Annotated in this window: 52 protein-coding genes, 2 tRNA genes and 2 pseudogenes (1 of these 56 running past the window's edge); 20 read left to right on the top strand and 36 right to left on the bottom strand. The window is 51.7% G+C overall.

Annotated elements, in window-relative coordinates; translation table 11 throughout:
• The 4 genes in view from argS to DW806_RS08300 are tightly spaced (at most 39 nt apart) and all read right to left on the bottom strand, a layout consistent with a single transcriptional unit that may run on beyond the window.
• Nucleotides 1-1,050: the 5' portion of an arginine--tRNA ligase gene (argS, locus tag DW806_RS08315; RefSeq protein ID WP_118729656.1), read on the bottom strand. Its footprint begins 648 nt before the window's first position; 1,050 of the gene's 1,698 nt are visible here — the first part of the coding sequence; it begins with the start codon at nt 1,048-1,050; its stop codon lies off the left edge, out of view.
• A 39-nt stretch (nt 1,051-1,089) separates the two neighbouring features.
• Nucleotides 1,090-1,533 (bottom strand): DUF1934 domain-containing protein, encoded by a 444-nt coding sequence (locus DW806_RS08310; RefSeq protein WP_118361062.1) that lies wholly within the window; start codon nt 1,531-1,533, stop codon nt 1,090-1,092.
• Between the two features lie 13 nt (nt 1,534-1,546).
• Nucleotides 1,547-2,344, bottom strand: a complete 798-nt coding sequence (gene murI, locus DW806_RS08305; RefSeq protein ID WP_118361064.1) for a glutamate racemase — start codon at nt 2,342-2,344, stop codon at nt 1,547-1,549.
• Nucleotides 2,337-3,407 carry a D-alanine--D-alanine ligase family protein gene (locus DW806_RS08300; protein ID WP_118729655.1) on the bottom strand — a complete coding sequence of 357 codons (1,071 nt, stop codon included), beginning with the start codon at nt 3,405-3,407 and terminating at the stop codon, nt 2,337-2,339. Before DW806_RS08300 ends, murI begins: the two co-directional genes overlap by 8 nt.
• A 217-nt stretch (nt 3,408-3,624) precedes the next feature.
• On the opposite strand from DW806_RS08300, the gene DW806_RS08295 reads away from it, so the two are divergent.
• From DW806_RS08295 to DW806_RS08275, 5 genes are read left to right on the top strand one after another with little or no spacing between them, the layout of a single operon-like run.
• Nucleotides 3,625-3,942, top strand: a complete 318-nt coding sequence (locus DW806_RS08295; protein ID WP_110435989.1) for a PadR family transcriptional regulator — start codon at nt 3,625-3,627, stop codon at nt 3,940-3,942.
• A complete protein-coding gene (locus DW806_RS08290) occupies nt 3,939-4,598 on the top strand; it encodes a DUF1700 domain-containing protein (protein ID WP_118729654.1) in 660 nt (219 codons plus the stop codon). Before DW806_RS08295 ends, DW806_RS08290 begins: the two co-directional genes overlap by 4 nt.
• The gene (locus DW806_RS08285) at nt 4,595-5,461 is read left to right on the top strand and encodes a hypothetical protein (protein ID WP_118285933.1); all 867 of its coding nucleotides are present in this window, start codon (nt 4,595-4,597) and stop codon (nt 5,459-5,461) included. The genes DW806_RS08290 and DW806_RS08285 overlap by 4 nt, the downstream gene beginning before the upstream one ends.
• Before the next feature lie 58 nt (nt 5,462-5,519).
• Nucleotides 5,520-5,729, top strand: coding sequence for a PspC domain-containing protein (locus DW806_RS08280; protein ID WP_110435986.1), 210 nt, complete (start codon nt 5,520-5,522; stop codon nt 5,727-5,729).
• A gap of 40 nt (nt 5,730-5,769) precedes the next feature.
• Nucleotides 5,770-6,216: a hypothetical protein gene (locus DW806_RS08275; RefSeq protein ID WP_118729653.1), complete on the top strand. Its 447-nt coding sequence runs from the start codon at nt 5,770-5,772 to the stop codon at nt 6,214-6,216.
• 340 nt (nt 6,217-6,556) lie between these two features.
• Here DW806_RS08275 and trmD read toward each other — a convergent pair whose 3' ends face one another.
• The 8 genes from trmD to DW806_RS08235 form a co-directional block, all read right to left on the bottom strand.
• A complete protein-coding gene (gene trmD, locus DW806_RS08270) occupies nt 6,557-7,291 on the bottom strand; it encodes a tRNA (guanosine(37)-N1)-methyltransferase TrmD (protein WP_118729652.1) in 735 nt (244 codons plus the stop codon).
• Nucleotides 7,288-7,794, bottom strand: a complete 507-nt coding sequence (gene rimM, locus DW806_RS08265; RefSeq protein ID WP_116705292.1) for a ribosome maturation factor RimM — start codon at nt 7,792-7,794, stop codon at nt 7,288-7,290. The genes trmD and rimM overlap by 4 nt, the downstream gene beginning before the upstream one ends.
• A gap of 723 nt (nt 7,795-8,517) precedes the next feature.
• Nucleotides 8,518-8,748 carry a KH domain-containing protein gene (locus DW806_RS08260; RefSeq protein ID WP_110435982.1) on the bottom strand — a complete coding sequence of 77 codons (231 nt, stop codon included), beginning with the start codon at nt 8,746-8,748 and terminating at the stop codon, nt 8,518-8,520.
• Nucleotides 8,749-8,762: 14 nt separating this feature from the next.
• Nucleotides 8,763-9,005 carry a 30S ribosomal protein S16 gene (rpsP, locus tag DW806_RS08255; RefSeq protein WP_110435981.1) on the bottom strand — a complete coding sequence of 81 codons (243 nt, stop codon included), beginning with the start codon at nt 9,003-9,005 and terminating at the stop codon, nt 8,763-8,765.
• A 64-nt stretch (nt 9,006-9,069) separates the two neighbouring features.
• Complete coding sequence (gene ffh / locus DW806_RS08250) at nt 9,070-10,428, bottom strand: signal recognition particle protein (RefSeq protein WP_110435980.1); 1,359 nt, start codon at nt 10,426-10,428, stop codon at nt 9,070-9,072.
• Between the two features lies 1 nt (nt 10,429).
• Entirely contained in the window at nt 10,430-10,801 is a 372-nt protein-coding gene (gene ylxM, locus DW806_RS08245; RefSeq protein ID WP_110435979.1) for a YlxM family DNA-binding protein, read from the bottom strand.
• 181 nt (nt 10,802-10,982) lie between these two features.
• Nucleotides 10,983-13,976: an EAL domain-containing protein gene (locus tag DW806_RS08240; protein ID WP_118729651.1), complete on the bottom strand. Its 2,994-nt coding sequence runs from the start codon at nt 13,974-13,976 to the stop codon at nt 10,983-10,985.
• A gap of 42 nt (nt 13,977-14,018) precedes the next feature.
• Nucleotides 14,019-15,443 carry an extracellular solute-binding protein gene (locus tag DW806_RS08235; protein ID WP_118729650.1) on the bottom strand — a complete coding sequence of 475 codons (1,425 nt, stop codon included), beginning with the start codon at nt 15,441-15,443 and terminating at the stop codon, nt 14,019-14,021.
• Nucleotides 15,444-15,819: 376 nt separating this feature from the next.
• Between DW806_RS08235 and DW806_RS08230 the strand changes: the two genes are divergently transcribed.
• A complete protein-coding gene (locus tag DW806_RS08230) occupies nt 15,820-16,350 on the top strand; it encodes a DUF5662 family protein (protein ID WP_110435976.1) in 531 nt (176 codons plus the stop codon).
• Nucleotides 16,351-16,631: 281 nt separating this feature from the next.
• Here the strand turns inward: DW806_RS08230 and DW806_RS08225 are convergent, their stop codons facing one another.
• The 7 genes from DW806_RS08225 to DW806_RS08195 all read right to left on the bottom strand — a co-directional run bounded on the left by DW806_RS08225 (nt 16,632) and on the right by DW806_RS08195 (nt 23,935).
• On the bottom strand, nt 16,632-17,645 hold the full coding sequence (locus tag DW806_RS08225; RefSeq protein ID WP_118729649.1) for a sugar ABC transporter substrate-binding protein: 1,014 nt from the start codon (nt 17,643-17,645) through the stop codon (nt 16,632-16,634).
• A gap of 79 nt (nt 17,646-17,724) precedes the next feature.
• The gene (locus DW806_RS08220) at nt 17,725-18,669 is read right to left on the bottom strand and encodes a sugar phosphate isomerase/epimerase family protein (RefSeq protein WP_118729648.1); all 945 of its coding nucleotides are present in this window, start codon (nt 18,667-18,669) and stop codon (nt 17,725-17,727) included.
• Between the two features lie 96 nt (nt 18,670-18,765).
• On the bottom strand, nt 18,766-19,773 hold the full coding sequence (locus DW806_RS08215) for a Gfo/Idh/MocA family protein (protein WP_118729647.1): 1,008 nt from the start codon (nt 19,771-19,773) through the stop codon (nt 18,766-18,768).
• Between the two features lie 218 nt (nt 19,774-19,991).
• Entirely contained in the window at nt 19,992-21,026 is a 1,035-nt protein-coding gene (locus tag DW806_RS08210; protein WP_118729646.1) for a LacI family DNA-binding transcriptional regulator, read from the bottom strand.
• Nucleotides 21,027-21,528: 502 nt separating this feature from the next.
• Complete coding sequence (locus DW806_RS08205; protein WP_118729701.1) at nt 21,529-22,902, bottom strand: YARHG domain-containing protein; 1,374 nt, start codon at nt 22,900-22,902, stop codon at nt 21,529-21,531.
• 3 nt (nt 22,903-22,905) lie between these two features.
• A complete protein-coding gene (locus DW806_RS16065) occupies nt 22,906-23,238 on the bottom strand; it encodes a DUF2085 domain-containing protein (RefSeq protein WP_442861148.1) in 333 nt (110 codons plus the stop codon).
• Between the two features lie 7 nt (nt 23,239-23,245).
• On the bottom strand, nt 23,246-23,935 hold the full coding sequence (locus tag DW806_RS08195; RefSeq protein WP_110435973.1) for a hypothetical protein: 690 nt from the start codon (nt 23,933-23,935) through the stop codon (nt 23,246-23,248).
• Between the two features lie 146 nt (nt 23,936-24,081).
• Between DW806_RS08195 and DW806_RS08190 the strand changes: the two genes are divergently transcribed.
• Together DW806_RS08190 and cas9 are read left to right on the top strand one after the other, a co-directional pair.
• Nucleotides 24,082-24,447 (top strand): helix-turn-helix domain-containing protein, encoded by a 366-nt coding sequence (locus DW806_RS08190; RefSeq protein ID WP_118729644.1) that lies wholly within the window; start codon nt 24,082-24,084, stop codon nt 24,445-24,447.
• A gap of 306 nt (nt 24,448-24,753) precedes the next feature.
• Nucleotides 24,754-26,676, top strand: coding sequence for a type II CRISPR RNA-guided endonuclease Cas9 (cas9, locus tag DW806_RS15700; protein ID WP_118729643.1), 1,923 nt, complete (start codon nt 24,754-24,756; stop codon nt 26,674-26,676).
• Here the strand turns inward: cas9 and DW806_RS16060 are convergent.
• From DW806_RS16060 to DW806_RS08155, 6 genes and pseudogenes are all read right to left on the bottom strand, one after another.
• Nucleotides 26,676-26,879: pseudogene (locus tag DW806_RS16060) on the bottom strand (N-terminal phage integrase SAM-like domain-containing protein); the annotation flags it as partial. The gene cas9 and the pseudogene DW806_RS16060 sit on opposite strands and share 1 nt — an antisense overlap.
• Nucleotides 26,880-27,844: 965 nt before the next feature.
• Entirely contained in the window at nt 27,845-28,855 is a 1,011-nt protein-coding gene (locus DW806_RS08175; RefSeq protein WP_110435970.1) for a succinylglutamate desuccinylase/aspartoacylase family protein, read from the bottom strand.
• A 21-nt stretch (nt 28,856-28,876) separates the two neighbouring features.
• Nucleotides 28,877-30,547 carry a M28 family peptidase gene (locus DW806_RS08170; protein WP_118729642.1) on the bottom strand — a complete coding sequence of 557 codons (1,671 nt, stop codon included), beginning with the start codon at nt 30,545-30,547 and terminating at the stop codon, nt 28,877-28,879.
• A gap of 3 nt (nt 30,548-30,550) precedes the next feature.
• Entirely contained in the window at nt 30,551-31,747 is a 1,197-nt protein-coding gene (locus DW806_RS08165) for an amidohydrolase (protein WP_158574692.1), read from the bottom strand.
• 81 nt (nt 31,748-31,828) lie between these two features.
• Nucleotides 31,829-33,232, bottom strand: coding sequence for a YfcC family protein (locus tag DW806_RS08160; RefSeq protein WP_118729641.1), 1,404 nt, complete (start codon nt 33,230-33,232; stop codon nt 31,829-31,831).
• Between the two features lie 387 nt (nt 33,233-33,619).
• Nucleotides 33,620-34,681 (bottom strand): annotated as a pseudogene (locus DW806_RS08155) (DinB/UmuC family translesion DNA polymerase); the annotation flags it as partial.
• An 83-nt stretch (nt 34,682-34,764) separates the two neighbouring features.
• On the opposite strand from DW806_RS08155, the gene DW806_RS08150 reads away from it, so the two are divergent.
• Nucleotides 34,765-36,444: a hypothetical protein gene (locus DW806_RS08150; RefSeq protein ID WP_147358091.1), complete on the top strand. Its 1,680-nt coding sequence runs from the start codon at nt 34,765-34,767 to the stop codon at nt 36,442-36,444.
• Nucleotides 36,445-36,495: 51 nt separating this feature from the next.
• Here the strand turns inward: DW806_RS08150 and DW806_RS08145 are convergent, their stop codons facing one another.
• Complete coding sequence (locus tag DW806_RS08145; protein WP_118729638.1) at nt 36,496-37,716, bottom strand: tyrosine-type recombinase/integrase; 1,221 nt, start codon at nt 37,714-37,716, stop codon at nt 36,496-36,498.
• A gap of 97 nt (nt 37,717-37,813) precedes the next feature.
• Here DW806_RS08145 and DW806_RS08140 point away from each other — a divergent pair, with 97 nt between their 5' ends.
• The gene (locus DW806_RS08140) at nt 37,814-38,257 is read left to right on the top strand and encodes a helix-turn-helix transcriptional regulator (protein WP_118729637.1); all 444 of its coding nucleotides are present in this window, start codon (nt 37,814-37,816) and stop codon (nt 38,255-38,257) included.
• A gap of 23 nt (nt 38,258-38,280) precedes the next feature.
• On the top strand, nt 38,281-39,030 hold the full coding sequence (locus DW806_RS15025) for a hypothetical protein (protein WP_147358090.1): 750 nt from the start codon (nt 38,281-38,283) through the stop codon (nt 39,028-39,030).
• On the opposite strand, the gene DW806_RS08135 is transcribed toward DW806_RS15025, so the two are convergent.
• From DW806_RS08135 to DW806_RS08120, 4 genes are all read right to left on the bottom strand, one after another.
• On the bottom strand, nt 38,949-39,500 hold the full coding sequence (locus DW806_RS08135; RefSeq protein ID WP_118729636.1) for a recombinase family protein: 552 nt from the start codon (nt 39,498-39,500) through the stop codon (nt 38,949-38,951). The two genes, DW806_RS15025 and DW806_RS08135, sit on opposite strands and share 82 nt — an antisense overlap.
• Before the next feature lie 235 nt (nt 39,501-39,735).
• Complete coding sequence (locus DW806_RS08130; protein WP_118729635.1) at nt 39,736-40,674, bottom strand: class II glutamine amidotransferase; 939 nt, start codon at nt 40,672-40,674, stop codon at nt 39,736-39,738.
• A 2-nt stretch (nt 40,675-40,676) separates the two neighbouring features.
• Entirely contained in the window at nt 40,677-41,768 is a 1,092-nt protein-coding gene (locus tag DW806_RS08125) for an amidoligase family protein (RefSeq protein WP_118729634.1), read from the bottom strand.
• Nucleotides 41,769-42,032: 264 nt separating this feature from the next.
• Complete coding sequence (locus DW806_RS08120; protein ID WP_118729633.1) at nt 42,033-43,052, bottom strand: hypothetical protein; 1,020 nt, start codon at nt 43,050-43,052, stop codon at nt 42,033-42,035.
• A gap of 59 nt (nt 43,053-43,111) precedes the next feature.
• Between DW806_RS08120 and DW806_RS08115 the strand changes: the two genes are divergently transcribed.
• From DW806_RS08115 to DW806_RS08100, 4 genes are all read left to right on the top strand, one after another.
• Complete coding sequence (locus DW806_RS08115; protein WP_147358089.1) at nt 43,112-44,917, top strand: DNA primase family protein; 1,806 nt, start codon at nt 43,112-43,114, stop codon at nt 44,915-44,917.
• Nucleotides 44,918-44,930: 13 nt separating this feature from the next.
• Entirely contained in the window at nt 44,931-45,227 is a 297-nt protein-coding gene (locus DW806_RS08110) for a hypothetical protein (RefSeq protein WP_118361123.1), read from the top strand.
• A gap of 4 nt (nt 45,228-45,231) precedes the next feature.
• Nucleotides 45,232-45,426 carry a helix-turn-helix domain-containing protein gene (locus DW806_RS08105; protein ID WP_118729631.1) on the top strand — a complete coding sequence of 65 codons (195 nt, stop codon included), beginning with the start codon at nt 45,232-45,234 and terminating at the stop codon, nt 45,424-45,426.
• A gap of 150 nt (nt 45,427-45,576) precedes the next feature.
• Complete coding sequence (locus tag DW806_RS08100) at nt 45,577-46,755, top strand: tyrosine-type recombinase/integrase (protein ID WP_118729630.1); 1,179 nt, start codon at nt 45,577-45,579, stop codon at nt 46,753-46,755.
• A 113-nt stretch (nt 46,756-46,868) separates the two neighbouring features.
• Here the strand turns inward: DW806_RS08100 and DW806_RS08095 are convergent.
• The 6 genes from DW806_RS08095 to DW806_RS08065 all read right to left on the bottom strand — a co-directional run bounded on the left by DW806_RS08095 (nt 46,869) and on the right by DW806_RS08065 (nt 51,930).
• Nucleotides 46,869-46,959 (bottom strand) — tRNA-Ser (locus tag DW806_RS08095).
• A 66-nt stretch (nt 46,960-47,025) separates the two neighbouring features.
• A tRNA-Ser gene (locus tag DW806_RS08090) sits at nt 47,026-47,114 on the bottom strand.
• Nucleotides 47,115-47,630: 516 nt separating this feature from the next.
• A complete protein-coding gene (locus tag DW806_RS08085) occupies nt 47,631-47,981 on the bottom strand; it encodes an arsenate reductase family protein (RefSeq protein WP_118729629.1) in 351 nt (116 codons plus the stop codon).
• 17 nt (nt 47,982-47,998) lie between these two features.
• Nucleotides 47,999-48,838: a hypothetical protein gene (locus DW806_RS08080; protein ID WP_118729628.1), complete on the bottom strand. Its 840-nt coding sequence runs from the start codon at nt 48,836-48,838 to the stop codon at nt 47,999-48,001.
• A gap of 343 nt (nt 48,839-49,181) precedes the next feature.
• Complete coding sequence (locus DW806_RS08070) at nt 49,182-50,408, bottom strand: cation:proton antiporter (RefSeq protein ID WP_118729626.1); 1,227 nt, start codon at nt 50,406-50,408, stop codon at nt 49,182-49,184.
• A gap of 1,351 nt (nt 50,409-51,759) precedes the next feature.
• Nucleotides 51,760-51,930, bottom strand: a complete 171-nt coding sequence (locus tag DW806_RS08065; protein ID WP_110435960.1) for a DUF362 domain-containing protein — start codon at nt 51,928-51,930, stop codon at nt 51,760-51,762.
• Between the two features lie 317 nt (nt 51,931-52,247).
• Here DW806_RS08065 and DW806_RS08060 point away from each other — a divergent pair, with 317 nt between their 5' ends.
• The 5 genes from DW806_RS08060 to DW806_RS08040 all read left to right on the top strand — a co-directional run bounded on the left by DW806_RS08060 (nt 52,248) and on the right by DW806_RS08040 (nt 57,546).
• A complete protein-coding gene (locus DW806_RS08060; RefSeq protein ID WP_118361133.1) occupies nt 52,248-52,703 on the top strand; it encodes a CtsR family transcriptional regulator in 456 nt (151 codons plus the stop codon).
• Between the two features lie 59 nt (nt 52,704-52,762).
• The gene (locus DW806_RS08055; protein ID WP_118729625.1) at nt 52,763-53,308 is read left to right on the top strand and encodes a UvrB/UvrC motif-containing protein; all 546 of its coding nucleotides are present in this window, start codon (nt 52,763-52,765) and stop codon (nt 53,306-53,308) included.
• The gene (locus DW806_RS08050; protein WP_118729624.1) at nt 53,305-54,306 is read left to right on the top strand and encodes an ATP--guanido phosphotransferase; all 1,002 of its coding nucleotides are present in this window, start codon (nt 53,305-53,307) and stop codon (nt 54,304-54,306) included. Before DW806_RS08055 ends, DW806_RS08050 begins: the two co-directional genes overlap by 4 nt.
• A 137-nt stretch (nt 54,307-54,443) precedes the next feature.
• Entirely contained in the window at nt 54,444-56,939 is a 2,496-nt protein-coding gene (locus tag DW806_RS08045; protein ID WP_118729623.1) for an ATP-dependent Clp protease ATP-binding subunit, read from the top strand.
• A 202-nt stretch (nt 56,940-57,141) separates the two neighbouring features.
• Nucleotides 57,142-57,546, top strand: coding sequence for a hypothetical protein (locus DW806_RS08040; protein ID WP_118729622.1), 405 nt, complete (start codon nt 57,142-57,144; stop codon nt 57,544-57,546).
• Nucleotides 57,547-57,671: the final 125 nt, after the last annotated feature.

Below are 57,671 nucleotides of genomic sequence, written 5' to 3'. Positions count from 1 at the left end.
ATGGTCAGCGCCCCAGATGTTGATAACACGGTCAAAACCGCGCTTCTCGAACTTGTTGCGATGGTAAGCGATATCGGCCGCAAAGTAGGTATAGAAACCGTTTGCACGGCGCAGAACGTCGTCCTTGTCGCAGCCGAAGTCGGTCGAACGGAGCCACAGTGCGCCGTCCTCGGTCTCGTAGGTTGCGCCCTTGGCGGTCAGCATATCAATGGTCTCCTTAACGTAACCGCTCTCATGCAGAGTGGACTCGCGGAACCATACGTCGTAGTTGATCTTGTAACGCCTGAGGTCGCGCTCCATGCGGGCAATGTTGGTCGGCAGGCCGTAACCCTCGATAACGGCGAAGCGCTCCTCCGGGGTCTTTTCGAGCAGGCTGTCGCCGTACTGCTCTACCAGATCATGCGCCAGCGCCTTAATGTCGTCGCCCTGATACCAGGAAGCGTCAAACTCGATGGCGTCCTCGCCGCGGATCTCCTGGATATAGCGGCCCTCGACCGAGTGCGCGAACTTGTCTACCTGATTGCCTGCATCGTTGATGTAGAACTCACGGGTAACATCATTGCCGGACCAGTCCAGAACAGAGGACAGGCAGTCGCCCAGAACACCGCCGCGCGCGTTGCCCATGTGCATCGGGCCGGTCGGGTTGGCGGAAACGAACTCTACCATGACCTTTTCCGGCTTTTTGCTCTCGGTACGGCCGTAATTCTCGCCCATGGCGAATACGCCGCGGACAGCCTGCTCGTACCAGCCCTGATTCAGCGTGAAATTCATAAAGCCCGGGCCTGCAATGGTCACGGTGTCAAAGCAGCTGCCCTCGAGGTCGAGGTTTGCCACGATGCTCTCCGCAATCTTGCGCGGCGCCATGTGCAGCGGCTTTGCACACTGCATAGCAAAGGTGGATGCCCAGTCGCCGTTGGAAGAATCCTTCGGGGTCTCTACTGCAACCGGAGGAATGGTGCCCTCAGGCAGCTCGCCTGCGGCTACAGCCTTGCGGTACGCCGCTTCTACAACGCGGGTTGCTTCGGCGCGTGCGATTTCGTATGCGTTCATGTGTACACTCCTATATCTAAATCTCTTATTTTTACTTTATTAAACGACCTGAATGTTCGGTTTGGTCGATACCGTCATCTCAAAGTGGTGTTCTCCCATGAGAGAGTTGTCCACCTCGACCGTATAGTCGATGATAAGGTGTCCGCCGTTCTCGCCGATGGTGTTGTGCACCCGCGAGGTGTGGGTGGCGATAGCCATTTCGCTGCCGACCGGCGTTTGATACAGACCGACATGGCGCTCGTCCTCAGCGAACAGCATGTGCGAGGGAAACGTACCCGTGCGGATGAGGGCAACCGTTTTGCCGTCCAGCTTGACGGTGGTCTTGGTGCCTTCGAGTCCGGTCAGTTCACTTTCCTCGTATGCGATGTAATATTTTCCGCCGCGCTCGTACAGCGTGGCAGCGGTTTGCAGGTCGATGTTCTCCTCGTCACAGCCCGCAAACTGCTGCTGAGAGGAAATCGTCAGCCAAACGTCCTTCTTCATATTTCTATGCTCCTTAATAGCGGGAAATATCCACAAGCTCCGCACCGACATCGACCTTTTCCTGCAGGAACAGCTCGGCGAGCTGGTCAAAGCCCTGCGGATCGTCCGAAACGAAATACTGCGTTGTACCCGTACCCTCGTTCGGGTCAAACTGCGTGGAAGCGAGGTTTGCCGCCTCGGCGCCCGAGTCAATGAGCGTCACATCCGGACCCATAAAGTCGCCGATGACCTCCTCGAGCAGCGGATAGTGCGTGCAGCCGAGAATCAGCGTATCCACACCTGCGTCCTTCAGCGGCGTGAGATATTCCTTCACCACAGTTTCGATGACCACATCGCCGCGGTGCACGCGGCCGTTCTCGACCAGCGGCACGAACAGCGGACACGCCTGCGTGAACAGGTCGAGCGTGCCGTCCTTTTTGTGCAGATACTTCTCGTATGCACCCGAACGGATGGTGGCCGCCGTGCCGATCACGCCGACTCTGCCGGTCTGCGTCATGGTCATGGCGCGGCGGCAGGCAGGCTCGACCGTGCCGATGATTGGGATGTCGTTCTCCTCGGAAAGCAGGTCAAGCGCGATTGCGGACACGGTGTTGCAGGCAATGATGATGGATTTCAGGTCATACTGGCGCAGAAACGCCACATCCTGCCGGGCATACTTGGTGATGATATCGCGGCCGCGCGTACCATACGGCACACGGCCGGTATCGCCGAAATAGATGATATTTTCCTGCGGCATCAGGGCGTGCAGACGGCGCACGGCGGTCAGACCGCCCAAGCCGGAGTCAAATACGCCAATCGCACGCTTATCCATTGTGCTCCTCCAGTGCCAGAGAGATCAGGCGGTCGAGCAGCTCGGCATAGCCGATGCCCTCGTAGTCAAACAGCTTGGGGTACATGCTGATCGAGGTAAAGCCCGGAATCGCATTCAGCTCGTTGAAAACGACCTCGCCGCTGTCGTGGGTGACAAAGAAGTCTACGCGCGACAGGCCGCGGCAGCCGAGTGCGGTGTAAACGCGGACAGCGTCCCGACGGACGGTCGCAATCTGCTCCTCGGTGATATGTGCCGGAATGTACAGACGCGAGCTTTCGTCCTTGTACTTGGCGTCAAAGGTGTAGAACTCCTGCGTCGGAGCGATCTCGCCGACCGTGGAGGCCTGCGGTTCGAGGTTGCCGAGCACCGCGCACTCGACCTCGTGACCGTCGATGAACTCCTCGACGAGCACCTTGGTATCCAGCTTAAATGCTTCGGTCAGGCCCTCGGCCAGTTCGAGCAGATTGTTCGCCTTGGCAACGCCCACGGACGAGCCCTGCGAGCACGGTTTGACGAATACCGGGAACGCGCCCAGCGTTTCCGCAGCCGCGGCGATTACTGCCTCGGCATTGCGCTCAAAGTCATATCTCAGCGCCAGATAGTAGCGTGCCTGACGGACGCCCGTACCCTCAACGACCTTTTTCGTCAGGGCCTTGTCCATCGTGTTCGCGCTTGCGGCTACGCCGCAGCCGACGTACGGAATGCCGGCCAGCTCGAGCAGACCCTGCATCGTGCCGTCCTCGCCGCCGACGCCGTGCAGCACCGGGAATACGCAGTCCAGACGGACAATCTCGATCTCTCCCTCACGGAGCAGCACCATGCCGTGCATGCCGCGGTCGGGTGCGAGAACGACCTTTACCTTGCCGGTCATGCGCTCCCACGCACCGCTCTCTACACGGTCCGGATCACAGTTCGGGCAGTAGAGCCACTCGCCGCTGCGGGTGATGCCGACCGGATAGATTTCATATTTATCTTTATTCAGGTTTCGCAAAATAGAAGCGGCAGACAGGCACGAGATGTCGTGCTCACTCGAAATACCGCCGAATAATACAGCCAGTTTCATTTATCAGATTCGCCCTTTCGTTCGTTTCCTCTGCCCATACTTATACAGATACCATTATACGCTATCTTTCCGGCGAATACAATGCGAAAACAGTGTTTTTCCTGCACTGATCCCACAAAATTTACAATTCCTTCATAGTTATTTTTGATATACCTGTTGACGGACTATATTATATCTCATATAATATTATTAGAAACACAGGAGAGGAGGATTCCATATGTCCTATCCCATCTCGTCCTCCCTGCTGGACGGCATCGTGCTTGCCGTAGTCGAGCGAGAAAGCACCTACGGCTACCGTATTACGCAGGACGTGCAAAAGGTACTGGATATTTCCGAATCTACGCTGTATCCGGTACTTCGGCGGCTGATGAAGGACGGCTGCCTGACCACCTACGATCAGGCCTATGCGGGCCGCAACCGCCGCTACTACCAGATCACCGAGCACGGCAGAGCCGCTCTGCGGCAGCACCGCATCGACTGGCAGAACTACCGCAGCGGGATCGACACGATCTTTTTTGGAGGGGTGAACGAATGAACAGAGCAGATTACATGGCAGCGCTGCGGCGTGCGCTCTCGGTTTTGCCGGAGGAGGAACGCGCGAACGCTCTGCGCTATTACGAAGAATATTTTGACGACGCAGGCCCGGAAAACGAGACAAAGGCCATTGAGGAACTCGGCGAGCCGGCAAAGGTTGCAGCGCAGATTCTCGCGGATTACCGCGAACTGACCGCTGTACCGCATGCACAGCCGATAAAAGAAAAGCGCCGCTGGCGCGGTATCAGTCCGCTGCTGCTGATTGTGCTGGTGCTGCTCGCTATCCCGATCGGATTGCCGCTCGTATTCGGCGCAGGTGCAACCGTGCTTGGCGTGCTTCTGGCGATCGTTGTGACCGCGCTCGCGGTGATTTTCGCTGTACTGCTCATTCTGTACGGCATTCCGCTTGCGCTGATTTGCGGCGGAGCCGTGATTGCCCTGCTGTCCTGCACACTGTGGGCGACACCGGCGAACGCGCTCGTCACACTCGGCAACGGACTGGCTGCCTTTGCCGCCGGTATCCTGCTCGGACTGCTGTCCATCAAGCTGAGCATTCTGTTTGTGCCGCCGGTGTTCCGCGCCTTTGTCGCCGTGCTGCGTGCGCCGTTTAACTGGATTCGCAACAGATGCCGCCGTACAGGAGGTGGAAATGTATGAAAAAGCTCATTATTGCCTGCGCTGCCGTGCTGGTGCTCGGTCTGGGACTGACGACGGTCGGTCATGTGCTCGGCGGACAGTTTTACAGCGTGTACTACGATGGTGCGCTGCACCCGTTCAGCGATGCCGCACAAAATTTTTCCGATAAGTTTGTGAACATCAGCGACCACATTGTCACCGCCGATGAAGATAATGACAGCGATTTCGACACCAGCTGGGTGCAGGATTACCTCGAAACCCGCCGGAATGCCATCGAGCACGGCGATATGCCTATCCAGTCGGTCGATCAAATCGATTACATCGACTTGGCGCTTAATGGTGGAGAATTTACTATCGAGAACGGTTCGGACTTCGCCGTCAGCGCAAGCGTTAATTTCGCAGATACGCAGATAAACGGTACACACTGGACTGCTTCGCTCTGGGCAAACGATGAACCGGCAACGATTACCCTGCCCCGTGACGGAAATTATCTGCAAATCCGCATTTCCTGTGGACAGCAGGCCAATGTGACCATCCGTGACCGTCTATCCGCGCAGAATATCGAGCTGTCTGCCGGAAATGGTACGCTCACCGCCGATGAACTGTATGGACACAGAATCACGCTGGATGCAACCGACGGCCGCTTATCCGCCACCCTGCCAGAGTCGGCAGACCAGTATCATGTACGGGCCACTGCCAACTGGGGTACAGTCATAATGAACGGCACACCGCTGGTTCAGATGGACGAACTCGGAAACGGCACTGCACAATACGATAACCGCGCCGAGCACGTTCCACACGATCTGCAAGCCAGAGTGTCCGGCTCCGGACAGATCAGCCTGCTTTCTCAGATCGCATCCACGAACGCTGATACCCCTGTCTGAACTGTAACTTGACGAAATCCACAAAACAACGTATGATAAAAGAAAAGGAGACTTTACGATGAATGGCAAGAAATTGTATCGCAGTGAATCCAACCGCATGCTGTGCGGTGTCTGTGCCGGCATCGCGGAATATTTTGATCTCGACCCGACTTTGATCCGTCTGGCATGGGCGCTTGTATGCTTCCTCGGCGGTTCGGGTATCCTGGCGTATATTATCGCCGCGATCATCATTCCGTCCGAGAGCACGCGCAATAACAATATGATGTGACCCATCGCCGTTTCTCCGGAAAAGAGAGGAAGTGCTCGCTATGAGCGAAAACCAGCAGCCGCTGGACGAAGAACAGGCGGTTTCCGATGTGCAGGAGCAGGAAACCCTGCCTGCCGCAGCCGAAGATACCCCGCCCGCTGCGCAGGATGAAAATGCACCCGCCATCCTCGATGCGGAACCAGAAGAGGAAGAAGATATTGATCCTGCCGATGTGAAGATCTTCGGCATGAAGCGCCATGTGTTCCAGCTGACCTGTCTGGGCGCCGCTGTCGGCTATATCCTGTGCGGACTGGTTGGTATTCTCAGTGAGAAGATGCAGGGTACCGGTCTGGGCGATATTCTGGCGAAATCCCCGAGCACAACCGTCTGGGCGGTCGTTGTGGCCGCTGTCGGCTACTTTATCGGCTCGCGTCTGGAGAAAAAGCGCGAAGCTGCTCTTGCGGACGAACAGGCCGCACTCGAGCAGTCCAATGATACAAACGCATAATTTTCCTTTTGGAGCTGTCCGGAAAGAGAGTCTGTGTAAGCAGGCTCTCTTTTCGCGTTTGCGCAACAAAAAAGAACCCCGAAGGGTTCTTTTGAGGCTGTCGAAAAACTATCGTTTTCCGAGCAGCCTCTCGCTCGAAACCACGCTTTCGAGCGAATACTGAAGAAAAACCGCGCCCTACGGGCACATTTTTTCTTCCCTTGTATAAATTCCGAGATACATGCTCCCGGAATTTATGAATTTGCTTCGCAAATCCTATTTTATGCGTGCTGCCGCACGAAGCGTAAAAATTAAAATAATACTTTTTTGACAGACTGAAAAGAACCCCGAAGGGTTCTTTTTACCGCTCATCGCTGTGAATTTTATCGAGAATCTTTTTATCCCGCTTATCCTGCGGCTGAAACTGTGCAAACAGGTCGGGCCGATCCTTTTTCGTGCGGCGCAGGCTCATTTCGCGTCTCCATGCTTCAATATTGGCATGGTGCCCGGAGAGCAGCACCTCCGGCACTTCTCTGCCGCGCCAGTTTTCCGGACGGGTGTACTGCGGATGCTCGAGCAGACCGTCCCAGTGGCTTTCCGCCGTGAACGCTTCCTCGTCCGGCAGAACGCCCGGCACCATGCGGCATACTGCGTCCGCAACTGCCATCGCGGGAATCTCCCCGCCGGTCAGCACAAAGTCACCGATGGAAATCTCCTCATCCACGCACTCGTCGATAAACCGCTGGTCAATGCCCTCATAATGGCCGCAGACCAGAATAAAGTGCTCCTTCGCGAGCAGCTCACGCGCTTTCTGCTGGTTAAACGGCTGTCCCTGTGCAGAGAGGAACACCGTGTGTACATGTTCGCCGGCACTCAGCGCCTGATGGCACAGATACAGCGGCTCAGCCAGCATGACCTGTCCGCGTCCACCGCCGTAGGGCGCGTCATCTGCCTTGTGGTGCTTGTCGAGCGCATAATCGCGGATGTTGGTTGCCTTGACCTCGACAACACCCCTGTCCTGGGCGCGTCCGATGATGCTTTCGCGCATAACCGCGTTGATCATCTCCGGAAACAGCGTCATAATGTCGATTTTCATTCGATCAGACCCTCGATGCTCTCAACATAGATCACGCCGGCTTCCATGTCGATCTCCTTGAGGAACGGCTTGATGGCCGGAATGTAGATTAGACGTCCGTCCTCACCGGCGATTTCGTACATATCGTGCGCCGGATTACTGGTCAGTACGTCACGGATGCGGCCGATTACACGGTCAACGCGCAGATCGAACACCTTGAAGCCCAGAATATCCTGAATGAACACGAGATCCTCGGGCAGCTCTACGTCCTCGCGGTCGAGGTGGAGCACCTTGTTGCGCATCGCCTCGGCAGCCTCGACCGTGTCAATGCCCTTGATGTGCATAAGCACAACATTCTTGTGAACCTGCGCCTTTTCGACGGTCACAGGCGTTTTTTCGTCCAGATAGAGCGTGTCAAAGTCACACAGCACCTCAGGGCTGTCGCACCAGCTCTGCACCTTCAGGTCGCCGCGCACGCCGTGCGTGCCGACGATCTTGCCGGCCTCTAAAAATTTCTTCGGCATATTCGTTCTTTCCTCCTGCCTGTGAGCGTTTTTATTCCTGCGATGTTTGATTGATGGTGATTCGTTTATCTGTCGGGGATTTCGCCGTCTGCGGACGGGTCGCGCAATTCTTTAGCCCGTTACTACGCACGGCACCTGCGAATTTAGACATTCACCACATTTAACTGCGTAGGTGCCTTCCAACACAACACGTTAAGAATTTGTGCGGCACTGTTATGCCGCACTCAGCGGGGAGCAGACCGCCTGTGTAGCAGTCCGGTATCTGGCACTGCGAAACGGTTGAGAAAGACACGGAAGAAAAATCCTTTGCCGTTCCTTTGCGAGTCTCAGCTCTGCAAATTTCGCCGTGCCCTCTAAGGGAAAGGCAGGAGTTCAAAGAGGAAGGAAAACCGTAGGTTGTCCTTCCTTTTTGCCCCGCCGCGGGCGCGGCAAACTCCCGCGCTCCACAGAGCGCAACTCCCCGCTGAATCTCAGTGAAAAACACCCGCCCGTTAGGGACGAATACGCTTACGCAGTTCGTGCCCCCCGTTGAGTCAGTGCCGAAAAGGGTGCCTCCCAGACAGAGCGTATTGCTGACGCAACTCGTGTGCCCCGCATAATCGGTGCCCGATAAAAACAAAAAATCGCCGCGCTGCGGCGATTTTCGGAAAAAGCCAGCGCCTGACGGCACCGGCTCTTCATTCAAGTTGAAGTGATTAACACTTCGGCGCGATCCGCGCAGGCTCAGTCGAGAATATCAACTGTGACGCGCTTGTTCTCGCGATTGCCTGCCGCTTTCATGAGTGTGCGGATTTCCTTTGCGATGCGGCCGTGGCGACCGATAACGCGACCCATATCTCCCGGTGCTACACGCAGCGAGTAGGTGATGTTATCGCCGTCGATCTCCTCAGTAATGGCAATCGCAGCCGGATCGGAAACCAGATTTTCGACTATATAAGTCAGTAACTCTTTCATTTCGACGACCTCACTCAATTCAGCACACCGGCCTTCTTCAGAATACCGCGAACGGTATCGGTCGGCTGAGCGCCGTTCTTGATCCACTCCTGAGCGCGGTCAGCGTTTACGTTGACAACAGCCGGCTCTGCCAGCGGATTGTAAGTGCCGATCTCCTCGATGAAACGACCGTCACGCGGGTAACGGGAATCAGCGACAACGATGCGGTAGAACGGAGTCTTCTTAGCGCCCATGCGACGCAGTCTGATCTTTACCATTGAAATTTCACCTCCTGTTATAGAAATTTATCTATTGTAAATTTACTTTACAAACGAATAGCGATTAAAACGGCAGCTTGAAGTTGCCCAGTCCCGGGAAGCCGCGGCGCTTTTTGCCCTTGCTGCGTGCCATGCTGGTAAGCTGCTTGGTCATCTTCTGCATGGCCTCAAACTGCTTGAGCAGCTTGTTGACCTGCTCGACCGACAGTCCGCAGCCGTTTGCAATGCGCTTCTTGCGGGAGTAGTTGATGATGGAGGGATTATCTCTCTCCTTCGGGGTCATAGACTGGATGATGGCTTCGGTATGCGCCATCTGCTTTTCGTCGATCTTTGCACCGGCGAGGGCTTTTGCGTCCACACCCGGCAGCATGCCGAGCATTTCCTCCATCGAGCCCATGTTTTTCATTTTCTGCAGCTGATCGTAAAAATCGGTCAGCGTCAGCTTGCCGGCCATCATCTTTTTGGCGGTTTCGGCTGCCTGCTTCTGATCAAAGGACTCCTGCGCCTTTTCGATCAGCGTCAGCACATCGCCCATGCCGAGAATGCGGCTTGCCATACGGTCCGGGTGGAACGGCTCGATATCGCCGAGCTTCTCGCCCGTGCCGATGAACTTGATCGGCTTGCCGGTAACGGCCTTGACCGAAAGCGCTGCACCGCCGCGTGCGTCGCCGTCCATCTTGCTCATGAGCACACCGTCGATGCCGAGAGCCTCGTCAAAGGTCTGTGCGACCGTTACAGCGTCCTGACCGGTCATTGCGTCCACCACGAGGATGATCTCGGTGGGCTTGACCGTTGCTTTGATGTTCTTCAGCTCATCCATCAGCTTTTCATCGATGTGCAGGCGGCCTGCGGTATCGAGGAAAACCAAATCATAGCCGTTCTTGCGGGCAAAGTCGATGCCGTGCTTTGCGATCTCGACCGGATCGCCCTGACCTTCGTCAAAAACGGGGATGTTAAGCTGCTTGCCAACTACCTTTAACTGTTCGATAGCTGCCGGACGGTAAACGTCACAGGCTACGAGCAGCGGTCGGCGCTGCTGCTGCTTGCGGAGCAGAGCGGCCAGCTTTGCGCAGTTGGTGGTTTTGCCGGCGCCCTGCAGACCGGCCATCATCACGATGGTGGGCGGGTTCGGCGATATGGTCAAACGAGTGGTCTGGCCGCCCAAGAGCGAAACCAGCTCCTCGTTTACGATCTTGATGACCTGCTGGGTCGGAGACAGGCTTTCGAGGATCTCCGCGTCCGTTGCCTTTTCGGTAACGGTCTTGATGAAGTCCTTTGCGACCTTGAAGTTGACGTCCGCCTCGAGCAGTGCCATGCGGATTTCCTTCATTGCGTCCTTGATATCGGACTCGGTCAGCCTTCCCTTGCTGCGCAGATGCTTAAAAGCAGATGAAATTTTTTCGGTAAGCCCTTCAAATGCCATGTTAAGCCTCCTGCCTGAGCTGTTCGAGCAGTGCCGTCATGCGGGAAACGATCTCGTCCGCCTCGGCACTGTGCAGTTGTGCGGCGTTCAATTCATGCAGCTGCTCAACCTCGTGCTGAAGTTCCTCTGCGCACCGCTCGGTGTCGCCGTATCGGGCCACCAGACCGAGCTTGTCCTCCATCTCATGAAGGGCGTGCTCCGCTCGCTTGATGCTGTCGCGCACACCCTGACGGGTGATGCCGGCGTGCTCGGCGATCTCGGAAAGCGAAAGATCTTCATTGTAATACAGATCAAACAGCTCGCGCTGCTTCTCGGTGAGGGTCTCGCCGTAGAAGTCAAACAGCAGGCTCATTTCAAGCGGTGTTGCCTTCATGGTGATCCTCCCTGCGAAGTGTAAAGTGTTTTGCCTTTACATCGAACGTGATTATTCTATCCTATATCGGCTCTTTTGTCAAGAGGAAACTTTTCATATTGTAAAGATTTTTTCGTTCCGGTTGCATCATCGGGAATTGCGGATGGAAACCGCAGCTTCTCCCGCTTTGCAAGCGACCCGCTCACCGATTCATCCACCGAATCACGCTCAGCGCCTGCGGCGCGATCTCACTCGGAGACGCCGCCGGCTTCGCCAGAAAATATCCCTGCAGCAGATCAACGCCCAACTCAATAACCTTGCGCAGCTCAGCTTCGGTCTCGATGCCCTCGGCAACGATCTTCATGCCGCGTCCGTGTGCGTATTCCACAATATCCTTGACCAGCTGCTGCTTATCCGCATCGGTATCAATATCGCAGATAATGGTGATATCCACCTTGATATAGTCCGGCGACAGCTCAAGCAGACTGTTGCTGTTGCTGTAGCCGCTGCCCCAGTCATCCAGCGCGAGCGCGCCCTGATCGCCCAGTGCTCTGCGCTTGCGCTCCAGCGCCTCGCGGTCGATCTCCTCTTCCTCGGTGATCTCGATGACCAAATTATTCAGCAGCTCGGCAAACTGTGCCTTAAATTCCGCAACATCCTCATCCGTCAGGCTGCTGCTGGCAATCGAGTTGAGAAACAGCTTGGTGTTCCTATGCAGTCGCCCCCTGTTCTGCATCATCACAAACGTGGATGTCGCCTTGAAGATGGTCAGCCGCTCAACCTCGTACAGCTTGTCCATCTCGCGCGCCAGCTTCATCACGGTCAGCGGCGAATTCAGAAGCTGCATTTTCACACGCATCAGCGCCTCATACGCCGCCACCCTGCCGGTATGCGCCGAGAAAATCGGCTGAAAATGGTAGCCCGCGCTGTTCTCACGCAGCATCTGCAGGAATTCCCTGCGCAGCTGTGCTGCGTAGACCTCCTGATTATAGGCGCCGATATCAAATTCACCCATTTCGCCCTTGGACTCATGCTTCACCTGATACATGGCAAAATCCGCATACTTTTTAAGCGTAGCCAGATCCCTGCCGTTCTCCGGATACCACGCGATACCGCCGGAAATGCTGATGCGCATGGTGTCGCCGTTCGGCAGAAGCGCCGTGCGCTCCTTTATTGCTTCGGAAAGCCTGTTCAGCACCTGACGGATTTCGTCTCGTTCATCGTAATCATAGAACAGCACAATGAATTCATCTCCCGACATACGGGCGCAAATGGTATTCTGGGGCAGCGTCTGTGCAAAGCACTGACCCGCCAGATTGATATATCGGTCGCCCCAGTCATGGCCGAACGTGTCGTTGATCTGCTTGAGGTTATCCATATCCATCATCAGCATTGCAGCATGCCCCAGCTTTTCCGGCATACGGAACAATTTTTTCGCCCGTGCATCAAAGGCACGGCGGTTGTACAGACCGGTCAGCACATCGTAATCGCGCTCATGCTCGATGCGGCGGCGCTCAAGTGTCGCTGCAGTCACATCCTCGACCAGACCGACCTGCACCTCGTCCTCGCCGGTGATGCGCAGCATGACAAACCGCTCACTGCCGTCCTTTTGCGGAATGGTGAACACACAGCCGCCATCCTGCAGACTGAAGCTCTCCTTCTGCAGCACCAGCTCCTCCATCAGCATCTCAAACCGCTCCCGCGTCACATCATTCGGGTTGGCGTCCTGCATGCCGAGCATGGAGAAAAAGTTGTCGGTCACGAATACTTTATCGCTGTCCTCACGGATTTCATAGCCGCCGAGTTCAATACTTGCCATGTCCATAATACGCAGGAATTTCGTGGAGGTATCCAGAATATCCTGACTGAGCTGGGTGATTGCGGTGGAAAAGCCGTCTATCTCGCGGATGCCGGTGCGCGAGAGCTTTGGGATTTCCGTTCTCTTATCCTGTATAGCGGCTACCTCGTCGGACAGCTGCCGGATCGGATGCGCCAGTCCGCGGCTGACCAGATAGCTGCATACCAGACCAACACCCAGCGTCAGCACGACTGCCACCAGCAGCAGACTCTGCATATCGTTGGATATTTTATACAGCGTGCTGTTGGGCACAATGCCGAGCAGCAGCCAGTGCTCATTCGAAAATGGTGCGTTGCGGTCGTACAGCGTCAGCGGTTCCGCACAGGCGAAGTATTTTGTCTTATTGACGACAATGGTGCCGGCAGCACTGCTGTCCTGCATGACAATGCTCTGCGCGCTTTTCAGCGAACGATCCTGCGTAGAAAACGTCACCGGCTGCAGCGGAATGCTGCCGACCGGCTTTTCATCAGTCATTACGGCGAGCAGGTATGCGCCGGTGCCGTCATTCTGCAGCTCGGTCAGCGGCAGCTGCTCCTCCAGATAGCTGCACAGCAGCTCCACGCCGACAACGCCGTACACCGTGCCGTCCGGCAGGATGAGCGGCTGCGCGTATGCGATTGCTTCCCGCTTGTCTCCCGGCAGAACATACGGCGAGGTCGTCCAGCGGCCGTACTGCGCCATCAGCAGCTTGCCGCCGTCCTGATAGGCGGTCATGAACGGCTGATACACAAAATCATCAAGCTCTTCATAGTCCAGCGCGGGCTGCCAGCAGGAGTCCGTCGTAATACGCATGGACTTCACGATTCCTGCCGGTGCAAACGACAGCATCAGATCCTCGTTGCGCTCGGAAGCCGCCGCATTCGGGTCCAGATCGCGCAGATAAATGCCCGGCAGACGCCCATTGGTCTTGCGGGCATCCAGATCGCATGTATTGAGCACCACGAATACGCCCGTCACCGACGAGCTGCGCAGCTGCGTCACCAAATCATCCGCAATCGCTTCAAGCAGCGGCTCGCTCGAAGCGCTGCTCTGTCCCAGCGTATCCTTTGAGATTTGACCGGAGGTCAGCAGCGCTTCGGTCTTCTCGTTGATCCGATTCGGCATATCGCCGAGATTCTGCGCCTGCACGAGAAAATCCTCCAGATATCTGCTGCGGTTCTCAACCTGTTTGGCTAAAATATCCTCCGCATTCCGGTCCAGCTGCTGCGGCACGCGGCTTACCGCGATGGAGCCGATCAGCAGTGTGACCTCGACCGCCAGAATGACCAGTACCGATATAAATATAGTGGAAAAGACCGATCTTTCCCGTTTTTCTGTTGGCTTACTGCGAGCCTTCATACCGCACCGCCTGTTCAAACCTGATCTCTCGAGCTGTTTCTCTTATCCTTCGTGTGCCTGAAGCTGCGCCAGCGTATCCCGATACCAGCTGTCAAAATATGCATCTGTCAGAAATTCCGCCTCGGCCTGCTCCGCGCTCTGCCCGGCTGCAATGCGCTGCTCCACCGTGTCGCGGTCTGCCACAGCAAGATCACTCATCGCGTATTCCAGCACCTTGCGCGCGTTCTTGCTGCCCTCGAAGGCACGGGTGGTGTACAGCTTATTCTCGTTTACCGTCTTGACCGCCATCTGCAGAACGGACTTGACCTCGGGTGTCATAGCAACCTCGCTGTCAGCCAGCATTTCTTCTTTATTCGCTTCCCGGGTGACCGGCAGATAACCCGAGCTGATCGAGAACTGAATGTTGTTCTCCGGTGCAGTGAAATACTTGAGGAAGATTACGCTCGCCTTGATCTCCGCCTCATCGCCCTTGGTGACAACCATGCCCGCACCCTGCTGCACCGAAACCGGTTCACAACCCGCAAAATGCGGATTCGGCAGCACTTTCAGCTCGATCGAATGGCTGTCGTCATCACTGGTCATTACGCTGTCCGGAAAGAAGGTCGCGCTCGAGCTGGAGCCGACATAGGACAGGATCGTACCGGTTTTGATGTCATCGCTGCGGAAATGGCCGTTTGCCTCAAAATAGCCCTTGATAAACGGCACATAGTAGTTGTCCCACAGCTTACGGATAACATTTTTATCAAAATCAAGCGTCATTTTGCCGTTCTGCACGTCAAAAATCGTGCAGCCAAGCTCCTTTGCACCGATGAGCAGATAGTTTGCCATCGCATCTCTGCCAAACAGAGCACGGCCGTCATCCGGCGCTTCGGTCTGCGCGTCCGTCCAGTTATAGTATTTCTCGGCTGCTGCGGTCAATCCCTCAACCGTCGCAAGATCGTCATAGGTCGTGCCGGTCGCCTGCGAAAACGCCTGCCAGTCGGTATCGTTCAGATAGAGCACCTCGGTGGCCTTTGCGGTCGGGAAAATCTTGATGCTGCCATCACCGTCAAAGTCGCCCTCGGTGAGATAGCCTTCGATGTACTCGCTTTTTTCGCTTTCGGTCAGGTAGTCATTCAGGTCCACGACCATGCCCTGCTGATCGAGCGCATAGGCGGTATCCGCATAGCCGGAGAAGATATTCGGCAGCTCTTCCGCACCGACCTTGCCTTCCGCAGCGTTCAGCACGTTAGTCTCCAGATCATTTACACTGCCCTGACTGGCGCTTTCCACCGTGATCCCCTGCTCTTTGCCGACCGTATCGTTGAACTTCTGCACCATCCGGTTGAATGCTTCGAGCTGCTCACCGTTATAGTAGTTCCAGATTGTGATCGTCACCGGCTTCTTTTCCGCACCGCAGCCGCCACATGTCAGCGCCAGCATGACCGCAGCCGCCGTTCCGGCGATCAACCGCTTGTATGCCTTCATAGTTTCCTCTTTTCCTCATGATAGTATGTAAACAAATTCATCCGATTCTATGTATTTTCCCATATGCACGGAATTTTTCTTTTTCCATTCCTATAAGGCAACACCGCACAATTAAAGCAGCGTGCACCGCGCGTAAAGAGCGCGGAAATTTTACGCGGGCATACTGCCGCATGGCAAATGAAATTGATAATGGTATTTGTGTGCTGTATGCATGCACCCGATGCAGTATCTGTCTGAACTGCTATAGTTTATCACAATGCGCAAAAAACGTAAAGCGCGAGTTCCCTGTGACACACATTGCACATTGTTTTTTGCTTTTCTTTTTCCGCACAGCATGGTAGAATACTATCAGTCCGAAAAAAGGAGGGCGCATGCCATGAAATGGCTTTCACATCTGCGCACGGTGCAGCACCATCGTTTTCTGGTTCTCCGGCACTGCTGGCGCGTTGGATTATACTGGCAGGGACTGACGCACGATTTGAGCAAGTTCAGTCCGGTGGAGTTTTCCGCCGGTGCAAAATATTATCAGGGCAACCGCAGCCCGAACGAAATCGAACGCCGCGAAAAGGGCTACAGCGCAGCATGGCTGCATCATAAGGGCCGGAATAAGCATCATCTGGAGTACTGGATCGACTACGCCGCCGACGGCTCCGGTATGTGCGGCATGAAAATGCCCATTCAATATGTAATAGAGATGTTCTGCGACCGCGTAGCCGCCAGCAAGACCTATCGCGGTGCTGCCTACCGCGACAGCGATCCGTATGATTACTATGCACACTCGGTCGATCACTATATCATCCATCCGGATACCGCCGCCGCGCTGGAATCCCTGCTGCGTATTCTGCGCGACGAGGGCGAGGAAAGGGCGTTTGCGGCTGCACGAAAACTGCTTAAAACGGGATATTGAGCAAAAAGGAATCAGCCGACCGGCTGATTCCTTTTTATAATATGATGTGCAGCCGCAAAAGTATCCACAGGCTGTGGATACTTTTTGTTTATGTCCGCTTTGCAAGCAAAGAACCGAAACAGCGCACAGGACCTTCGTCCTGTGCGCTGTGTGTTTCAGCATTATCACCCTTGGGCAAATACCGCCGTCCCGAGGCGGTACGATTGGGAACGTTGGAGCGTCAGACCCGACCGTTTTTCCAAAGGAAAAAGAGATTTAACAGCGTGCAGCCGGTCTGCGAATTACTCCCACAGACCCTTAGCCTTCATGTCGTCGATGTACTCATCGCAGTTGGTGGAGTCAACGACCTTGGAACCGGAGTCGATGAAGGAATCAACCTGTTCGCCTTCCAGCGCCTTTACCGCAGCTTCCACTGCCTTATAGCCCATGTCGTAGCCGAGCTGGGCGATATCCATGCCGAGCGTACCGTCCTTGATGGCGGAGATAGCGGAGGTATTGCCGTCAAAGCCGCACACGATGGTGTCGGCATACTTGGCGTTGCCGGAGTCCTTGATGATCTTAACAACGCTCATTGCCATGTCATCGTTGGAGGAAAGAACAACATCAATGCCGTCCGGATACATCTGCATAACGGATTCCATTGCGGTTGCAGCCTTCTCAGCCAGACCGTCGCAGTACTGCACCTCAATGACCTCGCCGCCGGCTTCCTCAACGCCTTCCTTGTAGCCGGCCAGACGTGCTTCGTGCGTCTCGTCGCCCTGTACGCCGGTAACGATAAGGACAGTCGGCTTGTCAACACCGTTCGCCTTGGCGGCTTCTACGGCTGCCGTGCCGCCGCTCTTGGCAGCGTCCTTGTTGCCGGTGCCGACAAACGCGAGCTTCTTGTCCGAGGTAAAGTCGGTATCGAGTGCGATTACAACCTTATCGGTGTTCGCAACCAGCGTGGAAGCAGAATTCGACTGCAGCGGAGCCAGTACCAGCGCGTCAATGCTCGGGTTGCCGAGCGAGGTCTCGATCATGTTGACCTGCTCATCGTAGGACGTTGCCGACGTCGGAGACTGGATATCTACGTTTACGTTGTCGTGCTCATCGGCGTATGCTTTTGCACCTGCCATAACCTTGTTGAAGTGGCCGTCGGTCAGCTTTACGATAACCGAGATGTTGTAAGCGTTACCGCTGCTGCCGCTGTCTGCGGAGGAGCCGCCGTTGTCGCTCGCAGGGGAGCCGCCGCAGCCCGCCAGCATACCTGCACACAGTGCGCTTGCCAGAGTCATCGCTAACAGTCTCTTTTTCATGATAATTGTCCTTTCTTTCCTCTCGTTTTTCTCTTCAGGGGTCTCTCTTTTTTATTCAATAGCGCCGAAGCGTTACTTTTTACAGATCGCAGGGCATTGCTTCCTTGAGTACGGTGGTGGACTTTTTCAGTCCGGTCAGTGCCGGCATAGTCAGATCCTCCATCTCTTGGCTGATCGGGCCGTCATAGCCCTCCATGCTCAGGCAGGACAGGAATTCCTTCCACCAGCTGACATCATGGCCGTGACCGAGTGCAACATAGTTCCATGTGCGCTTTGCAAACTGGTCGATGGTCTTGGTGTCGAGTACGCCGTCCGGACCGATATAGTTGCGTTCGATGCGGACGTCCTTGGCGTGTACATGGTAAATGCGGTCCGCGCCCAGCTTGTGTACTGCGGCGACCGGATCGCCGCCCATCCACATCAGATGGCTCGGATCGAGGTTCATGCCGACCATCGGGCCGACTGCGTCACGCAGACGAATGAGCGTTTCCGGATTGTAGACCATCTGGCAGCCGTGGTTCTCGAGTGCGATCTTCTCAATGCCGTTGGCCTTTGCCAACTCGACGGTTTTCTTCCAGTACGGAATGAGCACCTCATCCCACTGCCAGTTGAGAATCTTGGTGGTGATCGGCGGCCAGCTCGTTACGATCCAGTTCGGGGTGTGATCCTCCGCCGAACCGCCCGGGCAGCCGCTCATCATAACGATTTTCTTGACGCCGAGTAGACCTGCCAGCTTAAAGGTCTTTTCGACTACCTCCTGATGCAGCTTGCCCTCCTCGTTCGGTGCAAGCTGGTTGCCCGAGCAGTTGAGCACCTCAAGCACCAGTCCGCGCTTTGTAATCGCATCCATGTAGTTCTTGCGGGTCTCCTCGCTTGCCAGCATGGCATCGAGGTCAATATGCGGCGCTTTGGACCAGTTGCCGCAGGCGATTTCGATGGACTCGTAGCCGAGTTCCGCAACGGTATCAAGCATTTCTTCAAACGGCATGTAGCCGAGACAGTCGGTATTTAAGCAGAATCTCATTTTGCATATCCTTTCAGAGTGTTCTTCGCTCGTGCCGCGGCGTCCGATGCACCGCGGCACGCGAAAGAGAAGTAGAAAATAAAAAGAGAAGATAAGTTATTTCTTATAGAAGTCCGGCATTGCGTCATACTTGATTTCAACAACAGACTGGGTGTCACGCGCCTCGGAAGCGGCCTTTGCAGTTACCTGTGCGGTATAGCCGTCCCACGCGGACGGACCGTCTACGCGGCCTTCCTTGCAGGCGTTGATCCAGGACTGGAATTCGATATTGTACGCTTCCGGGAAGCGCTCGGACCAGTCGTGGCAGATGGGCGTTACGCGGGAATCGTTGGTACGGATCATGGCGTTTGCCGGCTCGGGCAGGTTGATGCAGCCCTCCTCGCAGACGACCTCGCAGCGGACGTCATAGCCGTAGCGGCAATTTACGAAGGATTCTACATCAATGCGCACGCCGGATTCGGTGGTCAGATACATGATCTGCGGGTCGCGCAGCTCGCCTTCCGCGTTGCGGGTGGTCTTGGGGAATACGACCTCGGCAGTCTTGTAGTTTTCACCGAGCAGCCAGCGCAGAACGTCGATTTCGTGGATCATGGAGTTCTCAACCGGCATAGAAGTGGTAAAACCCGGTGCGTCATAGTTGCGGTGTACGCAGTGCAGCATGAGCGGCAGGCCGTACTTGCCGGAATCGATAGCTTTCTTGAGCTGATTGTAGCCCGGGTCATAGCGGCGCATGAAGCCGACCTGAACCAGCTGCTTGCCGGCGGCCATCTCAGCCTCTACGATGCGCTTGCAGGCATCCGCCTCGGGTGCCAGCGGCTTTTCGCAGAATACATACTTGCCGGCCTTGATTGCCGCCATGACGTACTGCTCGTGAAACGGATCGAGCGTGGTAACAACAACGGCGTCGATTTCGTCCGAAGCGATCATCTCCTCGCCGCTCTCCCAAGCCTTGATGGCGTACTTCTCGGCAACCGACTTGCAGAAATCAACATTTGCGTCCGCGCAGCCGACTACCTTTGCACCCTGCAGGGTGTTGTTGATACGCTCAATGTGCGTGCGGCCGATTGCGCCCGTGCCTACCAGACCGATTTTCAGTTCTTCCATGATATTTCCTCCTCAAGTATGTAATTTCTTCTCATTTATGCAATTTTTTCTTTACGAGGACGTACTCGTAATTCTCTATAAAAAATATCTGCTGTTATTTAGCAAATATCTTTTGACGGGATTTTATGTTTTTATCGCTGTATCAGCCGATTTTTCGATTTACGAGTACGTACTCGTAAATCTCTACAAAAAAATATCTGCGGGATTCGCAAATATTTTTATGAAAAACATTCCTTAACCAGAATACGGATGTCGGTAAAAATACGGTGGATCACGGGTTTTCTACCGAATACGAGCTGATCCATGATCAGCTTGACCGGAAGCGCGCCCTGCTCGTCTTTTTCACCGCCGAGTGTCCAATCTACAACGCCCTGTCGCATCAGCTCTACGATTTCGGGATAATCCTCGTAGCAAAGCACACGAACATCGTTCGCACGACCGGTTTCGATCAGCGCCCTGCCGACCTGTGCTACGCCGCCGCAGGTAATGTAAATTCCGCGCAGATTCGGCTGTTCTGCTAACAGCTGCACCGTTTTTTCATAGGTGATCTGCGGATTTTCGAAGCTCTCCACGCGCGATACGATCTCAATCTGCGGATACTCCACTTTCAGAAAATCCGCAAATCCCTGTTCACGCATCTGCACATAGTAGTTGTTGTTTTCTGTCTCAATCGCACTCGAAATGATGGCAATCTTGCCGTTTCCGTTCAGAAACTGCCCCATCAGCCGACCGGCAATGCGGCTGGCTCTTGCGCTGTCAATGCTGACACAGCAGGTACGGCGCGAACCGGCGATATCCGAATCGGTGGTGATAACAGGAATACCTGCATCAGCCGCCCGGTTAATCGCTCGACGCACACAATCTGCGTTGATCGGACTGAGGATGATGCCGTCGGACTGCTCGTTGATGGCCTTGTCGATATACTCGCTCTGCCTCTTGGCTTCCTGGAACCCGGTAACTGCATAGCTGACTTCAATATCGAAACCAGTCTGCTCTTTTACACCGCGTTCGATACCTTTTTTCAGGTACGGCAGTGCATCCACCTGCACCAGAATGGCAGAAATGCGGTACACTTTGCCTTGACGCTGCAGCACACGGCCGCTCGGATTGGGCGTATAGCCCAACTCGTTAATAATGGCCTGCACTCTTGCGCGGACCTCATCGCTGACACCTACACGGTGATGTACGACCTTATCGACCGTTGACGGATGAACGCCGGCACGCTCGGCGATTTCCTTCATGGTAACTCCCATGCCGAACGACACCTCACTTTCATCGGCATAACAGTGCTTTATTGGTTAACGTGTACGTCCTCGTTATTTTACGAGTACGTCCTCGTTATCTTACGATGTTATTGTAGCGCGATAAACACGCAGCTGTCAACTGTTTTTTACGAAGTTTTTGAAGTTTCATCTTTTTCATAAAAGCCATGCTATGTTTTTGGTGTTTTACAACAAATTCTGTCACGATTGCTGTCAAGGAAAGTTAAGTCGTTCTAAAAGTTATCGTTTTCCATTTATAAATGCAGAAAAGCTGCACTTCTCATAACAAAAAGTGCAGCTTTCATGGCGGAGACAGAGAGATTTGAAAAGCAAAGTTTTGATTTTTTGCATCTTTTTCTGTGTTATTCCGTCTTATTCAGTTCATCATCCCGTTTTTTGAGTACATATAGCACATACAGTTTCGGTTGTTTTTATCGTGATTGCTGTCACGTTGCTGTCAGCCCGAGCGGTTTCCCGCTCGGGCTTTTGGCTTTTATACCGGTCTAAACACACCGCCGTCCAGACGGCCGATTACCCATGCGTCAGAGCCGTTGACCTCTACAATATATTCGGCCTCCCATTCATACTCACCAATCTTTGCACAGACCAAATATTCGTTCTCTGCATATGGTCTAACATAGTCGAAACCGGTACAGTAATCGCCTTGGCTCTCCACATAGCTGCTGACCGCACCCTGCGCCAACTTTGTCGGCGAAACATCCTGCTCGGTCCAGCCCATCTTCTGCTCATATGCAGAAATAGTATCGACATTCGCCTTTTCTACATCACTCAAATCGCTTCCATCATAGGACGAATTTGGCGTATACCACGATTTAGCCGCAAAGTAATTCTGGATTTCCTGCGTCTTGAACACATAACCATGTCGAGCATAAATCTCATTGCGGGCCAGCAGCGCCGTCTTTTGATTCCAGCCTGCCATATTGTCCTCGGTGATGTACTGCCGATCACTCGGAAAAATGTAATCAGCCGACGAAGCATCCGCAGTCGATGCCGGTTCTACTGCTGTCGTATCAGCAGTGTCCTGCTGTGCATAGTCGTTCATATCCAGATAGCCATACGCATCCAGTACCCACGGAACCGAGGTTTCCAATGCGTCCTCACCAAACAGTGTACAAAGCTGTGCGCGATCACCCGTATAGTTTGCTGCCGCACCATACAACACTGCAGAACCAGAGATCTGATCCAGCTGATCAATAAAGACTTTCATCTTCTCTGCGCTGTCGAGTTCTGTTTCATGCTTTGTGGTGTAAGCCATAAAGTATAGACTGTTTAACTCTGCCGCAAGGTCGCTTGCCTTTTCAATCTCTGTATTGGGATCATGAAAAGCAGAAATTTTGAACACCTGCTCGTCCAGCATTTTGAACTGAATCGTTGTGTCGCCCACAGTTTCATCTGTATATTTTACTTCAACAATCTGCTGACCATCATCGTTCTCTCCGCCGTCCCACTCGGCTGTGCATCCCAGCAGATCTTCATAGTAGCTGCTGAGCAATTTCTGCACCGTCATATCGGTAAATTCGCCGAGATAGCCATTTTGTACGGTTTCGATATAAGTGTCCGTGCTGGTCGAGCCTGTATTACCACCAGACGTACCAATCATCACTGCAATCAAAATCAGTACAACCGCCACAATACCGCCGATGATAAACTTCTTTTTACCGCCCTTTTTCGATGGTACTGGCGCTCCCTGTGGTGGTATTACATTCTCATGAACGTTTTCTGTGCTTGCAGCAGCTTCCACCGTCTTTGTGTCCTCTTGAACTGCCTCTACGCCCAGCGGAGAGCCGCATTTCGGACAAAATGTTTTCTTCTCCTTAATTTCCGTACCGCAATTTGGACAGAACATCTTTTACCAACTCCTTAGCATTAAATTTTTTACGAATAACAGCAACGTTATCGCCATGGAGCAGATACCATATCCCGCTAAAGCGCCTGTTGCAAATCTTCTTCGATTGGTAGACACCCGCCACTCCCATAGCTGAGTTAAACCGTCTATCACCAGTGGGATACAGCAAACGGCATACACGCTCACGTTCTTTCTACAAACCGTATACGCTGGCACAGCGAGAATATATCCAACCAGAACACCTGTACAGCGGGCACACAGCGGAAACTTCCTGCCTTTCCAGTAAAAGCTCCTATCTGCGCGTTGATGACAGCCTGCTCGATGGCCGACTGCCATCAGCCATTCATACACCGTTTTCTTCATCACGAGCCTTTTTCAGTCTATCTAAATACTCTTTATATTTCTTTGCATTTTCGACTGCTTCGTTTAACTCGGTTAAGGCTGGTGATAGCTTTATGTAATACGGCGGCATCATGCACATTACTCCAATCACCATTGCAGCAAGAAACCAGATAATTATCGTAATCAGTTCGTCCATATCAATAGCCAGAAATGCTATAAAGCCCATCAATGCAATGATGATTCCTCTCCCAATCATCCGGAATGTATTCTGTACCTTACACGCCGGGTACTCTTGCAAAAATGCCTGCTTATCCGCTTTCAGGCGAGCTTTCAAAGCCTTATAGCGGTTTTCAGCTTCTATCACTTCGTTGTCGATATTCTGGAGTATTACTGGATTCGCTGCCGACAGCAATGCTTTTCGCCTGGCTTTTGCATTAAGTTCTTGTTGAATTTTCTCCTGCCGAGCCTTTTCCGCTGCTTTCGCAGTCCCCGCTTGAAACTTTTTACCGCAGGAATGGCACACCCAGTAATCATCGGTAAATCCCGGACTTGCTCCGCACAGGCCGCACAATATGCCGATCGGCCCGAAAATCATCATACCGCAGCAGGCATCTGTAAACGATCCGCTGCTGCCAGAATGATGAACAGCCACATACTGCGTATTTTCCGAACCGCACTTTGGACACTTCACGCGATCCCCTCCCCTTTGCTTTCTTATGCACAGTATATCATTTCCAGCCTCATTTGTGAATGATATAACAATCACTATTTACAAGTGTATATATCAATTTGCCGATTGGAACAACTACCTCTATGATGGTATGAGAGGTGTTGCCAATGACTGATATTTCGGCTGCAATCGGCAAACGAATCCGGACTTTCCGCAACGCACAGGGCATCAGCTTGGAAGAATTATCTTTCAAAGCCGATCTGAACGCTGCACACTTGGGACAAATCGAACGCGGTCTGCGCAATCCGACGATCGAAACGCTGAACCGTATTGCCACCGCATTGGATATATCGTTTTATGAATTGATCGTTCCTGCCGAGGAAGTCCCACAGAAACAACCGGAAACCAATGAGATCAAACGGAAAATCGACGCACAGTTGTCCTCCATGACTTTGGACGAGCAGAAGGATATACTGCGCATCATTCGCATATTCCGCCGCCGTTTTGATGAAGAAAACAAAAAGACTGACTGATATACTTATGTGGTATCAGTCAGTCTTTTATATTTTGTAGTTTATACACATTGTAAAATATTGCTATTTGATGCCCATTGTGGTAATATTAAACCAATAAAAGTTAAATTGTCGCAAAATAATTGGACAAAATACAAAGAGATCTCCTAAGAGATCTCTTGTTCCACACACTGTGGAGCCGCATACACGGCGCTTGCGCTAAAAGCTTATTTGAACTTGTAGTGTAATACCTAATGGTAGTAAATCATTGGTACATCGTTATTATCCACCAAAACCACCAATTTGTCAATCAGGGAGATAAAGAAAATGAAAGAAAAAACACAGATTCCTTATTATCTCGGAATAGATGCCGGCAGCAGTTCTGTCGGCTGGGCCGTTACAGATACCATGTATCATGTTCTAAAATGTAAAGGGAAAGCCATGTGGGGTGTTCGTCTGTTCCCCGATGCATCAACTGCTGCAGAGCGCCGTACTCATCGTGCTGCAAGGCGTCGCTTGCAGCGCAGAAAACAACGTCTTGATATTTTAGAAATGCTCTTTGCTCCTGCATTAAATGAAAAGGATCCTCAATTTTTAGCCCGTATGCATGAGAGTGATTTATGGCAGGAAGATAAAAGTATAAATTCTAAATATTCTCTATTCTCCGATTCCAATTTTAATGACTGCGATTATCACGCCCAGTATCCAACCACATATCATCTTCGCAGTGAATTAGCACATTCCACAGATTCGCATGATGTCCGTCTTGTCTATCTTGCACTACATCATTTGATGAAATCACGGGGACATTTCCTCTACGAAATATCGGAAACATCGGACAATGACTCATCTTTAAGGGATAAGTTCGATGATTTTTGTACTCTTTTATCAGATGCATACGGATTGGATTTTGTTCCGCACAATACGGATAATTATCTAAACATTTTGAAAACTCCTAATATGCGAGTTACGGAAAAGGCAGCTTTACTTACCGAAGGTCTAAAGAAGCCCAGCAAAAATGAAGCCGGAATTTCTCCCTTTTACATTTCTGAATTGCTGGCAGGAAGGTCTGTTGCACTCTCCAATCTGTTCGGTGATGACCGATTTAAAGATGCCAAGAAAATTACGCTGCAAAATGATCTTGATGCAAATTACAATGAACTTTGTGAGGTATTAGATGATCATATATCCGTAGTTACTGCTGCCAAAGATGTATACGATGCCGCACGCTTTTCGGAAATTATCGGTACGCACAGATACCTTTGCGATGCCAAAATTGCTGTATATAAGCAAAATAACATTGACTTAAGAGCACTTAAAGATTATATTAAGGCGCACTGCATTGAACGATATAACTCTATTTTTTGTGACAAAGAGGACAAGCTTGATAATTATGCTGCCTATAGCCAATATCATCATAAAAGCGGCGATTACACTTGCTCACAGGAGGCTTTTTGCAAATTCCTAAAAAAGTCTTTGCCTGAAATGGCGGAATCCAAATCCCCTGTCATTGCAACTATATATCAAAAAATCGTTGATGGTTCTTTTCTGCCGCGTTTGCGAAGCTCTGAAAATGGAGTTATCCCCTATCAGCTTCAACTGCGCGAATTAGATGCAATATTGAAAAATGCTTCTTCATATCTACCTTTTCTGGTGCAACAGCAAAGTGATGGTTACACTCCCGCTGAAAAGATTAGAAAAACATTTGAATTCCGTGTTCCGTATTATGTCGGTCCACTAAATGATAAAGCAGCACATCACTGGGCTGTTCGTTCTGAGACTGGTAGCAAAGAAAAAATTTATCCTTGGAACTTTAATCAACTGATTGATCTTGATCATTCAGCTGAAGCATTTCTCGTCAATTTAATCGGTCGCTGTACTTACACAGGTGACCCTGTTCTGCCTAAGGATTCTTTACTATATAGCGAGTATATGTTGCTCAACGAATTAAATCCATTAAAAATTGATGGTCAACCGCTTTCTACAGAGCATAAAAAGCAGTTGATTAAAGATATGTTCATACACCCTGTTTCCAAGCAAAAAGGCAAAGTCACTAAAAAGAAAATCTATGAATATCTGAAATCAAAAGGCTGGATTTCTAAAGCTACAAATATAGATTCTATCAACGGAATTGATGATAAGATCAAATCTGATTTGCGCTCCGCCTTCGGCAGTGCACAGCCGTCTGCCGGATTGTGGGCGATCAGCCGCTGCTCGACTGCCAGCTTCAGGGCAGAGGAAATGATTTGATGGATGTTGCGCACTGTTTTGGCGCTCAGTCCCTTGGGCTGCTTCTGTGCTTCGATTCGCTCTACCCGCCCTTCTGCCAACAATTTCTTGTAGAACTGTTGCAGATGCAGCGTCGTCAGATCATTCAACGGGATCTTGCCGAGCTGCGGCTTGATGTGGTTTTCGATGTAGCCATGATAGGTCAGGTAGGTGGATGGGCGCATTTTGATTTTGGCATAGTTCTCATACCACACTTCTAACCAGTTACCCACGGTGTAGGTCTTGGCCCGTCCGTAGTCGATGCCCACATTTTCCTCGATGGCTTTCTTCAGCTTTTCCTTGACTTCCGCTTGCGTCTTTCCAAGGACGTTTTTAATGATGGCCTTTCCTGTTTCTGGATCGTGACCGACTGTGTACCGACCCTCCCAGCGTCCGTCCTTTCGTTTGCGGATATTTCCCTCCCCGTTTGCTCGTCGCTTTGGCATATGTTAAGCAACCAGAGATTACAAGCGGGAATCCTGTCCACAAAAGAGCCAGATCTGGAATATATGTTCCATCGCCATCCACAAAGCAACAAGAGCGGTATATGAGATACAACCTTACCCTACGGAACAATCTCAGTGCAGTCGATCACCAAAAGGGGCCCAATTACCCTCGCACAGGCCCTGCTCCTTGGAAAATGAGCAGATTCATTTTTTATCATCATGCCAGGTATGACCGCCCAAAAGATCAGGCATACTGTAGCAAAGGGGGCCTGCGTATGAGAAAACCAAGCCGCGAGGCTTTGACGAAACGAATCTGGTTTGATTACTTCAATGAGGTCCTTCGCAAACAAAACCTCATTGATTGGAACACCTATCAGAAAATCAAGTTGTCTATCCAACAATAAGAAGCTGTTGATTGCATAAGCTCAAGTCAAAACCACCAGCTAAGCTGGCTGTCAGCATGTCCAGACACCCGGTCATTGTGCTCCATTTTTCCCCGTTTCAGCATCCCTCACCACTCATTTTTCCCGTTTACAAACGAAAAAGCCCAGCTTTCGCTGGACTTTTTCGACAGACTGGGGCATCCAAAAGGGTGCCCTTTTTCATTTCTGCAGGCCATGTACAGCCCACTCTGCTTCTGCCCTGTTCGTATCTAGGATACTCAACTGGCACTTCGATTTGCAGGATGCATGGATCTGGGCGCTTTACTCCCCATCCACAGGCTTGCCAACCATGTATACCCAGCCATGAGGAGGACAGACAGAATATGTCCAGTACCCGATGACCACACCGTCAAAGGGAGCAATGACCCGATCCACTTCCTCTCCGAACAGGTTCGTAATGATGGAAAGCGTGTCGCCCTTACGCACAGAATCCATTGCCTTCTTCACAGGCACATGAATCCCGCCGTTGCGGTTATAGATATAATCAATGTCATAGTGGTGTACGCCCTCATTGGCGGGCACGCTGCCCTCCAGAATCCCCAGCAGGGTCATCACATTGCGAATTCCGGTCTCCAACATCTGCTTGTGCTCATCCCGCTGATACATGCGGGTGCACTGTCCGCCGATCTCGGGTGTAATGCAGGGAATGCCCATCTGATAGGCATACTCATCCTCAATTCCGCTGTTCTCCGCGTAGCGGGTGTTCTTCCACAAGACCTTAAAGCCAAAGCACTGGGCCATTTCACGGGATTTATACGCCACAGGAGACTCCTCTCCGCAGTACAGCACAACAGGCTCCAGATACTCGCTGTTGCCGCCGCCGTGGATGCAGATCACCGCGTCAGCCTTCTTGATGATGTTCTCACAGTACCAGCTGCACACATAAGCCGTCATGGGGCCGGTTCCGCCCGGATAGATGCGATTCAGATCCTGGGGCACAAAGTCCAGGGTATTATAGCGCTTCATTTCGGCAAAGGCCTCTGCATTCAGGGCAGGGATTCCAATGAAGCTTCCCTTCATCTTGGATACATCCAGCCCCTCAAAGGTCTTGATAATTCCCTCAGTACCCTCATACTCGTCGCCGTGGTTGCAGGCATCCACCACCAACGTGGGACCGTCCTGGGCGCCCACCGCCAGCATAATGGGAATATTCACCCATGAACCGTTGGCCCGCTGGGCCAAATGAATAAAACCATATTCCTTGGTGCCCTTCTTTTGGAGTGCCTGGGTAAGATCAAACGATTCGTCATACTCTTTGATATTGGTCTGCATAATCCATATCCCCTTTCTCTATCATACCACACTGTCCGCGTCGCTGTTCAGTGCTTGGACAATGCTTGTGCACTCAGATACAAAGCGGTTCACCTGCCGGCGGAAGGCTGTCCGCCAATACAAAAATTCCTGAGGTGGCAGGTCGTTGCGGTGCTTGCCCCTGACCAGCTGCAGACCGGGCAGCAGGCCCACTGCAAATGTGTTGTCAAAGTGATATTCATCACAGGCACTGCACAGCAGTCTCGTCAGCCGGCCTCCTGCCTCCTTCGCCTGTCTGTCACTGGAAAAGCAGATACGCCTGGCACAGGCCTTGTCCAGCTCCTCCAGTGCCCGTTCTACAGGAGCGAAATCAAAGTCATCGCCGCAATGGGTCCGGATGTCTGCCACAGTATCTCTCATTTGCGCCAGACACCCTGCCGCGTCAAAGGGAAGATGCGCTTCATCAGCAAACTCTTTTACCAGCTCCACCAGCACCCGTGTATCCCTCATCAGAAGCTGGGGGTCCACCTTATCCATGGTATCCTCCACGGAATGCCACCACCAGCCTCCGCCGCTGCCTGCACAGTGCCAGCGGCCACGGTTGGGCGGCGTCTGATAAAAGTCAAAGGACACCTGGATGGGAATGCGCGGCCCGAAAAATGACAGGTCTGATCCCCGCCCCAGCGGGCGGATCACCACCTCAGCCTGCCCGGTGCACCGACGCAGGATATCCCCAAGGGTATCCCCTGCCACACCGGACGTGGAAAACCCGATCTCCTGCGCTCCCATACAGCCGGGAGAGTCCATGTTGACCAGCGCCACACAACGGGCATCCAGGTCCTCAAACTGCTCATCGCAGTACCAAGTGCTCCCGGCATACCGTCCGTTGGAGTGGGCCGGCCACCACGCGATTTTGACACCCCGCCGCAGCTGCTTCTGGGACAGTACCCGTGCCAGTTCCAACACAGCGGCATTCCCGGTGGCATTATCCGTCACACCATAATCCCAGGAGTCATAGTGGCTGCCCACCAGCACATACTCCGGCGTTTCACCGGCCAGCTCGGCTACAGGGATCTGAAGACGCACACATCCACACTGCAGTACGCTGCGCACCGTCGCGGTACGGCTGCAGGCTCCAGGCGTCAGCAAGGGCAGTATGGATTCTCTGTCACAGCTTCTCAGGCCCACCACCGGAAAATCAGGATAGGTTTTTCCGTTTTCAGGCTCCGCGGTGCCCCACACAGGGCTGACCGTCTCGTAGTGAAGCACAGGCTCCTCGCTGGTCCACAGATGGATCAGGCCCTTTACACCGTATCCCCGCAGCTTTTGAACATAGTCCTCATAAAAATTGTCCCCAATCACGATGCAGCCCCGCGCCCCCGCGTACCAATCCTGCTCCTGTCTGGGCTTCAGCTGGTCGTGGGCATGGACATCATAAAACAAGGGGGCGGTCACTCCGTCCGGACAATGGGCGGAGAAGGAACGGGGAAGGGCTTCAAAGGTCTGATCCATCCCCTCTACAGTAACTGACGCTTCTATAGGAGTGGAGACATATCCGTCACACTCATACACGCGGCATGGAATGCCCCATTCCTGCAGCTTCTTGATCAGATAGCCGCAGGCACGGTGCTCATCTTCCGAACCGCCGATGCGCTTCAGCCCGGAAAACACATCCAGTGTCTCCATCAGGCATTCCCGTGAGAGTTCTTCCATTCCTCAATTCTCCTTTTGGTGCGCAAGGAAACACTGGTACACATCCTGCCAGGCAGCCTCATCCGTCACAAGGCGGAAGGCAGCCAGTGCACAGCACACAGCACCGTCATAGATGCCCTGATGAGCCCGCGCCTCTTTCCCGGTCTTTACCCATGCGTCCGTGTGAGGAGGATCATCTGTCTCGATGGTCTTTACCCGCAGGCAGCAGCTGGGCAGCCGGTGGGTCACCGCGCCGAAATCGGTAGAACCGCAGTCCTTCCGGGGCGGAGCAATTCCGTCACACGCAAATTTTTCTGCACACTCCATCAGCAGCGCACCCATGGCATCATTGATGGTGGTGTTGTAAATATGCGCCACAGGGGTAATTTGTACCTGTGTCTGGGTAGCCATGGCAGCAGCCTGGGCAATCTCCCGGGTCCACTGCTCCACGCTCTCCAGATACGCCATGGAGGAGTGGCGGATCTCTACCTTAACCTTGGCAAAATCGGGCACGGAGTTGACTGCCGTCCCCCCAGCCAGCACAATATTGCTCACCCGGCTGGAATCCTTGAGGTGATTGCGCATGAGCCCAAGCCCTGTCTGCAGCATGGTCACCGCATCCACTGCGCTGCGCCCAGCATAAGGCGCAATACCCGCGTGGGCGGTTTTGCCGTGAAATTCCACATCCATCTCGATCAGAGCCAGAGAGGGCGTCTCCAGCTGGGTCAATGTGCTGCCGTGCACCATGAAGGCCACATCAATATGGTCAAACCCGCCGTGGGCGGCCATCTCGTTTTTGCCTCCGTCCAGCGACTCCTCGCTGGGCGTCCCGATCACATGGATCTCAAAGGGCTGGTCCGAAGACTCCAGCACTCCCCGCAGGGCCATTGCCGCGCCGATCATGGCAGGGGTCTGCATATGGTGGGCGCAGCCATGTCCCTGGCCCCGCAGCGCATCATATTCCCCTAAAAATCCTACTGCGCGCCCTCCGGCAGCCCGCCCTCCCTTGTGGCGGTACACGGCACAAAAAGCCGTATCCAGCCCGGCGTAGGGAATGGTTACTTCAAAATCGTGGGCTCGCAGCCACTTTGTCAGCGCAGCTGAGGAGCGGTACTCCTCATAGCCCGGCTCGGCGTAATCAAAAATTTCGTCGCTCAGCGCGCACAGCTGCGGCATCAGCTCTGAAACGATATTCGCAATTTGCTTCTGAATTTCTTCCATGGCATGTCCCATCCTATATCTTTGAAATTTATAATATCCTGCCGTCGCGCCATGCAGTTGCGGCGGCCAGCTCTAAACGGATCAGTAACCGATCACCACAGCCAAAGCCAGGAAGGCCATAGAAACCAGGCTGAGCAAAATCACCAGCTTAATGACGTACTTCAGCCACACGGAATAGGGAATCTTGGACGCAGCCAAAAATCCCAGCATGGTGGACGAAGTGGGGTAGATGGCATTGGTCAGGCCGTCACCCAGCTGGAAGGCCAGCACAGTGCTCTGGCGGGTCAGGCCCACCAGATCGCCCACAGGCGCCATGATCGGCATGGTGGCTGCCGCCTGGCCCGTACCAGAGTTGATGGGCAGGTTGATGATGTTCTGCACCAGGAACATACCGATGATCTTTACCGAGCTGGGCAGTGCCACAATCGCATTGGCCAAGGCATTGATAATGGTATCAATGATCATGCCGTCCACCATAACGGTATTGATCGTACCGGCCACTCCCACAATCATCGCACCGAAGGTGATATTGGCCATGCCCTGCACATACAGATCGCAGATCTTGTTGCCGCTGAACCCGGCCAGAATACCGCATACCACACCCAGCGCCAAAAACAAAGTAGCCATTTCGGTGATAAACCATCCCAAGTAGGCCACGCCGTAAATCAAAACGGCAAGCGCGATGACAACGGCCAGAAGGATCAGCTTGTGCCGTCCGGTCACTTCAATCGCAGATACATCCACATCCTCCAGGTTGGAATCCTCGTTCCCCATCAGGTTCTTGGAGGGATTCTTCTTTACCTTCTCCGCGTAATGAATAATATACAGGCTGGTCACAACAATAAACGCCACCAGGATAATCCAGCGATACCAGGCTCCGGAGAACATGGGAGTCACACCCGCGATGGACTGAGCCACACCCACATTAAAGGGATTATAGATGCCCGCCGTAAAGCCCACGATGGAGCCCATGGCGATCATGGCTGTACCTGTGATGGTATCATAGCCCACTGCCTTGGCCACTGCAATCCCAATAGGCACAAACACCAGAACCTCCACAGACATTCCCATGGTGAAGCCGCCTACGGCAAAGACCGTAATGAAGATGGGGATGAGCAGCTTTTCTTTTCCCGCAAACATCTTGCCCAGCTTGGCACAAAAGGCGGTGATCATCCCTGTCTGCATAATCAGCTCAAAGGCGCCGCCGATGATGAAAATAAAGAAGATGATCTCGTTTACGCTGGAGCTGCCCAGAGTTCTCACAAAAGCCATGGGGATTTCCAGCGGTGAAACCGGTGACGATTCCACCTGAGTGTATGTACCCGGTACAATCAGCATACGGCCGCTGGCATCCTCCTGGCGCTCAAACTGGCCGGCAGGAATCACGTAGGTCAGCAGGCAGACAACCAACACGATCAGAAACAGAATAATGTACGTGTGGGGCATCTGGATGCCTTTTTTCTTTTTCGACGTTTCAATGGACATTCTTCTCTGCACTCCTCACAATCAAGTGTCTAATAATTATACATTTATTTTTTTCTTTATGCAAGGGCAAATCGAGATTTATCGAGGAATCTGAATTTATCGTAAAAAACTCCCTTGAGCCGCCAGCGGCTCAAGGGAGTCTATGGATGTTTTGACCACTGTATCCACAAAAACTGATTAAAGTTCCAGCCCATTCCACGCTTCTGTCAGCCGACACAGCCGTTACAGAAGCGTGTGTGCTGCTGAAGTTTCCACTGGGCAGGCTGACACGGGCATAGCGGCCATCCCAAATTCAGTGTAAACTCCTCAGCTTGGAAGCGCGCAAAGTTTATCTGCAGCCACAGCAGATTCATCCCGCTGCCGCCTTCTCCTATACGATGTTCCCCCTCACAGACTGAGGGTACAGCTGTAACGGATGGGTCGAATATGTCCTGCAACCGTGCGGTCTATGCGCCGATAATTCATAGTTCGTATGGGCACCATCTTCTTAATAGTGAGCATAACCTCCTGCATTTTTCGCTCCCGATCCAGTTCTGCTTGCTCTTGTTTTCGACGAGCCTCAACGGCAGCATAATCGGTGAACAGATCCATCTGCTCAAATTTGCCCTCTCTGGCCATCGCCTCACTCTCTGAAATCACCCGACCCGCAACGATGTTAAGTCGCCGCACCATGAGGTCGGTATTCACAATACGATCAAAGAGCGCTGTAGCTGCCCCCATGATTTTCTTTGTAGAAGAGGTATAATCGTTCAGGCGCTCGGTTCCATGGGCGTGCTTTGGAACCTCGCGGCCATAGTGATCCTTGACTATTGGGCCATGATAACGATTTCGCCGTGCCGGATCAGTTAGGTTCTCAATGTCATAGCCGACCGTCAGAACAATCTGGTCGGTCATCAGCTTCTTACTCACCAAATCCAGTGCCAGTTGCTCTGCCATTTCTCTCAGCACCAACCGAGCCCTTTCTGCGGAATACGGGCAATGCAGAACCTGACCGGAACCAAGGCTGTTTTCACTGGGATGATATGCCTTAACCGCTTGGATGGTACAGGGTTCCCAGCCCCACGAATGGTCAATCAACAACTCAGCGTTTTTCCCAAAGAGCTGGTAAAGAAGATCCTCATTGCATACCGACATTCGCGCAACATCGCCCATGGTAAACATTCCGTGTGCCTCTAACTTCTTGGCGTATCCACGTCCAACCCGCCAGAAATCGGTGAGTGGCTGGTGCGACCACATGGTTTGACGGTAGGTCATCTCATCCAGCTCTGCGATGCGCACGCCGTTCTCATCCGCAGGGATATGTTTTGCCAAGATATCCATTGCGACTTTACATAAATAAAGATTCGTACCAATACCTGCGGTGGCTGTAATTCCGGTATTCTCGATCACATCCAGGATAATTTTCATTGCAAGTTCTCTGGGGGTAAGTTTGTAGGTGGATAGATAATCGCCAAGCTGGACTAGAGCATATTATAGAGAATTCTACGGGCAATAACAATAAAATTTTCGCTGATTTAAGTTATGAAATGCGATTGAATTGTGAAGATTTGAACCGAATTGCTGATGTTCGTGTATATGTCAATGATGTGCTTGAGTCCTCTGTTTACAATAATGGACGAATTTATTTTCCTAGTCGAGGGATAAGCAATAGACGAATTTTTCTAGATTGTTATGGGTTTGCGGAGTTGTCTATTACGCTTATATTAGTAGATGGACAAGAATGTACGCTGAATTCAGAGTATTTACCGATTTTGGTGCGACGAGAGGAACTTAATAATTCGGTAGAAGCAATGGCTAGATTTGTTTATAATAATCAAGAATGGCTTTTGTTAAATGGAGAACTCAAACCGAAAAAACCATCTGGGCTTAAAGAGAATGGGTACCGTAGTCTTGCGACACAGATTTTGTTAGCAGAAGAGATTGCAGCTATATATGAGAGTAGTTATGGATATTTCAAAGCTAATAGCAGATTCAAGTTGGAAAAGATGTCTGTAATTGAGAGACTAGAGCGAATACAATATGTGACGCAGGGAACGCTGTCATATACAGCAACGCATCCAGAGTACTTGCGGCAAGTAAATAGTACGCAAGGTATATTTATTGGAAATCGTGTGTATCAACCACAGAAAACAGAAACTGTTCAAAATACACGCTCATATGATATATATGAGAATAGAGTGATTTTAGCATTTCTAAGGAATATGATTGATTCGGTACAATCTTTGCAAGGATATTGCTGTAATCTATTAAGTAAAATCCCCAATGATGAAGATTATAGCTCAGAGTACATTTATTCATCATTTTTTATGTTTTCTGAAACAAGAAAAATGATAGAGGATGGAAAGACTCAGTTGGAGAAATTGTCTGAAAAATTTACATATTTATGGGGAATGTATAGTGATATTCTTCGTATCCCCCTAGATCAACATATAGTACCCCCTAGACCGACTGCAATTTTTCTCTCCGTTCCACAATATAATCGAATATTCGTTAGAATTCATCAATGGTTTAGTTTTGGAATATATAATTTTTCTAAAGAACATTTTATGCTCTCCTTTATTAAAATTTCAGCTTTGTATGAAAGTTATCTTTTGGCGAAATTCCTTTGCTATTTCAGAGATAGAGGGTATTCATTGGAGTCTTCTAGACGTTGCGTATATCCGGTATCAAAACGATGGAAATACAAAAATACTTCTGTACGAAATACATTTGTATTAAAAAATGGTCAGAAAAGGATTACTTTATATTATCAGCCTGTAATTTTTGATACAGATCAGCGCTCTGTAAATGGTATCGGGTTGTATAGAAATAATTCTATATCTGTGTATGCGGGTAATGAAGATGACTGTAGGCAAGGCGGTCATTACTATGTGCCAGATTTTCTGATTAAAATTGAAGAAAATGGCGATTCCCAATATATGATCGTAGATGCAAAATTTAGTGATTATAGTAGTGTACGACGCTATTATGTAAAAGATTTGGTGTTTAAGTATTTATTTTCAATTAGTCCAATCGAGGAAAATGAATTAGTATGCGGTCTTTGTATTATGTATGGTAAATGCAAGTCTAAGGAACGACTGCAAACAGCATATGATAAGCAAATATTAGGCACTGAAATCTATCCATTTATAGAAATATTCCCCTTAATAGAAGGAATAGATTCTGCAGGACAGTATGAAAAGATGGATCGATTGCTGAAGAAATTACTATAAGATTTAGGCAAAAAAATAAAGCTGCCCGCTCGGGGCAGCTTTATTTCTCTCTCAAAAGAACTGGATCGGCTGACGCAGCGGCGGCTCCATATTATACATATTCGCCATCGTTTGCATCGCAGTCCATTTCTGGTCAGTCAGCACATGAGCATAGGTATCCAGCGTAAATCCAACAGAATAATGTCCCAGCAGGATCGAAAGCGTTTTCGCATCCATGCCCTGCTCCATTGCACGGGTCGCAAAGGTATGCCGCAGTGCATGAAAGTTGTAGTTCGGCAAATTGGCCGTAGCCAGCATCTTCTGATAATATTCGCGCATGAGGCGAGGCTCGACATAGAGGCCGTTCTCCTGCGTAGCAATCAGACCGCTGTCGAAGTAGGCAGTGCCTAGCGCGGCGGCATCCTGCATTTGCACGGTTCGCCAGTTCTGGAGGTCCATCACTAGTTCGGGCAGCATGGGGATACTGCGGATGCTGTTCTGCGATTTCGGTGTCTGCGTAACGATCTCGGTTTTGCTGTCGGCCTCGTCATCATCATAGCGCTGTAAACGATTGAGTGTCTGGTTGACATGAAGCATATTCGTATAGAAATCAATATCACACCAGCGCAGGCCGACGACCTCACCCAATCGTAAGCCAGTTACCAAGGTCATCCGCACGAATACGCCATACCGGAACTGATAGCTTGCCTGCACCAAGCGGGCCTGCTGTTCACGGGTCAAAACCTCAATATGCGGTTTGATGAGCGGCGGCAGGCTTACACTGCCAGACGGATTGGAGAGAATCAGTCCCTCGGACTGTGCCTGCGCAAGAGCCTTATGTAAACACATATTCAGATTGGAAATGGTTTTGGGAGATAATTTCTCCTGCTCCTGCTTGTAGTTGTAGAATATCTGGAGCGTACGCGGGGTCAGCTCTTTCAGCTTGATAGTGCCGAGCGACGGTTTGAAATGCTTGCGGACATAGGTTTCATAGCTCTTATAGGTGGACTGCTTGAGCGTGTGCTGCATATAAGTCGTCAGCCAGTTATCCAGCCATTCGCCTACGGTCGTATTGTTTTGTAAATACTGCGGTGTCTGTACCATAGCGACACTCAAAGCGTGCTGTATATCAACAGCTTCATCAAGTGTATCGGCGTACTTGGAAATACGAGTCGATTTACCGGTTTCCATATCTCGGCCGGAGATACGGACTTCGTAGCGCCCATTCGGTTTCTGGCGGATACTGCCCTCACCGTTGTGACGCTTTTTCTTAGTTTTCTTATTGTTGTTCATCTGTAATGCCTCCGATGCGGTTTTACTGATGAGTTCAGATCAGATTAGAATTTGATTTTAAGCGGAAAAGGTTCTGTGTTATAATGGGAATCAATAGATGACAGAAACGGTGATACAGATGGAAAAGACCACAGGCGAATTGATGGATATTCTGCGCAGCAAGCCAGATGCAGCAGCCTTTGTTCAGGAGAACGCTGACGAGTTGCAGAATAAAACCGTACCGGAGCTGTTAGCGGACCTGCTGGAACGCAAACAGCTGACAAGAGCGGCAGTAATCCGTGCGGCAGGCTTGGCGCGTACCTATGGCTACCAGCTTTTCGACGGTATTTATACACCGACACGGGACAAGCTGATACAGCTTGCATTTGGCTTTCAGCTTACGGTAGAGGAAACGCAGGCGCTTCTCAAAGCCGCAGGCCATGCTGTGCTGTACCCGCGAAACGCGTGTGATGTGGTCATTATAGAGTGTCTGTACCAGCGATGCGGCATCATTGCGTGCAATACCAAATTGGAGGCACAGAACCAGCCGTTGTTAGAGTAATTTAGGGAAAAGGAGAGTGCTTTATGAATACTAAGGATGTAATTAATCAGAAAATTGCGGATCTTGATAAATTGATTGAAAATCTGCGGCATCAAATAGATGATGCAGAGAAACAGCAAATTGAGCTGTATCAGCAATTAAATAATATTCAACGGCAGGAGATTGCTGATTCGTGTGTTTCTTGCATTTATGAGGTGAATGCAGATAATTCTATGTATGCATTTTTAGATGCAAGGACCAAAACTACACCGATTATGGATAAGTTCTATTATTCTAAAAAGAAGTTTTTAGTATTTAGAAAATTTGGTATTACATCTAATTGGAAGAGTTTATCGCTGGTTGTCATGAGAAGTCCTTATCAGGTAATAAAGACGAAAGATATTCTTACCATGACAGGTTTAAAGAAGCTCTCCGGAGCATATATCTCCAGTACTTATTTACGACGCCCTTCTTTTGCTGCCGAACTATTCAAGGAATTATCTCGTATTCCGGAAGGGAAGATTAAAGAGGGGGCAAGGATACCCTTCACAATGCCTTGTCACTTAGGCGGTCAGACTTTTATGAACCAAACGGGATATGGTTCTGAATATGAAGGAGATATGTTGGTTCATGAAGGTACATTATATATGGTGAAGTCACAGATTTTCAGATTATTGGCGTTATTGTGGAAGAGCGTTAATGCGGATGATTGCTACTTTAGATTCCGATACAACGTTGCCTTCTTCACCCCGGTCAGCTCCTCAATCTCCCGAACGGTATACTGTTTGGTATGATAGAGCTTCACAGCCTGCTTGACTTTTTGTGCATTGGTGCGCGGTCTGCCGCCGATATGGCCGCGTGCTCTGGCGGCATCCAAACCCTCTTTGGTGCGCTCTGCAATCACATCACGCTCGAACTGCGCGACGGCACTCATCAGCGTAAACAGCAGCTTGCCTGCCGGTGTGGAGGTGTCGATCTGCTCTTTCAGGCTGACCAGATGCACACCGCGTTCGCGGAACAGTTCCACCAGCTCAATCAGGTCTTTAGTGCTGCGGCCCAAGCGGGACAGGCTCTCAATCACCACCGTGTCGCCCTCCATCATACGGTCGAGCAGTTTGTTCAGCTCCGGACGATCGCGTTTGGTGCCGGTCATTTTCTCATTGAAAATGTAGTCCACGCCGTACTGTGTCAGCATATCAAGCTGTCGCGCAAGGTTCTGCTGTTCGGTGCTGACACGGGCATATCCGAATTTATAGTGCTTCATATCGTCCTCCTGTTGCAAAAATCTTCGTTTATGAAACAAAAAAATTTGCCCTCGGAATGTGGTATTCCGAGGGCAGTTTTTGTTCCAAAACTCGTTTCAAAATCAATGTGCCGAAAGTCAGGCGTTTTTGAAACTACACATCATCGGTCAGATCGAGCAGATCGTCCAATGCTTCCAGCACTTCACCGAGTACCCAAAGCACGCCGAATAAACCCATGTTATTCGTCCTCCTCTCTTAGTATGCATATAACAGCTCTCCGGTCACTTCATGGAGCAGCGGCGGGTCGTACAGCATTTCTTCGATCTCTTCCTCTGAACAGCCGTAGTCGAGCAACACCTGAATTTCATCTGCCGTTACGCCGAACGCCTTTGCTACGCTGAACAAATCGTCGTAGTGGGCAGGTGTGTCCTCATAATAGTCGCGGTAATAGGGATAACGCCGCCACCAGTGCTCATAGCTGGTTTTCGGCATAAAGCTGCCGGTAGTGATATGTCCCGCTCGGTCGATCTTCAAAATCTCGCCCTCCTTTGGCTCCAGAATGTCAGAGGGTGTGTTCAGCTTTAACTTCTTGGTGGTCTTGCACAGGATTTCCTGTGTGGAAGCGTAGAGCAGGTAGCCGTCGTAAAACATGATGCACAGCGGGTTATCGCCAACCACAAACCAGATAGCATCGTTCTTATCCAGCACCGTAAACACAAAAGAACCCTCGACCTTTTCAGCCATAGCTTGCAGGCTGTCAAAGTCGAGGGTCTTGTTCTTCTCTAAGAGCTGGACGGCAATGTAGCTGTCTGTTTCTACGCTCGTCAGCGGAAGATTTTCCGTAGCGCGGAGTTCCTTATCGTTCCAGAGAACGCCGTTATGCGCGAGTGCAAAAGCACCGCTGTCAACATGACCAAGGAACGGGTGGTTATTCTGGTTAAACTGTGCATTACCCTGTGTGGTCATACGGGTGTGTCCCATGACAACGTTCACGCCGTGCGGAATATGGATTTTCATTTTCCGAGCAGGAATCGGACGCTTGTAGATGCGCAGACGATCGTTGAAGTTATAGGCAATACCGGTCGCATCCGTGCCGCGCACCTGACACTCACGAGCCAGCGTATTCAGAATTTTGTTTTTCGTGTGAGTGTTGAGCACACCTTTGAAGTCGATTAAGCCAAACAGACTGCACATACTCATTCCTCCTCGCTTGCGGTGACAGGTTCGTTGACATACAGGCGGCGTTCCTTAAGATACTGGATAAGTTCCGGCTCCTTGATTTCGTCGAGGAAGTCAAACCAGCTCATGTCCTGTACCTGATAATCGGACAAAGAAACAGCCACCTCGACAAGATGGTTGACCATCTGCAAAGTGGCTTTCAGTGTGTTTAATTTCAAGGTTCCGCGGAACATCCGGATTTCTACGGTGTCAGAGTTCGTAAGGTTGACCGCCGTGTAACGTCCGGCGCAAGAGTTCTTCGCGTGGCTCATCTGCTCGGACGGCGTAAGACGGATACCATACCGAGCCGCCCAGCGGTTCATCTGGCTCTGCGTACGGCGGCTGAACCGCAGAAGCTCAGCCCAGAATTTCTCTACAAAGTAGAGCAGGCGGGCGATTGCGGCCTCCTGCTGTTCGTAGGTACAGCCAAATGCCAAGCGAGAGATATGAACGTGCAGGCCGCAGGTTCCTGCTGCATGGCTGAGATACCCCATGCGCTGTGCTTTGCAGAGTACCTGCTCCCACGGCATTTCGTTCAGATGGTATTCCAATGTCATGGGATGCGTGACAAGTTCCAAGCCTTCATCCAGACTGCCGTCTGTCTTAATGTACAGGTTTTCGGCGTTTGCGTTAGCAATGTCCAGCAGTTTCTGCGCGTTGCTGTTTACCGTGCCGCCCTCGTCGATTTCCAGTTCTACGCCAAAATGCCGCAGGCCCTTGCCGTGGAACACAAGGTCAGGCATATAGTTGTAGTCGTGAATCGCGCCCTCGTGATCGTCCCAGCAATCCGAGCAATAGGAATGATCGTCGTCATCGAAGTAGGCATCATAGCTGCGCAGGATGCAGCCACAGTCGTGGCAGCGGACATAGTGCTCGTCAAAACAGCCCTCGCAGAGCGTGTGATGATCGTCCTCAACGGCGCTTTCCTGATAGATGCGGTCGCCACAGTGGTCACAGATTACGGTCAAATGGTGGGCACAGTCCTCACAGAGCCAGTCACCCTCTACCTCAAACATCTTGCTGATTGAGTGCTCTGCACCGCAGTTGTCACAAATTCGAGTATCTTTCATTTTGGTTTCCTCCATTCAGTATTTGTTGGGTTATTGATACTTCATGGAGATAATATATAATTGAAAATACGCTTATTTACAGAAATAGTACAAATCCCCCATTTATGCACACATAAATGGGGTAAATCTTCTGTGTTCCGCGTTCCGCGTTCTGACGGTATACTTTTTACACTTATACTTATTATTACTATTATTCTTATTATACACTGTGGAAAAAGTATCTATGCGGAACGCAGAACGCGGAACAAATTTATTCTTTAAGAACTATTTGAACTGTTTTTTCGTATATTCATAATTTCTTATCATCATATCACGCAACTGCTCTTTATTATTGAGCGGATCAGAAGCAATTTCATACAACACCTCAAACAACTCTTCATTGCTAAAAATCAAATCCCAAATGACATGATATTTATGCTCTCCAGCTAATGAAGTTTTTTTATGAAACGTTAATCTGCGCTTAAACTTTTTTCGTTCATCTGGTGTAAGTTGCTCTGGATTAGCAGTATATTTCTTTTGCAATTCCCAACACTTAATAAAATTTTCCTGTTCTTCAAGTTCTGCGTGCGCTATATGATAAAAAATATCAGAATATATTGATTCTATTTTTTCGTTATTCCCTTGAGTATTTACTAAACCATCCTCTTTCTCAATAAATTCTTGAATAGTAACCTGTTCTTTCTTCCTTTGCTCCTCTTTTACCTTATCCGATGGTCGACCTGAAACAATAATAGGCTCAAACAATAATATATCACTTCTTTCAATAGTATCATCGTTATTCGTACGAACTACACGAGGACAATCTACCTGTCCTCCCAGATATTCAGCACTAACCCCAAATACCTTTGCAGCCCCACGACATATCCATTCAGATTTACTCTTCCCCTGTTCAACCTTCCACAACGACTGCTTCAATGCATCAACCCTTTTCTCCTCTTCCGATAACTCCTTTATCCTCGCCGCAACTTTGTCATTGGAGATATTTTTCTCTTCTCTTAACATCCTGTACCGTTCGCTAAAAGTCTTTGCATCAATCTGTAATTTTGTCGGAACCGCTACTCCTATATTACGCGACTTTGCTTGTAATTCTGGTATTAAACAAGGTTTTCCTTTTTCGTTATTTTCATCAACAGCCGCTTCGCTTTCTGCCGCATCTTGCTTGTTTTCCATCTCGCTGTCATCAATAATCTCATCTGGATTGACAGCATTTTTTTCGCTATTCTGACACTTATCGCCCTCACCGTTATCTGCCATTTTCTGCTTTTCTTCTTCATTACCCAGCATAATTTTAGCTTCCTTCAACTTTTGAAAAAATTACCTTTTATGCGAGCACTGTAAACTTTTTGAGCATCACAATTATTACTGTTGCCACTTTATTTTTATCACACGCCGCACACATCCAAAAAAGTTTCAAAAATCATCGTTTTTCGCGTTTTTCACAATTTGCAAACCACATATCACATCATGTAATATATAGCACGAAGAGGCCTCTAACACCAAAACAAGGAGGTATTCCTACGACATCAAACAATTACCCACTGGACAAAAACGGATACGCTATTCCCATCCTCTTTGATGCGATCAACTTCGGAAGCAACAAAGCAATACCCGCCGATTCACCGACAGCATCGCCAGAAGATGTGATGAACAATGTCCTGTCTGCATTTTGTTCCAATTCCTCTGATATTACTATATCACAACAGGAGTATACCAACAATACAGGCAGTCCAGAAAAAGCTATGTCCGTTCCCGCTCTGCCACCGGTTTCCTGTGCGCCTACACAGCAGGTAGCAGTTTCGATTCCACAGAATCAGCCTGCGCCAACAGAAACAGCCGTTTGTCCACCTGTAATAGAGCGTCCCAAAGCGGCCAATGCCGCGACTATCGCCAACCACATTGCCGCAACTGGAAAAATCCGCATCTACCAAGAGCACATTTACTGGTATGCGAACGGCTGGTATCACCTATTGCAGACCGGTGAGCTGCGCCGCCTGATGCGCGCGCTCTGTACTTCCGACATTGAAAAACACAGCAGCAAGCGGGTTTTCGAGGACATCGAAGTCTTCCTGCTCAGCAATTCCAAGCTGCTTGCTGAACCACCAGGCAACCATTCGCTGCTCTGCATCCAGAACGGTATCTATGATATGACAACGAACACCATATCGCCGCATACTCCTGCCTACTTTTTCACACATTGTCTGAATGTATCGCTGCCTACTCTGTGCCATGGTACGCCGCACTTTGACAATTTCATAGGTTTTATCACCGGAAATGATTACGCTCTGCAAATGCGTATCTGGCAAATGCTCGGCTATATTTTTGCCTGTGATACCGATGGTAAGGTATTCTTCCTGCTGCAAGGTGTCAGCAACAGCGGCAAAAGCGTGCTGCTTGAGCTGCTGCGCTCTATGTTCAATCCCGAAGCTGTGAGCACACTTGATCTTTACCGTCTTGGCGATCGTTTTTCCGGTGCAGCCCTGATTGAAAAGAAGCTCAATATCTGCGGTGATCTTCCTAATCGTACGCTCTCGGCACAGGCCGTTGCAACGCTCAAACAGATCACAGGACGCGATCTTATGACAGTGGAGGAAAAGTATAAGCCGCTTGCAACCATGGCACCAGCGATCAATCTCGTGTTCGCATCGAACTTTCCGATTCGGATGGCCGAAGAAGATACGGCGCTGTTATCCCGCATGGTGGTGATACCTTTTCGGTTCTCTATCCCTACGGAACAGCAGGATCATCTACTCACGCAGAAAATCCTTGCCGAGCGGGACGGCATCTTTCTCCGCGCAATCCACGCATATCACCGTCTGCTTGCGGACAAGTACATTTTTGCAGGACAGGCCCTCGTCGATCAACTGTTATCCCAGTCCTATGCATCGCCTATGTCCGAAAACCAGAATATCGCTGCATTTCTAAATGATTGCTGTATCCTGACCGACGATAACAGCTTTACCTCTACGCAAGACCTGCACGAAGCCTGCACCGCCTATTGCGTGGGACACGACTTGCCGATTATAACTGATCGAACACGCTTTTCGCGCATATTGCGCAGCCAGCTTGCGAATAAAGTCAAGCCGAAAAAAATACGGATCGGTGACAAGACCCACAATGGGTACATCGGAATTAAACTATCGAACCAATAAGGAGAAACAAATTATGGGTAAGCATAAAAATAACTACAAAAGCAAAAATGGCCGCTACTATGTTCTCAAGGGCAGCAATGCCGTTATGATCGCCTACAACTGGGATCAGGCAAACGAATGTTTCCGGAAGTACATCTGCTCTCCTAAACGTCAAATCTCACACTGCTCTTACCTAGACGCACAGCACGATGCGCTGAACCACCTCAGAGAGATTGCACCCGGTCTTCCTATTCCACTCGAACTGCCGCTTGGCCGTATTATCACGGTCCGGTCGCTCATGCAGCAGTACTTAGGCAATACGGAGGTCTGATTCTATGGCAGCACAAGTAAAATGTATCACCTTATCCGCCCGTGATCTGGCTGAACTGCTCGGCATAAGCCGTAGCGCTGCCTATGCGCTCTTTCACCGTGAAGATTTCCCAACACTCAAAATAGGCCGCCGCCTGCTTGTAACACACGATGCACTGATGCAATGGCTCAAAGAGGACGCCGCCAAGAAAAGTGCCTGAATATGCAGCAGAGGGCAAGGTCTAAAACCTTGCCCTCATCTTATCTCACGCACAGCATTTATCCCCAGCTTGTGCAAAACTTGCATACCTGTGCTATACTATTTACATACAACCGAACTGTATGTGCCGGAAAGGAGTATTCTTTTACTTATGGCACGAAAAAATAAAAAGCGTGAAGCCGGAAGCGGCTCTATTACCAAGCGGAAAGACGGCCGCTGGCAGGGTCAGTATGTGTCCGGTTACGATCCGGAAACCGGAAAGCCTCGTCGTCATACCATTTACGGCCAAACACAGAAAGAAGTCGCAGAGAAACTGCGTGCTGCAACCTCCAGTATTGACAACGGCACCTTTCAGGAACCGCGTAAAATCACGGTAGCCGAATATGCCGCAGAATACATGACAACTCACGTTGCCACGCTGACCGATTCCACACAGCGCAGTTACGAGAAAAATCTTCGGCTGCATATTCTTCCCGCACTGGGTACTCGCCGTTTGACCGACCTCACCCACCGCGAGGTACAGCGCTTTGCTTCGTCTTTAGGCGCAGGCGGTAAAGGGCTTGCCCCCAAGACTGTACACACCGTATTCGGCACGCTGCACGCCCTGTTGACCGCTGCACAGCGCGATGAGATCTTACAGCGCAATGTTGCCGACTTCTGTTCTCTGCCGCGTGTAACGCAAACCCGCGCCAAAGCGATCACCTCTGCCGAGCTGAATCAGTTTCTCGATCTGATTCGCAAGGACGAATTCTATTATCTGTTCTTCCTCGATATTTTCTCCGGTATGCGCCAGTCCGAAATTCTCGGCTTGCGCTGGGCTGATATTGACTGGAACCGAAACAGCCTTGTTGTACGCAAGCAGCTCCAGCAGAAATGCAAGAAAGGTGATTACAGCTATACGCTCATTGACCCGAAAGAGAACAAGCAGCGGCGTATTGTTCTGGCTGACACCGCTATGCTTACCTTGCAGAAGCAGCGCACCAAGCAGCAGCGTCAGCGTTTAGCCGCCGGACCGCTGTGGAACAATTCGTTTGATCTGGTTTTCACCAATGAATTTGGCCGCGCACTCAACCACCAGACCGTATACAAGCACCTCAAGCGTCTGCTGCGTTCCTGCGGTATGGGGGATTATACGTTTCATTCTCTGCGCCACTCATTCGCTACGATTTCGCTGGAAAACGGCGATGATATTAAGACCGTGCAGACGAATTTAGGTCACAGTACAGCTTCGTTTACGCTGAAAACCTACGCTCATGTCAGTGACCAAATGCAGCGCAGCAGTGCCGCCCGTATGGAGGAGCTGATCTCCAGTTTGGGAGCCGTAAATTAGCCCGTTGCTGTCACGATTGCTGTCAAGGAAAATTAAGTCGTTCTAAAAGTTATCGTTTTCTATCTATAAATGCAGAAAAGCTGCACTTTTCGCAATAAAAAGTGCAGCTTTCATGGCGGAGACAGAGAGATTTGAACTCTCGCGCCGATTTCTCGACCTACTCCCTTAGCAGGGGAGCCCCTTCACCAGCTTGGGTATGTCTCCATGTCAAGGTGTTAAGTTGTGCGCGGAGTTATTCTCGATCGAACCCTCCGCGCGCAATCTCGTGATTGGCGGAACGGGTGGGATTCGAACCCACGCGCCCTTTCGGACAAACGGTTTTCAAGACCGCCTCGTTATGACCACTTCGATACCGTTCCGTATCTTGCCCGATAAGCAAGATATATTTTACACCAGATCCTCGTGTTTGTCAACACATATGTGAACATTTGTTCTCACTTTTTTCTTATCACAATTTCATGCAGAGATGCGACGCTCGCCGCGGGAGCAAAAAGGGTAGACATCTGCGGTTTCTACCCTCTTTGAACACCCGTTTCCCTTGGTAGCCTACCTTGGGTGCAGATGGTAGACTGCGTAAGCAGGAAAAGGAGTACGGCAGAGGATTTATTCTTCCGCGTTGTATCCGCATATTCGCATTTCGCTTACCGTACTGCTACACAGGTCGGCTACTCTACGCAGGCGCGGCACAAGGTGAATTGCCCGAAGGGCAAGAGAAGGTACTCTGAAGTATGACAGTGTCGCGCAACTCGTTGGTTTGTGCAGATTATTCATTTCCTGCGGGTATAATCACTGCTCGGTGTTAAATCTCTCCACTCTTAACTCATATTGCCAACAAAAAAACAGACGAACCACAAGGGTTCGTCTGTTTTTGTGCCTTATTTCAGCTTTTCTTCCCATTCTTTTACCTTAAAACCCGGAAGAGCAAAGTCCTCTCCGATGAGCAGCGGGCGCTTGACCAGCATGCCATCGGTCGCGAGCAGCGCATACTGCTCGTCCTCGGTCATGGCCGGCAGCTTATCCTTGAGCCCCAGCGCCTTATACTGCAGGCCGCTCGTATTAAAGAACCGCTTAAGCGGCAGACCGCTCTTTTCGTGCCACGCACGCAGCTCCTGCTCGGTCGGATTGTCCTGCTTGATATCACGCTCGTCAAACGCCACGCCGCGCTCCTGCAGCCACGCCTTCGCCTTCTGGCAGGTCGAGCATTTGGGATAGCATACAAACAGCATTTCGGTGTCCTCCCCTGTTAATCCTCGGCTGCCGTCTGCGCTGCGTCCGAGCGGCACAGGCAGAACAGCTCAGCAGCCAGCATAACGCACGCTGCTGCAGCCAGAATGCCGCGCAGCACCATTTTGATCGACCACATGGACGGAATGCCCATCAGCATAGCCAGACCGTAGCCGCCGATATCCGACACCGACATGGTGACCGCCACTGCGGCAAAGAACGCCAGCATAGCCGGCGCCGGCTTGCCAAACAGCAGACGCGCCAGTTCATAAAACGCCAGCACAATCATCACATCGGCAACCAGACCAAAGCCGAACGACGCCAGCTTCGGATCGGTGCAGGTCATGCGGTAGTTGACCAGCAGATGCAGGCAGCTCCAGAACAGCGGTACGAGCGTCATTGCGGCGCTCTTTTCCGTCATCTGTACGCCCTGTGCCTTGGCCAGACCGATCATGCAGCCGCCGGTCAGCACGCCCATGATCGCGTAGACGATCTCCAAAACGCGTGCCCATGCAGCTGCGTCCTGCTCTACCGTGGTGATGGTCAGATACAGGTAACCCAGACTGCCCGCCGCTACAATCAGTCCCGCAACGACAGCCGCCATGCGGAACAGCACCTCTTTCGTGCCGAGCAGCTGCTCAAACGGTACCTTATTGCGCGTCTTAAGCGGCAGCGCCAGCACAGCATATACGATTGCACTGATAGCGAACAGCGCGATCACGAACCAGATCCATTTATCGCCTGCCGTCGGCAAGCCGGTGCTTACGTCAAAACCGTTCAGCAGGTGCAGCGCGCGCAGCGCAATCCCCGGAACGCACAGCACGACCGCCAGAATCGGCAGAAGCTTCGTTGCTTTCATGTTGTTTCCTCCATTAAGAGATAGTATTAAACGCTACTATTATAGCATACTTGCCGCAAGGCTTCAATACAGCGAATAATTGATATTTGCATATAAAAACAACCGCCTGTTCAAAACAGACGGTTGTTTCGCGCATTGCGCGTGTTCAATAGAATTTGCCGTGCAAATTCCAAAAATCCGGGAGCATGTACCGGCGCAGCGCGGCCGAGAAGCCGCGCAAGGATAGCGCAGGATTTTTGACTTTGAGAGGGAGAAAATTTCCGTACGGGAACTTTCGGACAACTTTGGAACAGCCTGCGGTCCGTTCCTGCTTGCCGACGGAACCATGGTTCTGCGACAGCAATCAGTGCTGGCTTACCTTGGGCATCTGCACCTTTTCCTGTGCATTGAACTCCGTGTTTGCCGGAGTCTGCTTACTCATGCCGAGCTTGAGCAGAATCGGCGTTACCAGCGTAGTAACGATAACGACCAGTACGATCGGCGGGAACATGTGCGGGTCGATCAGACCGGCCTGCTCGCCCTTCTGTGCTACGATCAGTGCAACCTCACCGCGGGATACCATGCCCAGACCGATGGAGAACGCATCATAAGTCTGGAAGCCCATGATGCGGGCACCAATGCCACAGCCGATGATCTTGGTCAGGATTGCAACGATGGTCAGTACCACTGCGAAGATCGCCATGGTGCTGGTCAGACCTTCCAGGTTGGTCTTAATACCGATGGAAGCGAAGAACAGCGGAGAGAACAGCATGTAGCCGAGCACGTTGGTCTTGCTTGCAACGTAGTCACGCGCAGAGGACAGACGGCACATTACGATGCCTGCGAAGTATGCACCGGTGATATCTGCAATACCGAAGTAACGCTCTGCAACGTAGCTCATCAGGAATGCGAATGCTACCGCATAGATTGCAATACGGCGATGATGATGCCACTTCTCCTCCATCTTGAGGAATACGCGGTACATAACGAGACCAACAACCAGTACGAAACCGAAGAACGCAACGATGCGGCCGAGTACCAGAATCGGCTTTACCGACGGGTCAGTCAGTGCGGTCAGAATGGTCAGCACCACGATACCGAGGATATCGTCGATTACAGCCGCGCCGAGGATTGCTGTACCGACTTTACTTTTCAGCTTGCCCATCTCACGCAGGGTCTCGACGGTGATCGAAACCGAGGTAGCGGTCAGAACGACACCGATGAAAGCAGCCTTCAGCATGTTCATCGGGTCGGTCGGATCATTGTCGAACACCAGATAGCATGCAACACCACCGATCAGCGGCACGATAACACCGATCAGCGCGATAATGAAGGACGCAAAACCGGTGGTTTTCAGCTCGTCCAGATCAGTATCCATACCTGCGTTAAACATCAGGATGATTACACCGATCTCAGCGGCCTTTACCAGAAAATCGGTCTCGCCTACCCAGCCGAGGCAGCTCGGGCCAACCAGCACACCGGCAATCAGTGCACCGACAACCTGCGGCATATGCACACGCTCCGAAGTAAGGCCGAATACCTTTGTGAATAACATGATGATCGCAATCGTCAACAGAAAGTCATATGACATTGTTCCCACCCTTTCTTAATGTGATAACCTTTTGCATAGAATATTATACTCTTTTTCGCGCAAAGAACCAGCTAAGATTTCAATTTTTACTCCGTGATTTTGAACGAAATTACCAAACAGCGCATTCAATCTCTGTGCACTCTGCCAGTTTCGCTATTTTCTGACATTATCCAGCAAATCCTTCCGAAATCGCCTGTTCCTCCTCATCAGCCACGTGCGTGCGCGCGCCCATGCGGCTGCGGAATACGGCGCGGCAGAACGGACCGACCACGAAAATCCGCAGCGGATACGCCAGCAGAAAGCCTAACTCGTCTAACTTGGATTGTTTTTTCTGCCCCGTCTATGCCGCAAGGCAAAAAAAGAACGCCTTGCGAGCATAAGCTTGCAAGGCATTGAAATTTCAGTTTTTCCATTATATCATATTGTGTGGAAATTTCAAGTGTTTTTTTTCTTCGCCTATTCCTATTATATATAGTCGCCGCTTGAGAAGCGAACGAAATGTGCGCTGACGCCGCGCGGGCGCACAAGAGGGTAGACACCTGCGGTTTCCACCCTCTTGTGTATCTCCCCTTTCCCCTAGAGGGTCTGGCGCAGACCAGAGACCGGCGACCGCTCCGAAATGGGGGAACGGCAGTCGGGTTACCGTTGCGTGTCTTTCGTGAAATATTCGCAGTTCACAGATAGATTACTGCTACACAGGTGGTTTACTCTACGCAGGCGCGGCATAACCGTGCCGCGCAATTCGTTAGCGCGTTATGATAGACAGCACCTACGAGGATAAATTGTACCAAACGTCTAAATTCGTAGGTGCCGTGCGTTACAACGTGCCAAAGTGTTGCGCGGCACTGCTATGCCGCGCTCTGCGCAGAGTAGCCCGTATGTGTAGCAGTACGCTGTCTGTGAACTGCGAATAGGTTGCAAAACAAACGCTGCGGTAACCCGACTGCCGTTCCTCCATTTCGGAGCGGTCGCCGGTCTCTGGTCTGCGCCAGACTATCTAATAAGGGAAAGGCAGGAGTTCAAAGAGGAAGGGAAACCGCAGGTGTCCCTTCCTTTTTGTCCCCGCCGCGGATGCGGCAGTCTCCCGCGCTCCGCAGAGCGCAATTCCCTGCTGAGGTTCAGCGAAAAACTCTCCGCCCGTTAGGGTGAACTGCCTGCTCGGTTCAAATACCCCGCTCATCCGGTGCAGAAAAAGGTGCCGTCCGGAAAGGGACGAACACGCTTACGTAGTTCGCGTACCCCAACCATCCGGTGCCAAGAATGCCCGACCGCTCTGCTGTTTTAGGCAAAAGTAAAAACCCCATTCCGAACGGAACAGGGTTTTGTACTTCGCTTTATATGTGTTCAGGAATTAGCCCTGAGAGATAGCGCCTACCGGGCAGGAACCTGCGCAGGTACCGCAATCTACACATGCGTCAGCGTTGATCTCGTACTTGCCGTCGCCCTCAGCGATAGCGCCAACCGGGCACTCGCCAGCGCAAGAGCCGCACATAATGCAGCCGCCACCGATAACATATGCCATTGGTATTGCACCTCCAAATGTATTTTACAATTATCATTTTACCACAAGATTTAAAAAAAGCAACAAAAATAAGTGGTTAGTCTTTGGTAACTTTTATCATAGTACACAATTTGGGTCAGTTTATGAAAAACCGAGAAAAATCGTGATTCAAAGCGATATAACGAGAAAACCAATGGTTAGCCTTATCTACCTCTCTTTAATAGTCAGAAATGGTCAAATTTTTCTCTTGATTTTGGACGCCTCCGGATATACAATATAGACAATGATCAGGGAAGGTCAGATGAGTGAGTGCCTTTCCCGGAAGGAAGTGAAACACCATGAAAATGTCCGATGTGATCGCCGACTTCATCGGTGAGATGCTGTCAGACGGCGGCGGCGTTGCTGAGCTGCAGCGCAAAAGCCTTGCTGACCGGTTTTCGTGCGTACCGAGTCAAATCAATTATGTGATAGAGACCCGCTTCACACCGGAGCATGGTTATCTGGTTGAGAGCCAGCGCGGCGGCGGCGGTTTCATCCGCATCATCCGCCTGCTGGATGACAAGCAGCGCACGCTGCTCGAAGCGGCACGCGGTATTGGCGGACGGCTAAGCCAGAACGACGCGGCGCGTCTGACACGCGCTCTCGTTTCCGCTGAGCTGCTTACCCAGCGCGAAGGTCAGCTGCTGCTGTCCGCCTGCTCGGACGGTGCGCTGGCGGAGGTTGATAAAACCGACCGCGACAGACTGCGTTCTGCGATTTTCCGATGCGCAGTCATGGGCGTTGCAACAACGTGATGCCCTTTTCTCCGTAAACACTACATTATATATAATCTCTCAGAGAGGAGTTTTGACTTATGAAATGCGAAAAATGCGGCAAGAATGAAGCTACCATGTATTATAAGGAAATCGTAAACGGTGTCACCCGTGAGATGCACCTGTGTCCGGAATGTGCACAGAAGGAAAACCTCGGCGGTGCGTTTGAAAACGCATTTCAGTCGATGAACCACTTCTGGAGCGATCCGTTCCATTCGTTCCTCGGCGGCGGCTTTGGCAGCCTGTGGAATGACATGCTGGGCGAGGCGGCTCCGACCGCTACCATGCTCGGCACCGAGCGCAAGTGCCCGACCTGCGGCATGACCGAAAGCGAGCTGCGCCGCACCGGCCGCGTCGGCTGCCCGGACTGCTACGCCACGTTTGCGGATATTCTGAATCCGTATGTACAGAAGATTCACGGTGCAACGCGTCATATCGGCACGGCACCGGCGGCGCCCGAACAGCCCAAGGCTGACCCGGTGGCTGACCTCAAGGCACAGCTGAAAGCGGCAGTTGAAAGCGAAGATTACGAGCGCGCAGCAAGCCTGCGCGATGAGATCCGCAGAATGGAGGGCGAACAGAAATGAGTATGTTTGAGATTCACGGCGGCTTTACCGGTCTGGCTGCATCCAGCCGCGTCCGCCTGGCACGAAATATTAAAGGCTATCCGTTCCGTCTGACCGAACAGCAGCACAGTGAAATTGCTGACAAGATATTCGCTGCACTGAAAGAAAATCCGACCATCGGTCCGGAGTTTGACAAGAAGCAGATCATCCCTCGTTCGACCGAAGCCTCTCAGCTGGTCGAGGAACACCTCATCTCCCCCGAGCTGGCGCAGAACGGCGGCTGGCTGATTGTCTCCAAGGACAGCGGCGTGTCCATCATGGTCGGCGAGGAAGATCATCTGCGTTTGCAGGTCATCGGCACCGGCCTTTGCCCGAAGGAATGTCTCGAAACCGCAAACCGTGTAGCTTCGCTCATCGAAGCGGCGCTGCCGTTCGCGTATGACGAGCGTCTCGGCTACCTGACCGCCTGCCCGACTAATATCGGCACCGGTCTCCGCGCCTCCATCATGCTGCATCTGCCGATGCTGACCGCAACCGAGCAGATGGACCGCATCATCGGCTACGCGGGCAGCCGCGGCTGTGCCGTTCGCGGCACCTACGGCGAAGGCTCGCAGGCGGTCGGCGGATTCTATCAGGTGTCCAATCAGGTTACTCTCGGTGCGTCTGCCGCAGAGCTGACCGACAAGCTAGTAGAAACGGCAACCACCATCATCGACGCAGAGAAGAAAGCGCGCGAGCAGGTACGCAGCCAGAACGAACCCGCACTGCGCGACCGTATTTACCGCGCAGCAGGCACGATGAAGAGCGCCTACCTCATCGACACGAGCGAAGCCGTACAGTGCATTTCCAATGTTCTGATTGGTCTGCAGATGGGTTTCCTGTCCGGCATGGACGCGCAGAAGCTGTACGCACTGGAGGAGCACATCCGTCCGGCAATGCTGAACGGCGCACCGCAGGACCGCGATAAGAAACGCGCGGAAATCCTGCGTGAAGCGACAAAGTCTATTCAATTCAACTAATCACCTGTCCCGCAGGGGCGCACAGTGTGCGCCCACTCCAACCACGATGCTGAAATCCGGACGCACACTGTGCGCCCCTGCGAGGACGTTTTACCTCTAAATCAAGCTATTTTCCTACTCTGAAAGGAGTGTTATTTATGTTCTATCAAAACCGTTTTACCGAGCGTGCCCGTCAGGCACTGACGCTTGCACAGGAAGCGGCCGCTTCGTTCGGTCACAGCTACATTGGCTCGGAGCACCTGCTGCTCGGCCTGCTGCGTGAAGGCGGCGGCCCGGCCGCCAAGGCACTCACTGCCGCAGGCGTGACCGACGAAGCTCTCGTTCATCAGATCGAGGAGCTGTCCGGCCGCGGCACCCCGGATTCCACTGCGCCGCAGGGCATGACGCCGCGCACCAAGCGCATTGTAGAGCTGTCCGTACAGTCCGCGAACGAGATGGGCACCGGCTATGTCGGCACCGAACATCTGCTGCTCGGCATCCTGCGCGAAGGGCAGAATGTGGCACTGACCGCGCTTGCTAACCTGAAAATCACCCCGCAGATCCTTGTCGAGAAGCTGAATGAAGCGCTCGGCGGCGTACAGGACAGCGTTTCCGGCGAGCCTGGCACTGCTGCAAACGGCGGCGCTGACAGCAAGGACGCGCTCAGCCAGTTTGGCCGCGACCTGACAGCCGCTGCCAAGGAGGGCAAGCTGGACCCGGTTATCGGCCGCTCCAAGGAGATTCAGCGTGTCATCCAGATTCTGTCCCGCCGCACCAAGAACAACCCGGCGCTGATCGGTGATCCGGGTGTCGGCAAGACCGCCGTTGTCGAGGGTCTGGCCCAGAAGATTGTTTCCGGCGACGTACCGGAGACCCTGAAAGGCAAGCGCCTGATTTCGCTCGACCTGACCGGCATGATCGCGGGCACCAAGTACCGCGGCGAGTTCGAGGAGCGCATCAAGAAGGTCATTGAAGAGCTGACCGCCAAGAAGGACACCATCCTGTTCATTGATGAGATGCATATGCTGATGGGTGCCGGTGCGGCTGAGGGTGCAGCGGATGCTGCGAATATCCTGAAGCCGGCACTGAGCCGCGGCGAGGTACAGGTCATCGGCGCGACCACGCTTGACGAGTACCGCAAGAATATTGAGAAGGATGCCGCTCTGGAGCGTCGTTTCCAGCCTGTTCAGATCAACGAGCCGTCCGCCGAGGATGCCGTTGAGATTTTGAAGGGTCTGCGCGACAAGTACGAAGCACATCACCGCATCAAGATTCCGGACGAGGCTATTGAAGCCGCTGTCAAGCTGTCTGTCCGCTATGTAACCGGCCGTTACCTGCCGGATAAGGCAATCGACGTAATTGATGAGGCCTGCTCCCGCGTTCGCCTGTCCAGCCTGACCACTCCGCCGGATTTGAAGCAGCTCGAGGACGAAATTGCCGCCGTTGCTGCAAAGAAGGAAGAGGCCGTCAAGGGTCAGGACTTTGAGAACGCCGCCAAGCTGCGTGACGAGGAGAAGTCCAAGCGCGAAGCGATGGAGGCCCGCAAGAAGGAGTGGGCTGACCAGCAGACCAAGTCGCACGGTGCTGTCACCGAGGACGACATTGCAGCCGTTATCTCCGGCTGGACCGGTGTTCCGGTTGCTCAGCTGACCGAGGACGAGGGACAGCGCCTGCTGCACCTCGAGGATACGCTGCATCAGCGTGTCATCGGCCAGAGCGAGGCTGTAACCGCCGTTGCTAAGGCAATCCGCCGCAGCCGTGTCGGCCTGCGCGACCCGAAGCGCCCGATCGGTTCGTTCCTGTTCCTCGGCCCGACCGGTGTCGGCAAGACCGAGCTGAGCAAGGCACTGGCCGAGGCCATGTTCGGCGATGAAAATGCGCTGATCCGCATTGATATGTCCGAATATATGGAGAAGCACGCCGTTTCTCGTATGATCGGTTCGCCTCCGGGATATGTTGGCTACGATGAGGGCGGTCAGCTGTCCGAGAAGGTTCGCCGTCATCCGTACTCGGTTGTCCTGTTCGATGAGATCGAGAAGGCACACCCGGATGTATTCAACATCCTGCTGCAGATCCTTGAAGATGGTATCCTGACCGACGGTCAGGGCCGCCATGTAGATTTCAAAAACACCATCATCATCATGACGTCCAACATCGGTGCACAGAAGATCACCGGCAGCGGCCGCAAGTCGCTCGGCTTTGCGGACGGCAAGCCGGAGGACGCTGCAGAGCGCACCTTTGAGCAGATCAAGGCCGACGTTATGGCGGAACTCAAGACCGCGGTTCGTCCGGAGTTCCTCAACCGTATCGACGACATCATCGTGTTCAACCGTCTGAATGAGGACGAGATTGCACAGATTGCCGACGGCATGCTCCGCAAGGTTGCTGCCCGCATGCAGGATATGGAGATCACCATGGATTGGACCGAGGCCGCTAAGAAGCATCTGGCTAAGGCTGGTTTTGATCCGGTTTACGGTGCCCGCCCGCTGCGCCGCGCTGTTACCAACGAGGTCGAGGATCTTGTTGCCGAGGAATCCCTTGAGGGCAAGATCAAGAAAGGCGACAGCGTAACGCTCGATGCCGCCGACGATAAGCTGGTGCTGACGCATAAGGATGCAAAGGCTTCCGCAGAAACTGAAAATAAGGACGAATAATCCTTATCCGGATAGCGAAAGAGGTACGATTCGTGAGAATCGTACCTCTTTGGGTTTTGCGTCTTTTTGGTCTGTGCACAGAATTGAGAATGAAAAATGGAGAATGGAAGCACCCGTAATTCGCAACCAATCGAAATCTATTCTTCCAAATCGGACCGATTTTATAGTATAATGAACATATACAAGACAAGGCGGTGATACCATGCTGAAGCCACGAATCAAAGCAATTTTCGTCCTGCTGTTCGCCACCATTGCGATTATGGCTGTAACGGTCAAAAACACGCCGCCGGTTTCGGAATATATGCAGACCGGAATCCGGCTGTCCGACCTGCCAGACAAGGAGTGTGTTGCATTTATGGCATCCAAAGGGGCACACATGCCGGGTCATTACAAGCAATCGCTTTATTTTCCGGCTGCAACCAAGGACTATATCACCACTTTCGAGCAAAACCCGTATAAAACACTGCGTGGCGTATACAGCGACACATCCACAAATCAATACGTCGAAGATGTCCGCAAAATCGTGAACGACTATTACGGGATTTACCATGTCGAATATTATCTTGACCGCGACCCTGAGTATCCCAGTGTAGGCGCCGAACAATGAACCCAAACAGCACAAAAAGCCTCTGTCCATCGGACAGAGGCTTTTCTATCAAATCTGAACGATATTCAGTTGATTACTTAGCAGCCTTAGCAGCCTTGATTGCGTCGATCATCATCGGAACAACC

Origin of the sequence: Butyricicoccus sp. AM32-19 (assembly GCF_003480365.1) — a bacterium.
Taxonomy (GTDB): domain Bacteria; phylum Bacillota; class Clostridia; order Oscillospirales; family Butyricicoccaceae; genus Agathobaculum; species Agathobaculum butyriciproducens.
This window is presented reverse-complemented; position numbering and strand designations above follow the sequence as displayed.

Excerpts from the sequence above, each read along its gene's own strand:
- DW806_RS08070 (WP_118729626.1), bottom strand. The coding sequence starts at position 50,408 with ATGTCATATGACTTTCTGTTGACGATTGCGATCATCATGTTATTCACA.
- murI (WP_118361064.1), bottom strand. The coding sequence starts at position 2,344 with ATGGATAAGCGTGCGATTGGCGTATTTGACTCCGGCTTGGGCGGTCTG.
- DW806_RS08135 (WP_118729636.1), bottom strand. The coding sequence starts at position 39,500 with ATGAAGCACTATAAATTCGGATATGCCCGTGTCAGCACCGAACAGCAG.
- DW806_RS08130 (WP_118729635.1), bottom strand. The coding sequence starts at position 40,674 with ATGTGCAGTCTGTTTGGCTTAATCGACTTCAAAGGTGTGCTCAACACT.
- DW806_RS08285 (WP_118285933.1), top strand. The coding sequence starts at position 4,595 with ATGAAAAAGCTCATTATTGCCTGCGCTGCCGTGCTGGTGCTCGGTCTG.
- DW806_RS08105 (WP_118729631.1), top strand. The coding sequence starts at position 45,232 with ATGGCAGCACAAGTAAAATGTATCACCTTATCCGCCCGTGATCTGGCT.
- DW806_RS08145 (WP_118729638.1), bottom strand. The coding sequence starts at position 37,716 with ATGAACAACAATAAGAAAACTAAGAAAAAGCGTCACAACGGTGAGGGC.
- DW806_RS08260 (WP_110435982.1), bottom strand. The coding sequence starts at position 8,748 with ATGAAAGAGTTACTGACTTATATAGTCGAAAATCTGGTTTCCGATCCG.
- rimM (WP_116705292.1), bottom strand. The coding sequence starts at position 7,794 with ATGCCGAAGAAATTTTTAGAGGCCGGCAAGATCGTCGGCACGCACGGC.
- DW806_RS08080 (WP_118729628.1), bottom strand. The coding sequence starts at position 48,838 with ATGAAAGCAACGAAGCTTCTGCCGATTCTGGCGGTCGTGCTGTGCGTT.
- DW806_RS08100 (WP_118729630.1), top strand. The coding sequence starts at position 45,577 with ATGGCACGAAAAAATAAAAAGCGTGAAGCCGGAAGCGGCTCTATTACC.
- DW806_RS08205 (WP_118729701.1), bottom strand. The coding sequence starts at position 22,902 with ATGTTCTGTCCAAATTGCGGTACGGAAATTAAGGAGAAGAAAACATTT.
- DW806_RS08175 (WP_110435970.1), bottom strand. The coding sequence starts at position 28,855 with ATGCAGACCAATATCAAAGAGTATGACGAATCGTTTGATCTTACCCAG.
- DW806_RS08240 (WP_118729651.1), bottom strand. The coding sequence starts at position 13,976 with ATGAAGGCTCGCAGTAAGCCAACAGAAAAACGGGAAAGATCGGTCTTT.
- DW806_RS08045 (WP_118729623.1), top strand. The coding sequence starts at position 54,444 with ATGTTCTATCAAAACCGTTTTACCGAGCGTGCCCGTCAGGCACTGACG.
- DW806_RS15025 (WP_147358090.1), top strand. The coding sequence starts at position 38,281 with ATGAATACTAAGGATGTAATTAATCAGAAAATTGCGGATCTTGATAAA.
- DW806_RS08230 (WP_110435976.1), top strand. The coding sequence starts at position 15,820 with ATGAAATGGCTTTCACATCTGCGCACGGTGCAGCACCATCGTTTTCTG.
- trmD (WP_118729652.1), bottom strand. The coding sequence starts at position 7,291 with ATGAAAATCGACATTATGACGCTGTTTCCGGAGATGATCAACGCGGTT.
- DW806_RS08050 (WP_118729624.1), top strand. The coding sequence starts at position 53,305 with ATGAGTATGTTTGAGATTCACGGCGGCTTTACCGGTCTGGCTGCATCC.
- DW806_RS08085 (WP_118729629.1), bottom strand. The coding sequence starts at position 47,981 with ATGCTGTTTGTATGCTATCCCAAATGCTCGACCTGCCAGAAGGCGAAG.
- DW806_RS08140 (WP_118729637.1), top strand. The coding sequence starts at position 37,814 with ATGACAGAAACGGTGATACAGATGGAAAAGACCACAGGCGAATTGATG.
- DW806_RS08060 (WP_118361133.1), top strand. The coding sequence starts at position 52,248 with ATGAAAATGTCCGATGTGATCGCCGACTTCATCGGTGAGATGCTGTCA.
- DW806_RS08235 (WP_118729650.1), bottom strand. The coding sequence starts at position 15,443 with ATGAAGGCATACAAGCGGTTGATCGCCGGAACGGCGGCTGCGGTCATG.
- DW806_RS08280 (WP_110435986.1), top strand. The coding sequence starts at position 5,520 with ATGAATGGCAAGAAATTGTATCGCAGTGAATCCAACCGCATGCTGTGC.
- DW806_RS08065 (WP_110435960.1), bottom strand. The coding sequence starts at position 51,930 with ATGGCATATGTTATCGGTGGCGGCTGCATTATGTGCGGCTCTTGCGCT.
- DW806_RS08275 (WP_118729653.1), top strand. The coding sequence starts at position 5,770 with ATGAGCGAAAACCAGCAGCCGCTGGACGAAGAACAGGCGGTTTCCGAT.
- DW806_RS08160 (WP_118729641.1), bottom strand. The coding sequence starts at position 33,232 with ATGTCCATTGAAACGTCGAAAAAGAAAAAAGGCATCCAGATGCCCCAC.
- cas9 (WP_118729643.1), top strand. The coding sequence starts at position 24,754 with ATGAAAGAAAAAACACAGATTCCTTATTATCTCGGAATAGATGCCGGC.
- DW806_RS08040 (WP_118729622.1), top strand. The coding sequence starts at position 57,142 with ATGCTGAAGCCACGAATCAAAGCAATTTTCGTCCTGCTGTTCGCCACC.
- DW806_RS08110 (WP_118361123.1), top strand. The coding sequence starts at position 44,931 with ATGGGTAAGCATAAAAATAACTACAAAAGCAAAAATGGCCGCTACTAT.
- DW806_RS08190 (WP_118729644.1), top strand. The coding sequence starts at position 24,082 with ATGACTGATATTTCGGCTGCAATCGGCAAACGAATCCGGACTTTCCGC.
- DW806_RS08225 (WP_118729649.1), bottom strand. The coding sequence starts at position 17,645 with ATGAAAAAGAGACTGTTAGCGATGACTCTGGCAAGCGCACTGTGTGCA.
- DW806_RS16065 (WP_442861148.1), bottom strand. The coding sequence starts at position 23,238 with ATGGCAGTCGGCCATCGAGCAGGCTGTCATCAACGCGCAGATAGGAGC.
- DW806_RS08310 (WP_118361062.1), bottom strand. The coding sequence starts at position 1,533 with ATGAAGAAGGACGTTTGGCTGACGATTTCCTCTCAGCAGCAGTTTGCG.
- DW806_RS08295 (WP_110435989.1), top strand. The coding sequence starts at position 3,625 with ATGTCCTATCCCATCTCGTCCTCCCTGCTGGACGGCATCGTGCTTGCC.
- DW806_RS08290 (WP_118729654.1), top strand. The coding sequence starts at position 3,939 with ATGAACAGAGCAGATTACATGGCAGCGCTGCGGCGTGCGCTCTCGGTT.
- DW806_RS08125 (WP_118729634.1), bottom strand. The coding sequence starts at position 41,768 with ATGAAAGATACTCGAATTTGTGACAACTGCGGTGCAGAGCACTCAATC.
- DW806_RS08215 (WP_118729647.1), bottom strand. The coding sequence starts at position 19,773 with ATGGAAGAACTGAAAATCGGTCTGGTAGGCACGGGCGCAATCGGCCGC.
- DW806_RS08210 (WP_118729646.1), bottom strand. The coding sequence starts at position 21,026 with ATGGGAGTTACCATGAAGGAAATCGCCGAGCGTGCCGGCGTTCATCCG.
- DW806_RS08300 (WP_118729655.1), bottom strand. The coding sequence starts at position 3,407 with ATGAAACTGGCTGTATTATTCGGCGGTATTTCGAGTGAGCACGACATC.
- ffh (WP_110435980.1), bottom strand. The coding sequence starts at position 10,428 with ATGGCATTTGAAGGGCTTACCGAAAAAATTTCATCTGCTTTTAAGCAT.
- rpsP (WP_110435981.1), bottom strand. The coding sequence starts at position 9,005 with ATGGTAAAGATCAGACTGCGTCGCATGGGCGCTAAGAAGACTCCGTTC.
- DW806_RS08055 (WP_118729625.1), top strand. The coding sequence starts at position 52,763 with ATGAAATGCGAAAAATGCGGCAAGAATGAAGCTACCATGTATTATAAG.
- DW806_RS08220 (WP_118729648.1), bottom strand. The coding sequence starts at position 18,669 with ATGAGATTCTGCTTAAATACCGACTGTCTCGGCTACATGCCGTTTGAA.
- DW806_RS08165 (WP_158574692.1), bottom strand. The coding sequence starts at position 31,747 with ATGGAAGAAATTCAGAAGCAAATTGCGAATATCGTTTCAGAGCTGATG.
- DW806_RS08170 (WP_118729642.1), bottom strand. The coding sequence starts at position 30,547 with ATGGAAGAACTCTCACGGGAATGCCTGATGGAGACACTGGATGTGTTT.
- DW806_RS08120 (WP_118729633.1), bottom strand. The coding sequence starts at position 43,052 with ATGCTGGGTAATGAAGAAGAAAAGCAGAAAATGGCAGATAACGGTGAG.
- ylxM (WP_110435979.1), bottom strand. The coding sequence starts at position 10,801 with ATGAAGGCAACACCGCTTGAAATGAGCCTGCTGTTTGACTTCTACGGC.